This window comes from Mesorhizobium sp. B1-1-7, assembly GCF_006442705.1.
Lineage (GTDB): Bacteria > Pseudomonadota > Alphaproteobacteria > Rhizobiales > Rhizobiaceae > Mesorhizobium > Mesorhizobium opportunistum.
The window spans coordinates 1-41,259 of record NZ_VFWQ01000031.1 but is presented as its reverse complement, the minus strand read 5'-3'; the positions used below and the strand labels follow the sequence as shown (position 1 = coordinate 41,259).

The following is a 41,259-nucleotide window of genomic DNA, read 5'->3' as shown; positions in this document are numbered from 1 at the left end:
CACCCGCACGGTCTACATGAACCCGATCAGCCGGTTCATCTACTGGAACATGAACTACCACGTGGAGCATCACATGTTCCCGATGGTGCCCTATCACGCGCTGCCCAGGCTGCACGAACTGATCAAGCACGACCTGCCCGAGCCGAACCCTTCCATGTGGCATGCCTATCGCGAGGTCTGGCCGGTCCTGCTCAGGCAGCTGAAATATGAGGATTATTACCTCAAGCGCGAATTGCCGCCGACGGCGAGACCCTATCGCGGCGAATTCCACCAGGTCGATATGTCGGCGGCAGCCGAATAGCTGAGGAGATCGAGATGGCCGATTGGGTTGAAGCGTGCGCGGTTGATGACATCGAGGAAGAGGATGTCATCCGCTTCGATCATGGCGGCCGCACCTTTGCGATCTATCGCTCGCCGGATGACGAGTTCTTCGCCACTGACGGCTTTTGCACGCATGAGAAGGCGCATCTGGCCGACGGGCTGGTGATGGACGACATCATCGAATGCCCCAAGCACAATGGCCGCTTCAATTACAAGACCGGCCAGGCCAAGGGCGCGCCGGTCTGCGTCAATCTCGCGACCTATCCGGTGAAGATCGAGGCCGGTAAGGTGATGATCGAGATTTGACGTGTGGCAACCGATCCAGGGGACATCTAAATGAGCCGAAAGAGACCGACCGTCGCCGATCTGCGTGCGATGAAGGGCAAGCGCCAGCTGACCATGCTGCGCGTGCTCAACCTGGACGAGGCGGAGGCCGCCGAGCGGGCGGGGGTTGACATCGTCTCGGTGCCGCCCGAACTGGTGCTCAACCCGCAATATCGCGATGCAGCACCCAGCCTGTTCACCATGCCGGGCGAGAATTTCTTCGAGATCGGTACGGCGGATGATTTCGTCCGCTGGGCGTTCCGGCTCTACAAAGCAAGCGCCGACGCGGTCTATTGCAGCGCCGGCTATGCCACGATCAAGCGGATGGCTGATGACGCCATTCCCGTCATCGGCCATGTCGGCCTCATTCCCTCCCGCGCGACCTGGACCGGCGGCTTCAAGGCGGTCGGCAAGACCGCCGATGCCGCCATGCAGGTCTTCGAGGCGGTGAAGCAACTGGAGGCGGCCGGCGCCATCGGCGCCGAGATCGAAGTGGTGCCGGTCGAGGTGGCCAAGGCGATCTCGGAGCGAACCTCGCTGATCATGCTGTCGATGGGGGCGGGCACGGGCTGCGACGCGCAATATCTGTTCGCCGACGACATTCTCGGCCAGAACCGGGGCCACATGCCCCGCCACTCCAAGGTCTATCGCAACTTCGCCGCCGAATATGACCGGCTGCAGGCGGAGCGGGTGGCGGCATTTTCCGAATATGTCGCCGACGTCAACAGCGGCGCCTATCCCGAGGACAGGCACGTCGTGCACATGGATCCGGCCGAGCTACACCTGTTTCTCGACAAGGTCGGCCGGGGTTAAGGTCCAATTCCCGCCGGCAAGCGCCGCATGGAGCGCTTCGGCCTCGACACCGAGCGGCCGGTCTTCCTTGAGGGCAGGGACAAGCGCGCGCACCGCCGCATGGATCGCGCCAGTGCGCGGCGCCAGCGTCAACCCTTCGCGCAGGTCGATAGCCTGGGCGGCTGCCATCAGCTCGAAGGCGATCAGCCGCCGCCATAGCGCGATCATGGCAGCGCATTTCGAAACGGCCAGCGGCGTCTGCGTGGCATGGTCTTCGACGCCTTCCGACACCGGCAGGAAATCGAGCATCACCGGATTGGCCTTGTGGCGGATGCTGGCCAGGATCGATGTCACCGTCTTCTGCAACGGCACGAGGCCGGCAGAGGCGCCGCCGACCGGCGACAGATATTTCGGCAAGCCGTTGCGGCCCGGGCCGGTAAGCTGGATGAAGCGGGCCGCGCAGGCGGCCGCACTTTGCGCGATGGCCAGGCCAAGCGTCTCGAAGGCGAGCGAAAGTGCGGCGGTGTGGAAATTGCCGGTCGACAGCACGAGCTCGTCGTCACCGAGCACCAGCGGGTTGTCGGCGGCGGCGTTGAGCTCGATCTCGACGGCGCGCTTTGCCTGACCGATCGCCTCGATCAGCGCGCCGTGGATCGACGGCATGCAGCGGATCGACAGCGGGTCCTGTATGGTGGTCGGGGCGGGCGTCTCTTCGCGGGCGAGAAGATCATGCAGCGCCTTGGCGGCTTCAGCTTGTCCGGCGGCCGGCCGGGCCATGTGCAGGCGCGGATCGAGGATGGTGCGGTTGGCGCCAAAACCTTCCATGGTCAGTGCGCCTGCATGCTGCTGCTGGGCCAGCGCCGACAGCGCGTCGGTCACGGCAAGCGCACCGCTGCCGGCCGAGACCGCTGAGGCGTTGATCAGCGATAGCCCGTCCTTGGGCGCCAGGCCGATCGGGGCGAGGCGGGCCATCATCAGCGCCTTGGCGGCCGGCATGCGACGGCCCTGATAGTCGGCCTCGCCTTCACCGATCAACAGGCGGGCAAGTGCGGTCATCAGCACAAGGTCGCCGGCGCCGATCGAGCCAAGCGACGGCATCACCGGATGGACACCGGCATTGAGCGCATCGACCAGAGCGACAAACACGGCGGGCGACAGGCCGGAGCCGCCGGTGGAAAGCATCGCCGCGCGGGCGACCATGGTTGCCCGCACGGCTTCCACCGGCAGCACTTCGCCGACCGCGGCGCTGCGCCCTTCCAGCAACTGGCGCTGGAAGGCACTGGCATCACCCTGGACCGCGGTGCCGAGATTGGCGCCGAGCCCGGTGTTCAGGCCATAGATCTGCTGGCCGGAGGCGGCGGCCTGGTCGAGCACCTTTCGCGCCTTCTCCAGCCTGCCGATGACATCGGGTCCGATCTCTACCTTGCGCGCCTCGCGAGCGACGGTGGCGACATCGCTTGTGCTGACGCCGGTTCCGGTGAGGACGAGCGCGCTCATGCGAAGCGCAGCCTCTGGCCGATGCCTTTTTCTCCTGCCTTGGTCAGCATTGCCTTGCCCAGCGCAATGTCGGACAGCGACAGGCCGCGATGCCAGAACAGGATGGTTTCGTCATCGCTCTGGCGTCCGGGCTTGAGGCCGGCGGCGATCTGGCCGAGTTCGGCATGCAGCGTCTTTTCGCTCAGCCGGCCGGTCTCGACATGGGCGCGCAGCGAGCCGAACTTGCCGCTTTTGCACTGGCCCCAGTCGTCGACGACCGTCTTCTGCATGATGTCGGTCAGCGACAGCTCGACCGCGCTCATCGTGCCGTAGGGCACGACCAAAGCGCCAGGTTTGATCCATTCGGTCTTCAGCAAGGGTTGCGGCTCCGGCAGGCGCGAAGCCTCGACGACGATGTCGGCGCCTTCGACGCAGCTCTTCCAGTCGGCCACGGCCGTGACCTTCTTGCCGAGATCGGCGGAGAGCTTGGCGGCAAAGCCGTCGCGGCTCTCCGGGCGGCGCGAATGGACGCGGATTTCGTCAAAGTCGAAGAGATGATCGAGCAGGCGTACGTTCCAGTAGGCGGTGCCGCGTGCGCCGATATGGGCCAGCACCTTGGAATTCCTGCGCGCCAGATGTTTGGCGCCGATGGCGGTGACGGCGCCCGTGCGCATGTCGGTGATGACGGTGGCGTCGAGAATTGCGCGCGGCGCGCCGGTGCGCGGATCGAACAAATTGAGGATGCCGAATTCCGATGGCAGGCCGTGCAGGTAGTTGTCGACGTAGTCGCCGACGATTTTCACACCCGCTGTATCGAGTGGCGCGACGTAGCCGCGCAAGACATTGAAATGGCCGTGGAAGGATGGATCCGGTTCGAGATGGACACGCGGTTCGATCACCGTCTGGCCCTTGCCCTGGGCGAGAAGGCCAGCCTCGACGGCGGCAATGATTTCGCCATCGGTCATGGCAAGGGCGTCGATGTCGAGGGCATTGAGGTAGTCGATATAGATCGCCTTCATGTCAATGCGTGCACTTTCCTCGATTGCCCCGCTCATCCCATAGCAGGCCACGGCGCGACACGAAAGTTTGTTGCGCCGTCTATGGACGCAGCTTGCCAAATGCTGTTCAAACCGATCCGTCATGACTGCCATTCCCGAGACTGAAGCCTTGTCCGAAACGGCCACGAATGCGCGGCGCGTGGCGCTGATCGTCGCCATCGCCTTCTTCATGCAACTGCTGGATTCGACGATCATCTCGACGTCGCTGCCGCAGATGGGCGCCTCCTTCGGCGTGCCGGCGGTGGCGATGAGCATCGGCATCACCATCTACATGCTGACCATGGCGGTGTTCGTGCCATTGTCGGGCTGGCTCGCCGACCGCTTCGGCGCGCGCAACATCTTTCTCCTGGCGATCGCGCTGTTCACTTTGGCCTCGCTCGCCTGCGGCTTCTCGCAAAACCTGACCGAGTTCGTTGCCGCGCGCGCAGCGCAGGGGCTGGGCAGCGCGCTAATGACGCCGGTCGGCCGCATTCTGGTGCTGCGCAACGCCTCGAAATCCGAGCTGCTCAATGCCACGGCGCTGATCACCTGGCCGGCGCTGTTCGCGCCGGTGGTCGGGCCGGTGCTCGGCGGTTTCATCACCACCTATCTCTCATGGCACTGGAATTTCTTCATCAACATACCGCTGGGCGCGATCGGGCTGGCGCTGGTTGCCCGCTTCATTCCCGGCGACCGCGAAGCCGACCCGAAGCCTTTGGACTGGCCGGGGTTTTTCCTGACATCGTTCGGGCTCGCGCTGCTGCTCTACGGCCTCGAGCGCATCGCGCATCCCGAGGACGGCGTGCTGCCGACGGTGCTTTTGATCGCGGCGGGCATCGTCATCAGCTGGCTGGCGGCGCGGCATCTCCGGCGCGCGCCGCATCCGCTGCTCGATCTTTCCTCGTTCAAGGTACTGACTTTCGCCATCTCGACGCTCGCCGCTGGCACCATCTTCCGGGTGGCAATCAACGCCACGCCGTTCCTGCTGCCGCTTTTGTTCCAGGTCGGCTTCGGCCTCAGCCCCGTCGATGCCGGCATGATGATCCTGGCCTATTTCCTCGGCAATCTAGGCATGAAGACAGTGACGACGCCGACCTTGCGGCGTTTCGGCTTCCGCTCGGTGATGGTCGTCAACGGCCTGATCGCCTCGGCCTCGATCATGGCCTGCGGGGCGATTTCGCCCCAGACACCACAGGCATTGGTGGTGGCGCTGATGCTGGTCGCCGGCCTGTCGCGCTCGATGCAGTTCACGGCGCTCAACACGCTGGCCTTCGCCGATATCGAAGCGGCACAGCGCAGTTCGGCGGCGACGCTGTCGTCGATGCTGCAGCAGGTGGCGATGCTGTTCGGCGTCGCGGTGGCGGCCGCGATCCTCAATCTGTCGCAGATCGTGAGGGGCGGGCCGGCGCTCGACCTCATCGATTTCCGAATCGCCTTCCTGGCGATCGGCGTCATCGGACTGGTGGCCGCGCTGCGATTTCTGGTGCTGCCGCCCGGCGCCGGCGCCGAGGTTTCCGGCCACACGCCGGGAGATTGAAAGTCGAATTTTTCCGCCTGGCGCGGAGATAAATTCCGCCTTGTCCTTTCGCCTTGATCCAGCACTTTCGCGCACAGCTGACATGGCGCAATCAATTGCCAAAAATGCAGGCTTTTCCACGCAGTGCGCCAGCTTAGGCAATCGATGCGTCCACTCGGCGAATATCGACATGAGGCCTCGTTCCGGACGCGGATTCATTTGACGAACCGGCGCTGAGCCGATTAGCTTTTGTTTTCGGGATGGCAGCGCTGCCATCGGGGCGAATACAGACATGAACACGACCGGCTGGCCGAACTTCAGGAGCCTGAATCAGGAAGGCATTGTCTTTGCCATAGCGGTGGTGCTGTTCGTTGCCGCGGCGATCGGCCTGCCGGGCTTCATCGATCCCAACAATCTCGTCGCCATCGTCCGCTCGGTATCGGTGCTGGGGATCCTCGCGCTCGGCATGGCGGTCGTCATCATCGGTCGCGGTATCGACCTCTCCGCCGTGGCGATCATGGCGATGTCGGTCGCCTGGTACCTGCAATTGCTCAACACCGGCACCCCGGACGGGCTGGCCTTCGCCTATGTGCTGGCCGGCGTGCTCGCCATCGGCTTGCTCAATGGCTTTCTCGTTGCCTATGCCGATGTGCCGGCGATCTTCGTCACGCTGGCGACCGGCTCCTTCGTCTTCGGCTATGTGCGCTCGCAGCTGATCACGCAGGATGCCGTGCCGGTGCCGCAGGGCCATTGGGTCGAATTGCTGGGCGGCCTGCGCTTCCTCGACATTCCGATCGAGGTGTTCGTCTTCGCGGGACTGGCCTTCCTGTTCTTCCTGTTCCTGCGCTACACAAAATGGGGCCGCTACATCTATTTCGCCGGCGACAATCCGGTGGCCGCGCGCAACATCGGCATTCCGGTGCGGCCAATGCTGGTGCTGCGCTACGCGCTCTCCGCTTTCGTGGCGCTGGTCGCCGGCCTTCTGACGGCGGCCAGCCTACATTCGATCAACACCCGCATCGTCAATTCCACGCTGCTCTACGACATCGTGCTGGTGGCGGTGATCGGCGGCATCGGCCTGTCGGGCGGGCGGGGCGGGGTGCGCAACGTGCTGGTCGGTGCGGCGCTGATCGCCATCCTCTTGAACGCCATGACCATCATCGACATTCCGCTGCTCTACCAGAACCTGATCAAGGCAGCGATCCTGCTCGGCGCCATCATCGTCGACGGCATCATCAATCCACGCGACGAGCAGACTGCCCAGCAGGGCGACATTTAGACCGGAAGCGGACGGTTGGGGCCGGCCGCTAACAACAACGACCAAACCAGAGGATGTGACATGAAACTGATCAAGACTTTGATGGCCGCGGCAACGGCGCTCGCCGTTACCGCCTTCGTGGCGCCGACCTTTGCCGCAGACGATCCGGGTCCGGCTGCCTATGCGCAGGCGCTCAAGGGCAAGCGCGTCATGCTGGTGCCGTTGGCGATGGGCTTCGACCTGGCGCAAGGCTGGTCGCACTATCTGAAGACCGAAGTCGAGGCCTGGGGCGGCGTGTTCGAAACGCGCGATCCGAACTGGGTGGTCGACGCCGGCGCGCAGGCGATCACCGACGCCATTTCGTCGGACACCAGGCCCGACGTGCTGATCATCCATGCCCCCGACCTCAACTCCTACTCCAAGCTGATGAAGAAGGCGCAGGCCGCCGGCACCTATGTACTTCTGGTCGACAATCCCGCCAACTTTCCGGCCGACGCCTTTGTCGGCAGTGACTGGGACCGGCTTGGCCAGCTCGAGGCCGAAGCGGCGATCAAGGGCTGCGGCGAAAATTCTTCCAAGAAGATCGGACTGGTGCAAGGCGACCAGGCGAACTCCTCCAGCCTCTACCAATATGCCGGCATCATGAAGGTGCTGGACAAGCATCCCGACTTCAAGGTGGTGGCCAAGCCCGATTCCAACTGGGATGCGACGACCTCGCGCAATGTAACGACGACGATGCTGCAGCAGAACCCGGACATCTGCTCGATCATCGATTTCTGGGATGGTGACGCCACCGGCGCTTCCGCCGCGATCCGCGACGCCAAGCTCGATGGCAAGGTGTTTTTGGTCACCACCGGCGGCGGCGAGAAGGCGGCCGACTGCGACAAGCTGGCCGACGGCACCTATGGCGCCGTGGTGATGACCGACCTTGCCCGCCAGTCGGGCGACATGAACGCCATCATCAAGTTCCTGCTGCAGAGCGGCCAGCCGGCCGGCACCTCTCACACCTACATCTACACGCTGGAGAAGGCGACGACCAAGGCCGACCTGAAGCCCGACAGCTGCTGGGACCTGAAGGCGCTGCAGGCCGAAGCGGCGGCCAAGTAAGCCGATCCTTACAAACACCAGTCAATGAGGTGGCCGGATTGCCTGGCCACCTCTTTCTCTTGCCGCAGTGAGCCGATGTCCTTTCGCGAACGCCTCCAGTCCTGGCGCTACAATCTCGTGCCTGACCATCTGGTCGGCGAGATCCTGACCAAACGCTGGACCGACAACGCTATTCCCTTCCTGGCGCTGGTGGTGACATTGGCGACCTTCGGCTCGATCATTCCGGGGTTCTTCAAGCTGACCTCGCTGCAGGAATCGACCCGCCAGCTCGGCGAGTTCTCGATGGTCGTCACCGGCATGACGGTGGTCATGCTGGGCGGCGGCATCGATCTGTCGGTCGGCTCGATCTTCGCGCTGTCGTGCTTTTCCGCCGTCTATGTCTTCTTCATCCTCGAACAGTCGATCTGGCTGGCGCTGGCCGCATCGCTTGCCGCCGGTCTCGTCTTCGGCGCCATCAACGGATACCTCGTCGGCTATCTGCGCCTGCGCGCCTTCCTGACCACGCTGGTGACCTTCATCTTCGGACGGGCGCTGTTCGACATCCTGGTCACCACCTATGCCGCCGATGTGCAGCTTTCGACGGCGACGTCGGATGTGCTCGATTTCATCGGCGACAGCACCTTCTGGGGGCTGTCTGTCTCGGTGTGGCTGGCCATCATCCTGGCCATCGTCACGCACATCGCTCTGACGCGCTCGCGGCCGGGCTGGCACGTGCTGGCGGTCGGCGGTAGCAGGCGCTCGGCGCACAATGCCGGCATCCGCGTGCGCCGCACCGTGTTCATGACCTATGTCTTCTCCGGTTTCTGTGCCTCGATCGGTGGTTTCCTCATCGCCTGCCGGCTGAGCGGGGCAGGGCCGGGCACTGGCCTCAACCTCGAGATCATGGCGTTGACGGCGGCGGTGGTCGGGGGCGTCAGCCTTGGCGGCGGCCGTGGCTCGGTGATTAAGGGCCTTATGGGCGCGATTATCGTCTTGACGATGACCAACGGTCTGATCCGGCTGGGCTACGGCACAGGCACCAACCAGATGGTGCTGGGCATCATGCTGGCGGTGGCGGTGACCATCGACATCCGCTGGCTGAAGAACCGTCACAAGGTGCTGAACGAGGTCTATGTCGCGCCGGTCTATCTCAAGATGGGCGAGACGCAGTCCGCCGCGCCCGGCTCCGGCACGCCTTATGAACTCGACAACCGGCTGTCGGCGGCCGACCATATCGGGCTTGGCGAGCTGGAAGGGCCGGAGGACGTCATCCTCGACCGCGACGACAATCTCTACTGCGGCACGCGTCATGGCGAGATCGTCCGCTTTTTCGCGCCCGATTACGTCAAGTCGGAAGTGTTTGCCCATATCGGCGGCTTTCCGCTCGGCCTCGCCTTCGACAAATCGGGCAATCTGATCAGTTGCGTCGGCGCAATGGGGCTCTATTCCGTCTCGCCGGACCGCGAGGTGAAACGCCTGTCGGCCGAGACATCGCGGTCCTGGACCTCGATCATCGACGATGCGCGGCTGCGTGACCCCAACGATTGCGATATCGCACCCGACGGCCGCATCTATTTCACCGACTCCACCAAGCGCTACGATGCCCATGACTGGGCGCTGGACTCGATCGAGAATCGCGCCACGGGGCGATTGCTGGTCTACGACCCGAAGGACGGGTCGACCAAGACGCTGCTCGACGGCTATCGCTACACCAACGGTGTCTGCATGGCGCATGACGGCAAGTCGCTGTTTTTTGCCGAAAGCTGGGCCTGCCGCGTGCATCGCTACTGGCTGGAGGGGCCGAAGGCCGGTACCGCCGAATGCGTCATTCGCGACATGCCTGGATATCCCGACAACATCAACCGGGCGTCGGACGGCAATTACTGGATGGCGTGGCTCGGCATGCGCACGCCGAGCTTCGACCTGTCGCTGCGCCATCCCGACATGCGCAAGCGCATGACCCGCCGGCTGCCGCAGGACGAATGGCTGTTTCCCAACATCAACACCGGCGGCGTGGTGAAATTCACGGAGAAGGGCAGCATCGTCGAGGCGATGGGCGACCTCACCGGCGGCGCGCATCCGATGGTCACCTCGATGCGCGAGCACAAGGGCTATCTGTTCGTCGGCGGCATCCTCAACAACCGCATCGGCCGCTACAAGATTTCAGGCGCCGACCCGAACTGGACCAGCCCGGCTTCCTATTGGGGAGCAGCATCATGATCCTCGATCCGATCCTGGATATGTTTCGCGGCAAGGCGGTGACCATCCCGCCGCTGGATGGTGCGTTTCGGCCCAACACGCGGCTGGACGATGCGCCGGCTTTTGCGGAGCTAACCGAGCCGGATAATCTGCTGGTCTCCGGTGACCGGCTGCTGGCTTCCAGCGGCAACGCCGTCTATTCGCTTGCCGCCGAAACCGAGCCCAAGGTGGTCGAGACCTTTTCGTCCCCCATCACGGCGTTGGCTCTGTCGCCATCGGGTGAACTGACCGTCGGGTTGGAAAACGGCAAGCTGCTGATTGGCGGCCAGGAGATTTCGCTGCCGGCTGGTGTCCGCTGCATCACCGCGCTTGCTTATGCCGAGGACGGCACGCTGTGGCTGGCCAACGGCTCGACCGACCATACGCCATCGCAATGGGCCGCCGATCTGATGAAGAAGGGCGCGTCCGGTTCGCTGTGGAAGCGGGACCCGGCCGGTGGGGACTTCCGCAAAGTGGCCGGCGATCTCGCTTTCCCTTACGGTCTCCATCCCGTCGGCCGTGACATTCTGGTCAGCGAAAGCTGGCGCCATCAGCTCATCCGCCTTGACGGCGCGACCGGCAGCCGCGCGACGGTACTGACGCATCTGCCTGGTTATCCTGCTCGCCTGTCGCCATCCGCGGATGGCGGGGCGTGGCTGACACTGTTTGCGCCACGCAACCGGCTGATCGAGTTCGTGCTGCAGGAAACGCACTACCGGCAGGACATGATCGACCAGGTGCCGCCGGCATACTGGATCGCGCCGGCGCTGGCCTCCAGCCGCAGCTTCCTCGAGCCGCTGCAGTGCGGCGGCATCCGTACCATGGGCATCCACAAGCCGTGGTCGCCGAGCCGCTCCTACGGACTGGTGGTCAGGCTCGACCAGAGGATGCAACCGCAATTCAGCCTGCACAGCCGCGCCAACGGCACACGCCATGGCATCTGCAGCGTTGCGGAAAAGGGGGGCGAGTTGCTTATCGCCTCCAGGGGTGGCGACTGCATCCTTTCCGTCGACGCGGGAGGTTTCTGATGGAACCGATCGTTCGCCTGGAGAACGTCACCAAGAATTATCGCGGCGTGCCGGCGGTCAGACAAGTCAGCTTCGAACTGCGCAAGGGCGAGATCCACGCGCTGCTTGGCGAGAACGGCGCCGGCAAATCGACACTGACCAAGATCATCGCCGGCGTCGTCGATGCCACTTCGGGCAAGATGTTCCACAAGGGGCAGGAGATCGCCTACGCGTCGCCGCATGCGGCACTCGAGGCGGGCATTGCCATGGTGTTCCAGGAGACCAGCCTGGTGCCGTCGATGACGGTGGCGCAGAACCTTTATCTCGGTACTGAAAAATTCCTCAATCGGCTGCGCGGCACGTATATTTCAGCACAGCAATTCCTGCAGTCGCTGAATTTTCCGGTCGACCCGAATGCCATGGTGGCAACGCTTGGGGCGGCCAAGCGGCAGATGGTCGAGATCGCGCGCGCGGTGCACCACAATGCCGAGATCATCATCTTCGACGAGCCGACGGCGACGCTGACGCCGGAGGAAAAGCGCCACTTCTTCGCGCTGATCCGGCGGCTGAAGGCGGGTGGCGTGTCGATCGTCTTCATCAGCCATGCGCTGGAGGAGGCGCTTGCCATTGCCGACCGCATCACCATCCTGCGCGACGGCGAACTGGTCATCACCGACGACACATCCGCCTTCGACCGCGACCGAATTGTCGCCGCCATGGTCGGCCGCACCTTGTCGGGACAGATCTATCGCCAGCGCGACGAGACCAAGCTGCGCAAGGCCGGCAAGAAGGTGCTGTCGGTGCAGGACATCTCGATGAGCAATGTCGTGCGCAACAATTCCTTCTCGATCTTCGAGGGCCAGATAACCGGCGTATTCGGGCTGATCGGCTCCGGCCGCACGGAGACGTTCAAGATCGTGTCGGGCATATACAAGCGCGATTTCTTGCGCGGCGGCGCGATCGAACTGGACGACAGGCCGGTGCGCTATCTCGTGCCGAGCGAAGCCGTGGCCGACGGCATCGTCTACGTCACCGAGGACCGCAAGAGCGAAGGCATCTTCGAGACCATGGGCATCGCCGAGAACCTGTTTGGCGGGCTCTTGGCGGCAGGCCGCGAAAAGGCCTGGGTGATCAACCAGCAGGAGATGCGGGCGCTCTCGGCCGAGTGGACGAAGACGCTGAACATCAAGACGATCAACGACAATGCGCGCGTGGTCGAGCTCTCCGGCGGCAACCAGCAGAAAGTGGTGATCGGCAAGGGGCTGGTGCAGCAGCCGCGCATCGTCATCTTCGACGAGCCGACGCGCGGCGTCGATGTCGGCGCCATCGCCGAGATCCACCAGATCATCAACCGGCTGGCCGACGAGGGCCTCGCCGTGGTCGTCATCTCGTCCTACCTGCCGGAGATCATGAACCTGTCGGATCGGATTCTCGTGTGCCGGCAAGGCCGCATCGTCGAGGAGTTTTCGCCGGCGGAGGCTACGGAGGAGAAGATCATGTACGCGGCGGTGCATTAGGGCTGGTGCGTTCGACAATTGGCCAGGGCGCCCACCCATTCGTCATCCACGGGCGGAGCAAGGAGCGTAGCGACGCGGCGCAGACCCCAGGATGCATGCCGGGACTCGGAAGCGCTGCCACGGTGCGGAATTCTGCTCCGCTGCACACTTCGATAGACGTCACGGAATGGATCCCAGGGTCTCCGCGACGGAGCTTCGCTCCTGCTCCGCCTAGGATGACGAAGCTAGGGGTGCCGACCTACAAAAACTGAATTATCCAAGGTATTTGGCCGCAATTACTCAACACCTGATTCACAAACGAAAGGACCGAACCATGGCCACCACAAAACTCCTGAGCGATGCCGAGGTCGAAAAAATCCCTGATGTGAAGGCGGTATTCGACGATATCCGCGCGACGCGCAAATCGGATTTCGTCAACAATTTCTGGCGCGGACTGGCCAATGATCCCCCGGCGCTGAAGCGCATCTGGGAGCAGCTGAAAGTGGTGATGGTGGCGGACGGTGCCATCGATCCGCTGACCAGGGAGATGATCTACATCGCCGTGTCGACCGCCAATGGCTGCTCCTACTGCGTCCACTCGCACACCGCGGCAGCACGGGCCAAGGGCATGACCGACGCTCAGCATGGCGAACTGGTGTCGATCATCGGGCTCGCCGGCCAGACCAACCATCTGGTGACGGCGATGCAGATTCCGGTCGATCCGCAGTTCGAGGTGAAGTGAGGGGGAAGACCCGCGCTACACCGGCCGGTACACCTTTTCCGCCGTGTTCCAGAAGATATCGGCCTCGGCGGCCGCGCCGTGTTTTGCCGCTGCAGTGCGGTGCGCCTTGATCAGCTCGGCGTGGCTGGTCCAGAGCTTCTCGATCGGGAAATTCGAGCCGAACATCAGGTGATCCGCGCCCAGGATTTCGATTGCGTTGTCGACGATGTAGGCGATCAGCAGGGGATCGTTGCGGTGGACGAATGTGCCGAGGCCGGAGAGCTTGGCATAGACATTGGGGGCCGCCGACAGCGTGCGCAGGCCGGCTTTCCAAGCCTCCGTCGTCTCCGGCTCCATGCCGGTCAGCATGCCGGCATGGGTGAGGATGAAGTTGGTCTCTGGATTTTCACCGACCAGCGTCAGCCCATCCTTCATCTGGGCGGGAAAAAGCTGCAGGTCGAAGGACAGGCCGTAGTCCTTGAGCCGCGCCACGTTGGCGCGCACCTTGGGATCGATGACCTGGTCGGCCGAGGTGGCGAAGCGGAAGGCCGGCGTCTCGTGCCAGTGCAGTTGCATGCGCACGCCGCGCAGCAATTTGTATTTCATCAGCCGATCGATCTGCGGCCTGACATCATCGACGGTCATGTCGGCATAGCCGACAATGGCGTGCGGCCAGTCGGTCTCGTCAGCTGTCTTCTGCAGGAAGGCGACCTCTTTCTCGAAGTCTTCCTTGGCCCAGTTGGTCTGGACATAAACGGCCTTCTCGACGCCGGAACCCTTTTGGTCGGCCAGGAATTCCTCGATCGGGTAATCCCGGCGGATCGGCTCGTAGGGTCCGAAGATGCGTGGCACCATTGGACCGACCAGCCAGGGCTGATCCTGCTGGCGCCAGATGTGGAAATGCGCGTCGATGGCTTTCTGCATCACGATACCCTTTTCCAGATGGCCTCGGCCGCCGGGGCGGGGCGGGCGAGCGACAGGATGAAATCGGTGAGGCCGGCGAGCGAGGAGCCGTCGACCAGATCGTCGAGGACCGGCAGGATGGCGCGGAGCGCCGCCGTCTCCGGCCGGAAGCGCGGGTCACCGGCCAAAGGTGTGGCGAGCGACAGCCGGAAGGCGCGGGCGCTCAGCCGGCGCATGGCTGTTTCCAGTTCGGCATGATCGCCGCGCTCCAGCGCGTCGGAGAGGATGACGATCGCGGCACCGCGCGCGAAGGATGAGAAGCGCGGTACCGAGAGGAAGGCGAGCAGCGTCGGCCCCATGCGGGTGCCGCCGTCCCAGTCGTCGACCTGGGCCGCCGCACGGGCCAGCGCCTGATCCCGATCGCGGATGCGCAATGCCGCGGTGATGCGGGTCAGCCTTGTGCCGAAGGTGAAGATTTCGGCGCGGTCAGCGCCCTGCACGGCGGCGTGCGCCAGCTTGAGATAGTCCGCAGTGTAAAGCTTCATCGAGCCGGAGACATCGATCAGCAGCAGCAGCTTGCGTGGCACGGTCTGCCGCCGGCGCAGCAGCGGCGAGGGGACATCGCCATCGGCACTGACGATTTCCCTGAGCGAGCGGCGCAAATCGAGCTTGCCGCGCGAATGGGTGCGCACGGTTCGGAAGGAGCGGCGGGCCGGCAGGGCGACCGACAGTCTTCGGCGAAAGGCGGCCAGCCTGTCGTCGTCGCGTTGGAAATCACGCATGCTCAATTGCTCGAGCGCCGAAGACAGCTCGCCGCCCTCTTGTCGCTGCTCGGCTTCGATCCGTTCGTCGTCGGCGCCGCCATCATCCTTGATTCGGGTTTCCTCATCGGCGTCGGCTTCGACCACGGCGGATGCGTTGCCATAGAAATGGCTCTGGAAATGCGCCTCGAATTCGTCACGGCGGTCGGGCGGTGGCGCCAGCGTGGCAAGGGCGGCCTCGCGTATGTCGGCCATCGAGCGTGGGCCGAGCAGTGTCACCGCCTGCATGAAGCTGGAGACTTGCTCGGGCGCGATGGCGAAGCCGTGGCGGCGCAGCAGGCGGGCGAAGCCGAAGAGAGGTTGGGCGGCGCGGGGCAAGCTTGTTTCCCGCATCATTCTGTGTCGCCCCCTTCTGTCCTGCCGGACATCTCCCCCTCAAGGGGAGAGATTGGCAGCTTCGATGCTTCGCTCAGCTTTGCGATGCTGGAGATCAGCGAAAGCCGCGATGGCAGCTGATCTCCCCCCTTGAGGGGGAGATGTCCGGCAGGACAGAGGGGGGCGCTGTCCCGCCAGCGTAGCGGAATGGGGTTCCTCACGCCAGCGCCTCCTCGACGATACGGCCGAGCTCGGGCGCGATATAGGACAAATCCTCCTCGTCCTTGATCAGCACGCCGATGGCGCGGCGGAAGGCTTCCGGCCATGGGCTGCCGCCTTTTTCGAGGATGGTGGCGGCATTGGCCCATTCGACCGCTTCGGCGATGCCCGGCGGCTTGGCCAGCGGCCGGGCACGGATGGTCTGCACGGCGGTCGCCACGGCGCGCGCCGTGCCTTCAGCGACATTGCCGGCGCGCAGCATGATGATGGCGGCTTCGCGCTCGGCGTCGGGATAGCCGATCCAATGGTAGACGCAGCGCCGGCGCAGCGCTTCCGCCAATTCGCGGGTGCGGTTCGAGGTCAGGATGACGATCGGCTGAGCGGCGGCGCGGATGGTGCCGCGCTCGGGAATGCTGATCTGGAAATCGGAAAGGAATTCCAGCAGCAACGCTTCGAACTCATGGTCGGAACGGTCGATCTCGTCGACCAGCAGTACACGCTGCTCTGGCGCCTTCAGCACCTGCAGCAGCGGCCGCGCGATCAGGAAGCGATCGTCGTAGATGTCGATCTCATGCTCCCCGGCATGGCGGATGGCGAGCAACTGGCGCTGGTAGTTCCACTCGTAGAGCGCGTGCGCGGCGTCGATGCCTTCATAGCATTGCAGCCGCACCAGATCGCGGCCGAGCAGCTCGGCAATCGCCTTCGCGGCTTCCGTCTTGCCGACGCCCGGCGCGCCTTCGAGCAGCAGCGGTTTGCCCAGGCGGATCGCCAGGAAGATCGCGGTCGCCAGGCTGTCGTCGGCCAGATAGCGCGAGGCGGCGAGATGCTCGCCCACCGCCTCCGGCGAGGTCGCGACCGTTTCGGCGTTTGTCCCGGACATTTCGGGCCTCAGTTCGCCGCTTGCGCCTTGAGCGCTCGCAAAATGCGCTCCGGCGTGATCGGCAGCGTGTCGATGCGTATGCCGACCGCGTCGAAAACGGCATTGGCGACCGCCGGTATCTGCGGGTTGGCGCACATTTCGCCAGGCCCCTTGGCACCGTAAGGCCCGTCGGCCGAGGGCCGTTCCAGCACGATGATCTCGGTCTCGGCAAGGTCGCCCGGGCCCGGCATCAGATACTGGTTGAAGTCGGTGCCGCCGTGATCGCGGTTGGGATAATAGGGCTCGGTCGTCTCGTAGAGCGCGTGGCTGATGCCCATCCAGGAGCCGCCGACGAGCTGTTGCTCGACCATTTTGGGGTTCAGGGCGCGGCCGATCTCGAACACGTTCTTCACCGTCAGCACGGTCACTTCGCCGGTTTCGTCGTCGACCTCGACCTCGGCCACCGTGCAGGCGTGAGCATAGCAGGTCGATGGCTTCATCGCGCCGGTCTCTTTCTCCGGATAGGAGCGCGGGATCAGGAACATGCCGCGGCCCGAGATCGAGCGGCCGCGCTTGAAATGCGCCGACAGCGCGACGTCGAAGATCGAGATCGACTTCTGCGGCGCTCCCTTGACCAGTATGTTGCCCTGGCCGTCGGTCTCGAGGTCCGACGCATTGACTTCCAGCTCTTCCGCCGCCACTTCCAGCATCACCTGGCGGGCTTCCTTGGCGGCCTGGATGACGGCATTGCCGGCGCGGTGGGTGCCGCGCGAGGCGAAGGTGCCCATGCAATGCGGGCCGGTGTCGGTGTCGGCGGTATCGACGACGACACGGTCGGTCGGCACGCCGATGGTCTCGGCGCAGATCTGCGCCATGATCTGCTTCATGCCCTGGCCGAGATCGACTGATGACAAAGTCACCATGAAATTGCCGGTTGGTGTCGAATGGACCAGCGCCTGGGTCGGGTCGCCGCCGAGGTTCATGCCGGTCGGATAGTTAATGGCGGCAATGCCGCGTCCGCGCCTGATCGCCATCTCAAGCTCCCTTGTTGTAGGAGGACATCGCCATGTATTTCTCCGCCACCGGCCAGTTGGCGGCGCGCGAGGCCTCCTGCATGCACTCGATCAGGGCAGCCCCCTCCGTCGGCTGGCGATGCGCCTTCATGTCGCCGTCGCGATAGGCGTTGATGAAGCGGAATTCGAGCGGGTCCATGCCGATCAGCCGCGCCAGCTTGTCCATCTGCACTTCCAGCGCGAAGTCGCCGATGGTGACGCCGAAGCCGCGCATGGCCGACGACGGCGTGCGGTTGGTGTAGACGCAGTAAGTGTCGATCCAGACGTTAGGGATGGTGTAGGGGCCGGGATAGTGCCCCGCGCCCTTCTGGGCACCATAGGGCGAGTGGCGCGAATAGGCGCCGGCATCGGTGTAGCCGGTGACTTTGCGCGCGACAATGCGGCCGTCCTTCATGACGCCGTCCTTGATGACGACCTTTTCGGCGGCGCGGGGCGAGGAGATCTGCATCTCCTCCTCGCGGCTGTAGATAAAACAGACTGGTCGACCGGTTAATTTCGCGCCGAGGATGGCGATCGGCTCGACGATGACGTCGACCTTGCCGCCAAAGCCGCCGCCGACGGTGCCGCCGACGAAGTGCAGCTTGCTGCCTGGCATCTGCAGGATGATCGAGGTGTTGTCGAGGGTGAAGAACATCGCCTGCGTGTTGGTGTAGCAGGTGAAGCGGTCATTGCCTTCGGGCATCACCACGCAGCCGGTGGTCTCGGTCGGCGCATGCTCGATCGGCGAAGACTGGTAGCTCTGTTCCAGTATGTGGTCGGCCCTGGCAAAGCCGGCCTCGACATCGCCGAAACGCACCTTCCGGCACTCGCCGCTGTCGTAAAGATAATAGTTCTGGCCGTGATATTCGTTGACCAGTGGCGCGCCGGGCTTCAGCGCTTCCTCCATGTCGAAGACGGCCGGCAGCACCTCGTAGTCGACCTTGACCTTGGCGGCGGCCTCTTGCGCGGCGCGCTCGGTCTCGGCCAGCACCGCTACCACGGCCTCGCCCTTCCAGCGCACCTTGCCGTCGGCCAGCACCGTCTCGTCCTCGGGCCCGATCTGGATCAGGATCAGGATGGTGTAGACGTTGTGGGGCACGTCCTTGGCGGTCAGCACCTTGACCACGCCCGGATGCTTTTCGGCCTCCGAAATGTCGATCGAGCGGATGCGGGCGTGGTGGTGCGGGCTGCGCACCATCTTCAGGTGCAGCATGCCGGGAAAGTTACGGTCGGCGAAGTAGGCGGTCTTGCCGGTGACGTGGCCGGGCGAATCCGAGCGTGGCCTGGGCTGGCCGATCTCGTGTAGGTCGTCCTTGCGGACATCGGCGAAGTAGCTCTTGCGCAGTTCCATGCTCTTGGTCCCCTCAGACCATGATGCCGAAAAGTGTGAAGCGGTTTTCGGACGACATCATGCTCTATCTCTTTGATTTAGAAGCGGATTCAGGTTTCAGGTCGATTCGACCTGAAATCATCCGGCTCTAGGCGGCGTTCTGCGAATTGGCGCGCGCGGCGGTAAGCACCGCCTGGATGATCGGCTCGTAGCCGGTGCAGCGGCAGATGTTGCCCGACAGCGCCTCGATCACCTCGTCGCGGCTGGGGTTGGGCGTGTGATCGAGCAGCACCTTGGCGGCCATGATCATGCCTGGCGTGCAGAAGCCGCATTGCGTGGCGAATGTGTCGAGGAATGCGCGCTGCAGCGGATGCAGCACGCCGCCCTCGGCGAGGCCGGACGTGGTGGTGATGGCGGCGCCATCGCAGGTCTCGGCCAGCGTCAGGCAGGAGAGCCGGAGCTCGCCGTCGACGATGACGGTGCAGGCGCCGCAAGTGCCCTGATGGCAGCCGCCCTTCGGCGAGGTATCGCCGATCTTGTCGCGCAGGGCGTTGAGCAGCGTTGTGCCGCCTTCGATGAATTCGGTTTTTTCAGAGCCGTTGAGCGTGAATTGAACCGGGACTTTCGCCATGTTTCCTCCTTGCGCGCCTGCCCGAGCAATCGGACAGACGCGCGCCCCCCGACGGATGTTTAACCAAGCAATAGCCGGCCGAGATGGACCGGCAGGACTTCAGCGCGATACCAGGCACTGGCGATCGGATCGGTGATCGGCGAGATGCCTTCGCTTGCGGCAGCCAGCGCTGGGGCGATGCCGTCCTTGGTCAGGCTTCGGCCGAGCAGCGCCTTTTCCGCCGCCCTGGCGCGCATCGGGCGATCGGCCATGCAACCGAGCGCGATCCGCGCCGAGGAGACTGTGCCGTCGGCAGCCCGCTCCAGAACGGCGGCGATGCTGAGCACGGAGACACCCTTGGGCTTGATCCGCGACACTTTCAGGAAGCGGAAGCTGTCGGCACTTGGAAGTGAAAAGCTTACCGAGGTGACTATGACGCGGCTGTTGTTCCGCCCGGCCAGGAAGCCTTCGATGGGCAATTCGCCGTCATCGGTGCCGACCGTGGCATCGAGCGCCAGCAAGGCAACCGCGAAATCGCCATAGGGTGAGGGCGCAAACAGATTGCCGCCGACGGTTGCCATGTTGCGGACCGCCGGACCACCGACGGCGCGCGCGGCCTTGGCGAGCGGGCCCAGTTCAGAATGGCGGGCGATCGCCGCCATGGTCACGGAAGCGCCGATGCGGGCCTTGCCGCCGGCGACCGCAATGGCCGACAGGGCCGGGTCGGTCGACCTGACAAGGCCGGAAACCGAGACGTCGCCTTCATTGGCCGCGCGGATAACCAGCGTGCCGCCGCCGAGATAGCGGGTGCCGGCCGCCTTCAGCGCCGCGTTCGCATCCTTTACCGTTGCAAAAGTCTGCAGTGCCAGCGCCATGGCCCGCTCCTTCAGCTCTGGCCGGCGAAATGGCTTTTCAGGGCGTTGAAGCCGCCCTGGAAGACATTCGTGCCCATGCCCTCGGCCAGCTTGTCGGCGTCCTCGGGCGCGGCGTCGAAGCTGGCTGTCCATTCGGCATAGGTGCGGTCGCCGTCGGTGACGCGCCTGAGCTGCAGCGTTGCCTTGTGGTTGGTCAGCGGTTGCGGCGTTTCCAGGATGGAATAGCTGACGAGGAAATTGTCATCGGAGAAATCGAGCAGTTTTTCGCGCAGGCGCGCGCCGCTGGCGAGCTGGAAGTTGCGCACGCAGCCAATCGTCGAGGCGTCCTTGCCGTCCTCGATATGGCTCTCGACCATGCGCGGATGCCAGCCCGGCAGGCCGTTGAAGTCGCGTATGCGCGCCCAGACCTTTTCGACCGGCGCGTCGATGACGCTTGAGATGGTGACTTTCGGCATATGATGTTCCCTTGCGAATGCGACAGTCGGGCAAGGGTAGGGCGGCCATTTCAAGGGCGCTTATCAATGCGTCTTGGGCGCGTATCAAGGAGTCTGAAAAACAGGCGTCGGGGCTCAGGCAGTTGCGCGCGCGGCCTCGCGGTAGAGCGTCGGCGGCACGCCGACATGGTCGCGGAAGAAGCGCGAGAAATTGCCTTGCGTGGTGAAGCCGAGGTTGCAGGCGACCGAAATCAGCGGCTCCTGCGACCACTGCAGCTGCCGCACCGCTTCCTCCATGCGCAGCGTGTTCCAGTAGACATTGGGCGTCAAATTGGTCTGTTCCTTGAACAAAGCGAAGAAATGCGGCCGCGACAGGCCGACGCTGCGCGCCACGTCGTCGAAGGAGATGCGCTCGCAGACATTGGCCTTCATCAGCTGGATCGCCTTGCGGACGCGGAAATCCTGCATGGTGCTGATGCGGGCGCGCGCCTCCTGCGGCGCCGAGGCGTCGGCGGCATCGAGCACACTGTCGATGAAGCGCTCGATCTCGTAATTGGCGACGTCGTCGATGCTTTCATTGTCGGTCAGATGGTCGAGCAGGCTGGCGGCAGCCTGGTGCAACCAAGGTTCCAGCGTGATTGCCGCCTGCGAAAACAGCGGTGCGGAAGAGGGCAGGTCGCGGCGGCGGCGTGCCCAGTCGGGATCGATATAGAAGGCGAGAAACAGACCGGGCGTCCCGTTCTGCGACAGGACATGGCTGTGCGGCTGGAAGGAATTGATGCCAGCGGCGGTGCATGGTCCGAGCCGGACGGTCTCTCGGCCGATGGTCATCTCGCCGGCGGTGCCTTCAAGCCAGATGATCAGATGTGCCTCGACATGGGCATGGGTGACGAAGTCGCTCGCGACATTCAGGACAGAAACATGTCCGAACCGGCCCCAGTAGAGCCTGATCGCTTCCGTCATGGGTATATCCTCCCGCAGGCGACTGGCCTCCCTTCGCCTGCATCCAGGATTGTGCGGCCGGTTGTCCGCTTCCGTCAAGCTATCGGCTGTTAGCCGATAGCCATGACAGGCCGCTTCAGCCGATTTTCAGACTGAACGATAGGAACCAGAACGAATAACGCTTCGCCCTTCTCACTGTGGGAGAAGGACGGGGTCCCTTGTGGGAGAAGGACAGGCGCTTGAGCTTCAGTCGCTGCGTCTGAAATTGCGGATGCGGTCGAACAGCACGGCCATCAGAATGGCGCCGCCGATGAACACGCCCTGCCAGAAGGCATTGATGCCGAGCAGGCCAAGGCTGTTGCGGATCACCTCGATGAGGGCCGCACCGACGATGGCGCCGAAGGCGGTGCCGACGCCGCCGGCCAGATTGGCGCCGCCGATGACGGTGGCGGCGATCACCTGAAGCTCCATGCCGGTGCCGAGATTGGTGGTGACGGCGCCCAGCCACCCGGTCTGGATGATGCCGGCAATGCCGGCTGAAAGCGCCGAGATCATGTAGACGGCGACCTTGATCTGCTTCACCGGGACGCCGGTCAGCGTCGCCGCATGCTCGTTGCCACCGATGGCGAAGATGTGGCGGCCGAATTTGGTCCAGCGCAGGATGAAGCCGGTGATCAGCCCCAGCAGGATCATGTAGAGCACCGGATTGGCGATGCCGAACACCCAGGCGCCGCCGCCGAGCGCCAGAAGCTTGTCGTGGTCCGGGCCGAATTGGAAGACGACGGTGTTGTTGGAGGCGACCATGGCCAGGCTGCGGGCAATCGATAGCATGCCGAGCGTCACCACGAACGGCGGAAAGCCGAGATAGGCGATCAAAATGCCGTTGAAGGCGCCGATGGCGAGCGCGGTGGCGATCGAAGCCAGGATGCCGACCTCGATCGAGTAGCCGGCATGCATGGTGACGGCCAGCACCATCGACGACAGGCACAGCACCGAGCCGACCGACAGGTCGATGCCCCCGGTGATGATGACGAAGGTCATGCCGAGCGCGATGATGGCGACAAAGGTGATGTTGCGGGTGATGTTGTAGAGGTTTTTCGATGTGGCGAAGGCGTCGGTTGCGAACGACAGGAAAATGCAGGCCAGGATGACGGCGATCACCACCCAGAAGGTCTGGGTGGAGAACAGCCGCGACAGGAAACTGTGCTGCTTCTGTGCGATCGTCTGGTCAAGGGTGGCTGCCATTATCGACCTTTCCTGCCGGCTGCGATACGCGCCAGCCTGGTGAAATTAGCCGCGCTCACGAGACCTGCTCGATGGCGCCAGTGATGAGCCCGGTGACTTCCTCGGGCGAACTCGATGCGATTGCCTTGTCGGCGACCTTGCGTCCGCGCCGCATGACGATGACGCGGTCGGCGACGTCGAACACGTCGGGCATGCGGTGGCTGATCAGCACCACGGCGATGCCCTGGTCGCGCAGATGGCGGATCAGGTTGAGCACTTCGGCGACCTGCCTGACCGAGATCGCCGCCGTCGGTTCGTCCATCAGCACGATCTTGGCTTGCGACAGCATGGTGCGGGCAATCGCCACCGCCTGGCGCTGGCCGCCCGACATCTGCTTGACGAGATCGCGCGGGCGGGTCTCGGATTTCAACTCGGCGAAGAGCTGGCCGGCGCGTTTGTACATGGCGGCATAGTCGAGGATGCGGAATGGGCCGACGCCGCGCCGCAGTTCGCGGCCGAGATAGACATTGGCGGCGGCCGTCAGATTGTTGCAGAGCGCAAGGTCCTGGTGGACGATCTCGATGCCGTGCTGGCGGGCTTCCGCCGGCTTGTTCAGGATCAATTCCTTGCCGTCCATGCGCATGATGCCATGGCTCGCGTGGAAATTGCCGGCGATCATCTTGACCAATGTCGATTTGCCCGCGCCATTGTCGCCCATCAGGCCGACGACCTGGCCGGGCTCGATCGACAGCGACACGTCGTTGACCGCCTGGATGGCGCCGAAATGCTTCGAGATATTGGTGAGTTCGAGAACCGCCACCAGCCTGTTGCCTCCCATGTTTGCCGCATACCCAAAATAGGGTGCTGCCTTCACGTCGCGCTCCCAGATCCTCCCGGAACCAGCGATGACCGGCATTTACGCGAATGGCCGCGCGGGCGTCAATTGTCGGATGCACAAGAAAATCCAATTGTCAGACGAATAGTTTCGTGCTGTTTTGAAAAATCAGTTTTGTAGGACAAATTGCAATTGACGTTGGCCGTCCGCCGTTATTAGCTGGGAGCCGGAGGAAGATACGCTGGTTCCCTTGACGCCATCATCGGCGACGGGAGCGGCTGGAGGTTATTATCGATCGTGCCGGCGAATGCCGGCCCGGTCGCATCTGAAAATGCTCATCGGCCTGACTTGATGGCACGAGCGCTCGCGCCTTCGTCATCTTGCATCCGGGCTGGTTTGTGTGGCGGGCACGCCGTGTCCGTCTGTTTCCAAGGGAGGACTGACATGAGGAAAACACTTTTGCTCGCCGCCGTCGCCGCCATGGCGTTGGGCGCCGGGCCGGCATTGGCCAAGAAGCAACTCGTCATCGTGGTGAAAGGTCTCGACAATCCGTTCTTCGAGGCCATCCACCAAGGCTGCGAGAAGTGGAACAAGGAAAACGCCAGCTCGGAATATGAATGCTTCTACACCGGCCCGGCGTCGACTTCCGACGAAGCCGGCGAAGCACAGATCGTCCAGGACATGCTGAGCAAGGCCGACACGGTCGCGATGGCGATCTCGCCGTCCAACGCGCCGCTGATCGCGCAGACGATCAAGTCCGCCAATCCGACGATCCCGATCATGACCGTCGACGCCGACCTTTCCAAGGACGACGCCGCGCTTCGCAAGACCTATCTCGGTACCGACAACTACCTGATGGGCAAGAAGATCGGCGAATACATCAAGAAGGCCAAGCCGAATGGCGGCACGATCTGCACCATCGAGGGCAATCCGGCGGCCGACAACATCCTGCGCCGCGCGCAAGGCATGCGCGACGCACTGACGGGCAAGGAAGGGCTCTCGGCGCTTGCCGGCGAAGGTGGCTGGACCGAAGTCGCAGGCTGTCCGGTGTTCACCAATGACGACGGCGCCAAGGGCGTTCAGGCGATGACCGATATCCTCGCCGCCAACCCCAAGCTCGATGCGTTCGGCATCATGGGCGGCTGGCCGCTGTTCGGCGCGCCGCAGCCCTATCGCGACCTGGTCGGCCCGCTCAAGGACCGGCTGGCCAAGAACGACTTCGTCATCGGCGCCGCCGACACGATCGGCGACGAGGTGGCGATCGCCAGAGACGGCCTTGTCACCGCGCTGGTCGGTCAGCGGCCGTTCGAGATGGGCTACAAGGCGCCGTCGGTGATGATCGACCTCATCGAGGGCAAGAAGGTCGACGATCCGGTCTTCACCGGCCTCGACGAATGCACCAAGGACACGGTCGACACCTGCATCCAGAAATAGGCTGCAACTTCGGGGCGCCCGGCGACGGGCGCCCCGTTCCATCGAACCTTCAGAAGACGCGGTAGCCGGGGCAATTGGCTCCAGCTTTGACGCGTCCAGAGTTTGAATTCGGCAACGGGATCGGCGCCGCGCAGATCCGGATCGATCCGGGCGACAGACGGCCGAACCTATTGGAACGTGAATGCCGGACGAAAAGGCAAAGAAACAAGCCAGCCGGGCCAAGGTGCAAGCCAACCGCGATCCGGCGGCGCGCAGAGTGGATGCCGCGCACTTTTCGGGGTCTAGCGTCCATGCCTCGCTGGCCAGCGAGATCGGCCTCAGGATCGTGCGCGGCGATTATCCGCCCGGCAGCATCCTGCCCAACGAAGCCAAATGGGCCGAGACCTTCAACGTCAGCCGCTCGGCGGTGCGCGAGGCGATCAAGATGCTGATGGCCAAGAGCCTTTTGGCATCACGCCCCAAGATCGGCAGCTGGGTCGAGCCGAAGGAGCGCTGGAACCTGCTCGACCGCGACGTGCTTGCCTGGTACGCGACCGCACCCGACCGCGAAGCGTTCCTGCGCACCGTGCAGGAGTTCCGTCACATCATCGAACCGGAAGCATCCGCCTTTGCCGCCATAAGGCGCAACGACGAGCAGATGGCCGAGATCAGCCAGGCCTGCCGCGAGATGGGCGAGGCGGCGAACCTGCCGGAACGCATCCGCGCCGATACACGCTTCCACCTCGCCATCCTGCGCGCCTCGGGCAACGACCTGCTGGTGCCGCTCGGCGTGCTGATCGAGTCTGCGCTCGACCATCTCTTCGTGTTCACGACGCGGCAGGTCGGCGACCAGCCGCGAGCGCAGAAATTGCACGAAGCGATCGAGAAAAGCATTCGCCTGCAGCGCCCGGCGGCGGCGCGCAATGCGGTGCACAAGCTGCTTGCCGACACCGATGAAGGGATCGGAAGGGGCCGGCGGTAAGGCCGCCTAGCTGCCCCAGCTCCTTGTTTTGACGCATTTTCCCTGGGGAAAGCGCTACGCACTTTCCCCGGGAAAACTGCTCTTCAAATCGTCTGCTTCTTGCCGTCCTTCATGGGCATCAGGTCGACGCCGTTGACCTTGCCGATATGGGTGGCCAGCATCGGCACGAACTGCTCGGCCGGGCCTGTGGCATGGGCGCCGGCGAAGGAGTTCTTGGTGGCGTTGCCGAGCGGGTTGGCAATGCCGGCGGCGCCCGCCATCGATTCCAGATAGGTCAGATCCTTGAATGCGTTGGCTATGGTGAATTTGTGCGCGTCGCGATCGCCTTCCAGCGTCCAGCGCATGAAGGTCTGGTAAAAGCCGCAATCCATGCGGCCGTTGCGGATGACGCTGTCAAAACGCGGCGGCGAGATGCCGACCTTTTGCGCCAGGGCCAGCGCTTCGGAATAGATCGCGGCATAACCCAGCGAGATGAAATTGTTGAGCAGTTTCATACGGTGGCCGTCGCCGGTGTCGCCAATGTGGACGATGCGGCCGGCCCAGGTTTCGATCACCGGCTTCACCCGGGCAAAGAGAGCATCGGGCGCGCCGACCATGGCGTCGAGCGTGCCTTCCCAGGCTTCCTTCGGCGTGCGGCTCAGCGGTGCGTCGACATAATCGATGCCCAGCGCCTTGAGTTCGGTCGCCAGTGCCACGGTCGAGACCGGATCGGAGGTCGAGCAATCGACGACGACCGAGCCTTTTCTCAACCCCTCCTTGAGGCCGCCCGGGCCGCGGATGATGGCCTCGACTTCGCGCGAACCGGTGACGCAGATGAAGACGATCGTCGATGCCGCGGCGACATCGCGCGAGGTCGAGGCTTCCTTGGCGCCACGGCCCAGAAGATCTTCCGCCGGTTTGCGGTTCTTGCGGCCGAGGAACGTCAGGGGATAGCCCTTGTCGACGATGTTCTTGGCGATCCCGTGTCCCATCAGACCAAGGCCGATGAAGCCGATCGTCTCGCGCGCGGCAGTCGTGTTCATGTTATCAGTCCTATCCCAGATTATTGATAATAGCGCCGCCGTTTTAGCCCTACGCGGTTGCGGAAAGCAATATTGTCTGACAATACACGGGAATTCCAGAGCCTGTCATGGAGACCACAATGACGAAGCGGATCATGTTCACCGGCGGCAGCGGCAAGGCTGGGCGTCATGTCGTGCAGTATCTTGTCGAGCAGGGCTGCCAGGTGCTCAACATCGACACCAAGCCGCTCGACAATCCCAAGGTGCGCACGCTGATCACGGATATCACCGACAGCGGGCAGGTGTTCAACGCGTTGTCGAGCTATATGGGCCTGCACGAATTCGACCCGTCGCTGCGCCCGCAGCCGGTGGATGCGGTGGTGCATTTCGCCGCCATCCCGCGCATCATGATCACGCCCGACAATGAGGTGTTCCGCATCAACGCGATGGGCACCTACAATATCATCGAGGCCGCGGTGAAGCTTGGCATCCGCAAGGTGATCGTCGCATCCAGCGAGACGACCTACGGGCTCGTCTTCGCCAACGAGCCACGGGATCCCAAATATTTCCCGCTCGACGAGGAGTATGATGTCGATCCGATGGACAGCTACGCTTTGTCCAAGATCGTCAACGAGAAGACGGCGCGGGCCTTCGCGCAGCGCAATGGCACCGACATCTACGCCTTGCGCATCGGCAACGTCATCGAGCCGCATGAGTATTCGCTGTTCCCGAAATGGTTCGCCGATCCGGGCTTCCGCAAGCGCATCGCCTGGAGCTATGTCGACGCGCGCGATCTCGGTCAGATCACGCTGCGCGCCATCGAGAAGGACGGGCTCGGCTACCAGGTGTTCAACGCCGCCAATGACGACACCTCGTCGGATCTGCCGACGGCGGAGCTTTTGAAGCGGTTCTATCCAGATGTGCCGGTCAAGGCGGAACTCGGCGAATACGAGACGCTGCTATCGAACCGCAAGGCGCGCGACGTGCTCGGTTTCCGACCGGAGCATAGCTGGCGCAAATACGTCAAAACCGCCTGAGGCAGGTCGAGGTTCAGGTGATGCCGGTCTGACCTGAACCTCAACATGCGCCATCGAGCAGCGGAACGGGCTGGGCTGTGCATAGCGGCGGGCTTTGCGGCCCAACGGCCCGACAGTGCTTGACAGCTTCCGCAAACCGGCCTTTCTGAAGTCCATGCGGGACGCAAAGCCGAACAAGGAAAAATCGCCGAAAAAGGCTAAGGCCGCTGAGCGCCCGGCCGGTGTTCGGCGGTCCGACGCGGCGCGCATTCCCGGCTCCAGCGTCCACACATCACTGGCCAGCGAGATTGGTCTGCGGATCGTGCGCGGCGATTATCCGCCCGGCACCATCCTGCCCAATGAAGCCAAATGGTCGGAGACCTTCAGCGTCAGCCGTTCGGCGGTCCGCGAGGCGATCAAGATGCTGATGGCCAAGAGCCTTTTGGCCTCACGTCCCAAGATCGGCAGCTGGGTCGAGCCCAAGGAGCGCTGGAACCTGCTCGACCGAGACGTGCTCGCCTGGTACGCGACGTCGCCGGACCGCGAGGTGTTCCTGAAGACGGTGCAGGAGTTCCGTCATATCATCGAGCCGGAAGCGACCGCCTTTGCGGCCATGCGGCGGACCGACGAGCAGATGGCCGAGATCAGCCAAGCCTGCCGCGAGATGGGGGAGGCGACGAGCCTGCAGGAGCGCACGCGCGCCGACACGCACTTCCATCTTGCCATCCTGCGCGCCTCGGGCAACGATCTGCTGGTTCCGCTCGGCGTCCTGATCGAGTCCGCCTTCGATCATCTCTTCACCTATACGACGCGGGCCGTCGACGATCTCAACCATGCGCAAAAGCTGCATGAGGCGATCGAGAAGAACATCCGCCTGCAGCGGCCGGACGCGGCGCGCAACGCGGTGCGCAAATTGCTGGCCAACACCGATCACGTGATCAAGTCGCGTTAGGCCTGGGCGCTAGCCTTCTTTCTCGCGGCCGAAGGCCACCCGCAGTTCGTCCTTGGCGTTCTCGAGCACCTTTTTGCGCGTGGCGGGCAGGTTCTTGCCGGCCCGGTTAATGTAGAAATTCAGCATCGACATGGCGGACTGAAACGGCTCGGCCTTGCGCCTGTGGCTGTGTTCGGCCGATCGCTTGAGCGAGGCAGCGATCTTCTTGGCATCGTCGGATTCGAAGACATGATCCTCGAGATCCATCGCGTTGCTGTGCTCGGTCACCTCGGCCGACCATTTTTCCTTGGCAGCGGTCATGGCTGGGACTCCTTTGCGGGGTTGCTGACCGGAAAACTCCACACATTGGCCTCGGTTCCCGCATTTCTTGTCCGCTCTGGAGCCACGGATTTGCCTGTCGTGGCGCTGCTGCAGGCCCAGAATGCGCCGATAGTGGGAGCGAACGGCAGCCGATTTCGAGATCGCCGACAGGAAACGCCTTGACCCGAACAGACTTGAGCGGACCGAGCCCCGGCATCGACAGTTCCTACGCCTGGATGCGGCTTGCCATTTCGATGCTGCTGGCGACGATCGGCGCCGTGGGCATGTGGGCCGTTGTCGTGGTGCTGCCCGCCGTGCAGGCCGAGTTCGGCGTCGACCGCGCCGCGGCATCGATGCCCTACACCGCAACCATGGTGGGCTTCGCCGCCGGTAATGTGCTGGTTGGCCGCGCCATCGACCGCATGGGCTACTGGATCCCGGCGCTGATCTCTTCCGTGGCGCTATCCGCAGGCCTCCTGTTGGCCGCGCTGTCGACCTCTATCCTGCAATTCACCCTTGCCCAGGGGGTACTGATCGGTGTCGGCACCTCGGTGATCTTCGGGCCGCTGATCGCCGACATCTCGCACTGGTTCAACCGCCGGCGCGGCGTCGCCGTGACAGCCGCCGCGGCAGGCAACTACCTTGCCGGAGCGATCTGGCCGACCATCATGCCGACAGTGATGAAAGCGGAAGGCTGGCGCTTCACCTATGCCGCCATCGGCATCTTTTGCCTGGTTACGATGGTGCCGCTGGTGTTGATGCTGCGGCGCGGCGCTCCGGAGGCTGCGGCCGCCGGCTCGCCGGGGAGCCGGCCGGTGCAGCCGATGCCAATGTCGCCGGCGGCGTTGCAGGCGCTGCTGGTCGTCGCCGGTCTCGGCTGCTGCGTAGCCATGTCGATGCCGCAAGTGCATATCGTGGCCTACTGCATGGATCTCGGCTACGGGGTGGCGCATGGCGCCGACATGCTGTCGATCATGATGGCGGCGGGAGTCGTCAGCCGGCTTGCCTCCGGCTTTGTTGCCGACCGCATCGGCGGCGCGAAAACCTTGCTTGTCGGTTCGGTACTGCAATGCCTGTCGTTGCTGTTCTACATCCCGTTCGACGGGCTCGCCTCGCTCTATGTCGTGTCGCTGGTGTTCGGTCTGTCGCAAGGCGGCATCGTGCCGTGCTACGCAATCATCGTGCGCGAATATTTGCCTGCCAAGGAGGCCGGCCAGCGTATCGGCATCGTCATGATGGCGACGATTTTCGGCATGGCGATCGGCGGCTGGATGTCGGGCTGGATCTACGATCTGACTGGCTCCTACGCCGCAGCATTCCTCAACGGCATCGCCTGGAATTTGTTGAACATACTGGCCATCGGCCTGTTCATGTGGAAGGCGAGGCACAGGGCCACTGTTGCGGCCTGAGACAAAGGGCGCGGTGCGGCTGTTGAGCGCCTCGGCTTGACAACGGACAGGCACTGCGCGACGCCAAAGGCCGAAGGGTGCGGCAACGGGCCGGTGACATGTCAACAGCTCAGATGATCGTATTGCGGGTCCGCTTCGGCGGACATGCGCACGGGCCATGGCCTTGATCAAGCCGCGCTCGCGCCGGGGTGGCGGCCGCCCGACCATATCCGATGTCGCGCGCAAGGCCGGCGTCGGCGCCATCACCGTGTCGCGCGCGCTGCGCGAGCCGGAGCGCGTCAGCCAGGATTTGCGCCGCCAGATCCAGGCCGCGATCGATGAACTCGGCTATGTGCCGGACCCCAATGCGCGGGCGTTGGCGTCGGCACGCGCGGAGGTGTTCGGCGTGCTGGTGCCTTCGCTCACCAACAACGTCTTCGCCGAAGTGGTGCGCGGCATCTATGACAGCCTGTCGGACAGTCCGTTCCGCATCCAGCTCGGTAACACGCACTATTCCGGGCTGGAGGAGGAGCGGCTCTTGCAGCTGTTCGGCTCGCAGCGGCCTGCAGCGCTGATCGTGGCCGGCATCGACCAGACGCCGAGCTCACGAAGACTGCTGGAGAATGCCGGTTGCCCGGTGGTGCAGGTGATGGAGACCGGCCCCGATCCCGTCGACATGATGGTCGGGTTTTCGCATCTCGACGGCGGCAGAACGGCGACCGAGCACCTGATCGAGATGGGGTATCGTCGTGTCGGCTTCATCGGCGCACGCATGGATCCGCGCTCGCAGCGGCGCCTCGCCGGCTACCGGATCGCCATGGAAAAAGCTGGCCTGTTCGATCCGCGCCTGGTCACCACCACGCCGGTGCCGTCCAGCGTGTCGCTCGGCCGCGAACTGTTCCGGGATGCCCTCGCCAAGGTTCCGACGCTCGACGGTGTGTTCTGCAACAATGACGACATCGCGCTCGGCGTGCTTTTCGAATGCCACCGCGCCGCGATCGACGTGCCGAAAATCATCGGCATCGTCGGCTTCAACGATCTCGACATGATGCAGGTGGCGTTTCCCTCGGTCACCAGCATCCGCACCCATCGCTATGAAATCGGCCGGCGTGCTGTCGCCATGGCGCTGGCGGCGATCGGCGGCGACAGGCCGCAGCAGCGGGTCGTCGATCTCGGCTTCGAGCTCAAGCGCCGCGAGAGCACTGCCCGCTGAGTATCTTAGAGTCCGCTGAAATGAGACTTTACAGCCTTTCTTGGTAGCGCTACCATTCCGCGCTCGCGAAAACTCACAAGAGGAACAACTCTGTTTATTATACATAAGCGACAGAATGTTTCTTGTTTATTATGGATAATATGATAGTTTTCGTAGCCGCTTGAGGGAGCGACAAGGGAGAGGATCAGGTCGGCGTTGACCGCCTGAAACAGCGGCGGGCCAAGGCAGGAGGTGCTTGAGCAAGCGCGTCAATTGTACTGCAGCCAACAGATAAATCAGAACTGCAAATGGGAGGAATATCGATGATCAAGTCACTCGTTGGTGGCATCGTTGCCGCCACTGCATTCGTCATGTTGAGTTCGGCGGCGATGGCCGCTGGGCCTGAAGTCGTCAAGGGACCGGCCGCCGAGCCGGACTGTTTTGCGCCCTGGGCCGCCGATACCCAATTCTTCAAATTCCCCAAGAAGGACGGTCCATACCGCATTGCGCTCGCCAACGGCTATATCGCCAACACCTGGCGCATCCAGATGGTGCAGACCGCCAAGGCCTATGCCGCACAGCCGGATGTCGCCAAGAAGCTGAAGGAATTCAAGGTCGTCTCGACCGGCGAGGACGTTCCGGCGCAGATATCCGCGATCAACAACTTCATCGATTCCGGCTTTGACGCGATCGTCGTCAACGCGCAGAATCCGACCGCCTTCGGACCGGTCATCAAGCGTGCCAAGGAAGCCGGTGTGGTGCTCGTCGCCTTCGACAACATCCTCGACACCAAGGACGCCATCAACGTCAATGTCGACCAGAAGGGGCTTGGCGCATTGTGGGGCAAGTGGCTGGTCTCGCACGTGCCGAACGGCGGCAAGGTGCTCGAGGTGCGCGGCGTTGCCGGCACCTCGGTCGACACCGACCGCCATGCCGGTATCCACGAAGTGCTCGACGGTTCCGGCAAGAAGTGGGCCGTCACCGAGGTGGTCGGCAAGTGGGACGATGGCGTGGCCCAGAAAGCGACAGCCGACGCGATCGCCACCAATGGACCTTTCGACGGCATCACCGGGCAGGGCGGCGATACCGGCATCGTGCAGGCGATGATGGACGCCAAGCATCCGTTTGTTCCGTTCGGCGGCGAAACGGAGAATGGCTTCCGCAAATTCTGCTCGGCGCATGCGGCGGATGGGCTCAAATGCTCATCGGCCGGCACTGGTCCTGCCCAGGTGGCGGTCGCCATCAAGACGGCGATAGCAGCCCTCGAAGGCAATGTCGTGCCGCAGTCGGTCAAGCTGCCGTTGGCAATCGTCGAGGATCCCAACTTCAAGGCAGGCCAGGATTTCTTCCCCGACCAGTCCGACAATTTCTTCGTCGGCAATTCCTTCCCGACCTGCGGCATCAATTTCACGGCCCAGGAGATCATGGGCCAGACCAAGGAAAACAAATAATCCGACCGGCCGGTGCCGCGGGAGAAATCCCGCGGCACCGGCCGCTTGTTCCAATCGCAATTACCCTTGGGGAGGGCTGATGGACGGCGCGGTTCCGCTCTTGCGCGTGGAAGGCATATCCAAGCGCTATGGCGGCGTACGGGCGCTGGAGAAGGCTGATCTGTCGGTTTCTGCCGGCAGCATCCACGCCATCCTCGGTGAAAACGGCGCCGGTAAATCCACACTGATCAAGGTCATGGCCGGTGTCGTGGCGCCCGACGAGGGCCGCATGATGCTGGACGGGCGTGAAGTGACCTTCGCTTCGCCGGGTGCGGCGAACAAGGCCGGCATCGTCTGCATCTTCCAGGAACTGTCGCTGATCCCCGAACTCAGTGTCGCCGACAACATCGTCATTTCCGACCCGCCCAAACGCTTCGGCATGATCGACCGCAAGGCGCAGCGCCGCATCGCGGAAGATGCGCTGGCGCGCGCAGGGGCCGCCGATATCCACCCGCTGGCGTTGGTGAAGGATCTGCCGCTGTCGCGCCGGCAGATGGTCGAGATCGCCAAGGCCTTGGCGCGCAAGCCACGCATCCTCATCCTCGACGAGGCGACCTCGGCGCTGACGGCGGCGGATGTCTCGAGGATTTTCGAGGTGCTCAAGCGGCTGCGCTCGGAAGGGCTGGCGCTGCTCTATATCTCGCACCGCATGAACGAGATCGCCGAATTGGCCGACCAGTGCACGGTGTTTCGCAACGGCCGCAATGTCGCCAGCTACAAGGCCGGCTCGAAGAGCGACAATGAGGTGGTCGAACTGATGATCGGCCGCGAATACAGCCACATCTTTCCGCCCAAGCCGATGGCGGTGCCTGCCACCGCCGCCCCCAGGCTCGAGGCCCGCAAGCTTTCCTGGGCCGACCGGCTGGACAACATCTCGCTGACCGTCAGGGCCGGCGAGGTGGTCGGTCTCGGCGGTCTCGATGGCCAAGGTCAGCGCGAATTGCTGCTCGCCTTCTTCGGCGTGCTGCGTGGGCTGTCCGGTCAAATCCTGATCGACGGCAAACCGGTGGCGATCGCCAGTCCATCGGCCGCCCGCGATGACGGCATCGGCATGGCGCTCATCCCCGAAGACCGCAAGACGGAAGGGCTGATGCTGCCGATGACGGTGCGCGAGAACCTGTCCTTCGCCGCGCTCGACCGGCTATCCAGGGGCGGCATCATCGACCGCACGGCCGAGCAGCGGCTGATCGACGACATGGTCGGTCTTCTGGCGATCAAGACGGCGGGGCTCGACATTCCGGTCGGCGCGCTGTCGGGCGGCAACCAGCAGAAGGTGGTTATCGCCAAATGGCTGATGCGCCAGCCGCGCATCATCCTGCTCAACGATCCGACGCGCGGGATCGATGTCGGCACCAAGCAGGAGCTCTATCAGCTGATGCGCAAGCTGGCGGATGCGGGTGCGGCGATCCTGTTCTATTCGACCGACTATGACGAGCTGATCGGCTGCTGCGACCGGGTGCTGGTGCTCTATGACGGAGCGGTCAAGCGCGAGCTGGTCGGCGCCGAGATCACCGAGCGGGCGCTGATATCGAGCGCGCTCAACATTGATGGCAAGGAGAGCCCGGTGGGCCTGGGAGCAAGTGCGTGAAGGATTGGCGCTACTGGCTGGCCGAGCAGCGCGGAACATTGCTGGCGCTCGGCATCTTCATCGTCATGTTCGCCATCTACAGCGCGAACCATCCGGCCGGCTTCAGCGCCAATGTCGTGCAGACGGCGGCGAACAAAGGCGTGCTGCTCGCCTTCGTCGCCATGGCGCAAACGCTGGTGGTGATCACCGCCGGCATCGACCTGTCCGTCGGCATGATCTTCCTGCTTACCAATTGTCTCGCCTCCTGGCTGGTGGTGGGGACGCCGATGCAGACGGCGCTCGGCGTCGTCGCCGTGCTGGCGGTCGGGCTGTTGTGCGGCGCCATCAATGGCGCCATCGTGATCTACGGGCGGCTGCAGCCGATCGTCGCCACCATTGCGACGGGCGCTGTCTATTACGGCATCGGCCTTCTGCTGCGGCCCTTTCCGGGTGGTTCGGTCAATGAGGATTTGGCCGATGCGCTGACCGGCCGCGTTTTCGGCGTGGTGCCGGCGAGCCTTGTCGTGCTGCTGGCCGTCGTGCTGGTGGTTTGGGTGCCGTTCAGCCGCTCGGTGCTCGGCAGGGCGGCCTATGCGGCCGGATCATCGGAGACGGCGGCCTACATGTCCGGCGTGCCGATAAGGCGCGGCAAGTTCGCTGCCTACGCGCTGGCCGGGCTGCTGGCCGCGATTGGCGGCCTGTTCCTGACCTTCTTCACCTATACGGGCGAAGCGGCCTATGCCAGCGGCAACGCCTACACGCTGTTTTCGATCGCCGCCGTGGTGCTGGGCGGCGTCTCGCTGTTCGGCGGCAAGGGCAGCGCCATCGGCGCGATCTTTGGCGCGCTTGCCTTCCGCACCATCGGCGACCTGTTGTTCGTGTTTGATTTCGATCCGCTCTGGCAGCCCTTGTTCCAGGGGGTTATCCTGCTGATCGCCGTCAGCCTCGGCGCCTTCGCCCTTTTTCGGGTCCGCAACCGGCTGGAGTGGTTCCTGTGAGCGAGACGACCTTGGGCGGCATTGCCGGCCGCATGCCGAAATTCATCCGCCGCGCCGATCCGGCGGTGCTGACGGCTTTTGCCTGCATCGTGATGCTGCTGTTGCTGGGCAGCCTCTATTCGCGCAGCTTCCTGTCGCCTGAATATCTGCTGCAGCAGCTGAAAGTGGCATCGTTTCTCGGCGTCATCGCCACCGGCATGATGCTGGTCGTCCTGCTCGGCCAGATCGACCTGTCGGTACCATGGTCGGTGGCGGCAGGCGCGATGATGGCCTGCGCGGCGGCCGCCTACGGTCCGGCCGGCGTGGCGCTGGCCATTCCGTTCGGCATCTTCTGCGGCGTGCTGATCGGCATCGTCAACGGCATTGGCGTCGCCTATCTGCGCATCCCCTCGATGATCATCACGCTTGCCACCAACGCCGTCGCGCAAGGGCTGATGGTGGTTTACACCGGCGGCTTCTCTCCCCAGGATTCGGCCACCGGCGCCATGCGATACCTGGCCACGGGCTTTGCCATTCCGGCGGTGCCCAATGCGGTGATCATCTGGGCGCTGATCGGCGCCGCGATGGTGTTCGTGCTGACCCGCACCGCCTTTGGCCGCACCGTCTACGGCATCGGCAACCGCGAGCGCGCCGCCTATCTCTCGGGCATCGACACAAGACGCGTGGTGATGATCGCCTTCGCCGTCTCCGGCGGGCTCTCCGCCTTTGGCGGCGTGCTGCTGGCCGGCTATGCCTCCAAGGCGGCGCAGTCGATGGGCGACGCCTACCTCCTGCCGTCGATCGCTGCCGTGGTGCTGGGTGGCACCTCGATCCTCGGCGGGCGCGGCTCCTATCTCGGCACCGTTGCCGGCGTCATACTGATCACGCTCCTGCAATCCATCCTGTCGGTCATGCAGATGCCGGAAGCGGGGCGGCAGATCATCTACGGCGTGGTCATCGTCGCCATGCTGTTGCTCTACGGCCGCGCGCCGGCAAGCCGCTGACCGTGGACGACAAGACAGCGCAGGCGCGTAGGGGCGCCTCCGGTTCGGCGCCTCCCGCGATCGTGGTGATGGGCGTCGCTGGCTGCGGCAAGTCGGCCGTCGGAACCGCGCTGGCGGAGGCGCTGGGCGCGATCTTCATCGAGGGCGACAGGCTGCATCCGCCGGAGAATGTCGCCCGCATGGCAAGCGGCGAGCCGCTTACCGACCAGCTGCGCGAAGGCTGGCTCGACGCGATCGGCGAGCGCATCGTCGCGTCGGTCCGCCAAGGGCAGGGTGTGGTCGCTGCCTGCTCGGCGCTGAAGCGCGGCTACCGCGAACGGCTGCGCGGTTTCCGCCGCGACATCGTCTTCCTTTACCTCGAGATCGATCCGGCGACGGCGAGCGAGCGGGTCGCCGGCCGCAAGGGCCATTTCATGCCGGCAAGCCTGGTCGACAGCCAGTTCGCCATCCTCGAGCCGCCGGGAATGGATGAGCAGGCGTTGACGCTCGATGCGACGCGCCCGGTCGCCGAACTCGTCACGGATGCGACCCGCTTGCTGCGCCGCTCATGAGCCGTCACCGGCACCGATGCTGTGTCGACCCTCTGTCAGGCGTTGGCGACGGGACCACGACATCATCTGCTCGGGGCAATGCTTGAGTGCCTGCAGCAGACAATCACGCTTGAGCAGGATGTAGCTTGCCTGCAGGACCGTGTTCTTGGCTCCATCCCTGGACATGCCCGGGGGCGGGTTCGCGGGCACCAGCTCGTGGCTCAGGACGGCCCGGTACTGGCTGAAGGGAACCTCTTCGAAGGTCGACATGGCAAACAGCGCCGCCTTGCCCCTTGCGGCGAAATTCGCCGGGGCCGAGGCAAGATGCGTCCAGCCGCTGTCACCCAGAGCGACCTCGGTGAAGGTCGAGCCGGCGTGGATATTGTTGGTCATCAGCACCACGCCATTCTCCTTCAAGACCTTCTGGATGCGGATGGTGAGCTGATAGACATCGTCGCGGTCGAAGACGAGGCGGCCCTTCAGGAACCGGTTCTCGACATTGACCAGCGGCGGGTTCAGGAAGCGCAGGCCGAACGAAGACTCGGAAACTCCATGCGCGTTGACGCTCACCTGATAGGCCCCGATGCCGGCCTCGTGCAGGGCGCGCTTGCCGAAGATGGTCTGCGAGGTGAACTGATCGCACCAGATCATGGCGCCGTGGCCGCGTTGCAAGGCGGCCCGCAGCCCCTCGAGCCCTTCCAGCCGTGTCGTTGGCGACCAGCGTCGGGCGACCAGATGCGCGGCAAGCTGCAGGCGGCGGCGATGGCGGGCCGCGAGCAAGGCCTCGAACAGGCTGCGCGCATCGATATCATCGCCAAGCACTGCGTGGACGGCTTCGGCGTAGGGTGAGAACTCCTTGCGCAGATGCCGCTTCAGGCCAAGTCTGGACACGCGCTGGCAGACCGGCGCCCACCAGCGTATGGGCAAAGCCGCCGCGACCACGAGATACAGGACGGCGAGCAGGCTTTCGCGAGGGTCCCTGTTGGAGAAACGGCGCGGCCTGCCGGGGCGGATCAGCTTGCGGCTGAAGAAGCGCACATCCTCCGCCCGTTCCGGAACGCGAATGTCGGCGATGATTTCAGTGCGGAAGGCGGCCGCGGACGGCGGCTTGCGGTTGCGGGACTTTGCGAACCACGACAGCCTCATCGGTCCAGCCTGTTGTTCAAGACCGCTTTACTGCGTCGATATGGGCCGCGCAACCGCGATGGCGAATGCCGCGCATCAGGCCGTGGCCTAGATCTGCGACGTCAACTCGACCGGGAAATCATCGTTGTCTGCATCGCGCATGGCAGCGAGGCTGCGGTTGTCCAGCACCTCGGCGATCGCCTGGCGCACCTCCAGCATCATGTGCCGGACCTGGCAGGTCGCCTCGTCGCAATCCTCGCAACGCTGGTACTGCGTACGGCTGGCGCAGGGTATCGGCGCCAGCGGCCCGTCGAGGACGCGCACGACATGGCCGATCTTGATCTCGGAGGCCGGACGGGCGAGGCGGTAGCCGCCTTCCTTGCCCTTGCGGCTCTGGACGAAGCCGGCATTGCGCAATTCGCCCAGGATGGCATCGAGGAATTTCTTCGGGATGTTGTTGGCGACCGCGATGTCGTTGACGAAGGCCAATTGGCCGACGGGAAGACCGGAAAGATGCACGAGGGCCTTGAGGCCGTATTTGCCTTTTTTTGTCAGCATGCCCTGATCAACCCATTGAAGCCCCAACCACCCGCATCTGGCGGCTGTTTGTGTGCAAATAATGACGGCATCGCCGCGCGACGGTATTTCGCGACAACAAGACGCCAATGGCACGTTAGGCACAAACGCGTTGATTCTTTGTAACGTTTTGCACGAAGGCCGCCGATATTGCGCCGGAAACCGGCCTGCCGGCGCATAAACGAAAAAGCCGGCAAGGCGCCGGCTTTCCCATCCTGTTCAAATCCTGCAACCGTCAGCGGCTGCCATAGGCCTGGTCGAGCAGACCGCCGGCGGCGAAGTGTTCTTTCTGGATCTTGTCCCAGCCGCCGAACACGTCTTCCACTGTCAGTAGGCGGATCTCGGGGAAATCGGCCTTGTATTTCGCGGTCACGGCCGCATCGCGGGTCCGCAGGCCGTTGCGGGCGGCGATATCCTGGCCTTCAGGCGTGTAGAGGAAGTCGAGATAGGTCTTGGCCAGATCGCGCGTGCCGTGCTCGTCGGCTACCTTGTCGACGATCGCAACCGGGAATTCGGCAAGCAGGCTGACCGAAGGCGTGACCTGCTCGAACTTGTCGTCGCCATACTCCTTGCGGATGCCGCGTGTTTCGGACTCGAAGGTGATCAGCACGTCGCCGATCTCGCGCTGCACGAAGGTGGTGGTCGCGGCGCGGCCGCCAGTGTCGAAGATCGGCACGTTGTTGAACAGCTTGGCGATGAACTCCTTCACCTTGGCGTCGTCGCCCTTGAAGGCTTCCTTGGCGTAGGCGGTTGCCGCCAGATAGGTGTAGCGCGCATTGCCCGACGTCTTCGGGTTGGGGAAGATCACCTGCACGTCGTCGCGCACCAGATCGTTCCAGTCCTTGATGTGCTTGGGGTTGCCCGCGCGGACGAGAAACGAGGGCAGTGAATAGAAGGGCGAGGCGTTGTCGGGAAAGTCCTTCTGCCAGTCGGCCGAGACGAGCTTCTTCTTGACCAGGAAATCGACGTCGGTGACCTGATTGAAGGTGACGACATCGGCGCCGAGGCCTTCGGCGATGGCGCGCGCCTGCGCCGAGGTGCCGGCATGCGACTGGTCGATGGTGACGCCCGGATGTTTCTCGACGAAGGCCTTGTTGACCTGGGCGAACAGTTCGCGGCCAACATCATAGGAGGCGTTGAGCAGCTTGTCGGCCGACCACGCTTGGGAGGATGCGAGGAACAGGCTAGCGACGGTGGCAACGCCGAGGAAAAATCGCTTCATGAAAACAGGCTCCGATGCAATGCGCTTATAGCCCGACCATAGCCGCGACGCAGGGTACGCGGCGAGGCATGCGAGGCGATCCATGGCATTGCTGTGCGAAAATACATCGTCAGAAACGCCTTTCATTGGAATTCTGTTCCAGTCAGCCCCCTCTTGCCTTCGGCTTTTACCTTCTTGCATTGCAGCGTCGGGCAGCATTTACAAATGGCATACAAGGAGGCAATCATGCCCAGCATCGTCATTCAAAAACGCCACCGAAGGAGGCGAAACTGTCCCGCCACAACCGCAGCCAGGCGGTGCGCATTCCTGTCGAGTTCGGGCTGCCCGGCGGTAAGGTTCTGGTCAGTCGCGAAGGCAACCGCCTTGTCAAAGCCGGGCTTACCGCGCTGCTCGCCCAATGGGCGAAAGAGCCACCGCTCGGCCCTGAAGACGACTTTCCCGCGATTAACGATCCGCCTGTGCGCAATAGCGCCTGACCCTGAGGATCAGGTAGTCGGAAACAGTTTCCAACGTCCCGGGCGGAAAGCCACCCGGCTCTTCTGCGCCGCCGGGTGGTCGACCGGCAGCTCGATCTCGACCCGCCGGCGTTCGCCACCGATTTCGAGCTCGACGCGCCGTGTGCCGGCGACACGGCGGCTGGCGGCCACCGTGCCGGCGATGCAGCCGCTGCAGCCGTCCAGCAGTTCGACATCGTGCGGGCGGAAATAGAGCGTCGCATCGCCTTTTGGCGCGTGCGGCGCCGACAGCCCGATCGGACGGTCGGCGAGCCAGATCTCGCCGTTCTCGACCTTGACGGGGAGCGAGCTCGATTCGCCGATGAAGCCGTAGACGAA

At 63.8% G+C, this 41,259-nt stretch carries 41 protein-coding genes; 22 read left to right on the top strand and 19 right to left on the bottom strand.

The window, feature by feature from the left end:
- The 3 genes from FJ978_RS31785 to FJ978_RS31775 form a co-directional block, all read left to right on the top strand.
- Nucleotides 1–301, top strand: a 301-nt coding sequence (locus FJ978_RS31785; protein WP_181180452.1) for a fatty acid desaturase, incomplete at its 5' end; no start/stop codon positions are given.
- A gap of 14 nt (nucleotides 302–315) precedes the next feature.
- Nucleotides 316–627 (top strand): MocE family 2Fe-2S type ferredoxin, encoded by a 312-nt coding sequence (locus FJ978_RS31780; protein ID WP_013894544.1) that lies wholly within the window; start codon nucleotides 316–318, stop codon nucleotides 625–627.
- Between the two features lie 30 nt (nucleotides 628–657).
- A complete protein-coding gene (locus tag FJ978_RS31775) occupies nucleotides 658–1,458 on the top strand; it encodes a 3-methyl-2-oxobutanoate hydroxymethyltransferase (protein WP_140576786.1) in 801 nt (266 codons plus the stop codon).
- Here the strand turns inward: FJ978_RS31775 and hutH are convergent.
- Together hutH and FJ978_RS31765 are read right to left on the bottom strand one after the other, a co-directional pair.
- Nucleotides 1,423–2,934, bottom strand: coding sequence for a histidine ammonia-lyase (gene hutH, locus FJ978_RS31770; RefSeq protein WP_140576785.1), 1,512 nt, complete (start codon nucleotides 2,932–2,934; stop codon nucleotides 1,423–1,425). The two genes, FJ978_RS31775 and hutH, sit on opposite strands and share 36 nt — an antisense overlap.
- The gene (locus FJ978_RS31765) at nucleotides 2,931–3,932 is read right to left on the bottom strand and encodes an ornithine cyclodeaminase family protein (RefSeq protein WP_140576783.1); all 1,002 of its coding nucleotides are present in this window, start codon (nucleotides 3,930–3,932) and stop codon (nucleotides 2,931–2,933) included. The genes hutH and FJ978_RS31765 overlap by 4 nt, the downstream gene beginning before the upstream one ends.
- A gap of 121 nt (nucleotides 3,933–4,053) precedes the next feature.
- Here FJ978_RS31765 and FJ978_RS31760 point away from each other — a divergent pair, with 121 nt between their 5' ends.
- From FJ978_RS31760 to FJ978_RS31725, 7 genes are all read left to right on the top strand, one after another.
- Complete coding sequence (locus FJ978_RS31760) at nucleotides 4,054–5,487, top strand: DHA2 family efflux MFS transporter permease subunit (RefSeq protein WP_140576782.1); 1,434 nt, start codon at nucleotides 4,054–4,056, stop codon at nucleotides 5,485–5,487.
- A gap of 271 nt (nucleotides 5,488–5,758) precedes the next feature.
- The gene (locus FJ978_RS31755; RefSeq protein ID WP_140576780.1) at nucleotides 5,759–6,745 is read left to right on the top strand and encodes an ABC transporter permease; all 987 of its coding nucleotides are present in this window, start codon (nucleotides 5,759–5,761) and stop codon (nucleotides 6,743–6,745) included.
- A gap of 60 nt (nucleotides 6,746–6,805) precedes the next feature.
- Nucleotides 6,806–7,831, top strand: coding sequence for a sugar ABC transporter substrate-binding protein (locus FJ978_RS31750; protein ID WP_013894550.1), 1,026 nt, complete (start codon nucleotides 6,806–6,808; stop codon nucleotides 7,829–7,831).
- A gap of 75 nt (nucleotides 7,832–7,906) precedes the next feature.
- Nucleotides 7,907–10,030, top strand: a complete 2,124-nt coding sequence (locus tag FJ978_RS31745; RefSeq protein ID WP_140576779.1) for an SMP-30/gluconolactonase/LRE family protein — start codon at nucleotides 7,907–7,909, stop codon at nucleotides 10,028–10,030.
- On the top strand, nucleotides 10,027–11,076 hold the full coding sequence (locus FJ978_RS31740) for a hypothetical protein (protein ID WP_140576777.1): 1,050 nt from the start codon (nucleotides 10,027–10,029) through the stop codon (nucleotides 11,074–11,076). The genes FJ978_RS31745 and FJ978_RS31740 overlap by 4 nt, the downstream gene beginning before the upstream one ends.
- Nucleotides 11,076–12,572: a sugar ABC transporter ATP-binding protein gene (locus FJ978_RS31735; protein WP_140576775.1), complete on the top strand. Its 1,497-nt coding sequence runs from the start codon at nucleotides 11,076–11,078 to the stop codon at nucleotides 12,570–12,572. The genes FJ978_RS31740 and FJ978_RS31735 overlap by 1 nt, the downstream gene beginning before the upstream one ends.
- Nucleotides 12,573–12,885: 313 nt before the next feature.
- Entirely contained in the window at nucleotides 12,886–13,293 is a 408-nt protein-coding gene (locus FJ978_RS31725) for a carboxymuconolactone decarboxylase family protein (RefSeq protein WP_140576772.1), read from the top strand.
- Between the two features lie 15 nt (nucleotides 13,294–13,308).
- Here FJ978_RS31725 and FJ978_RS31720 read toward each other — a convergent pair whose 3' ends face one another.
- From FJ978_RS31720 to FJ978_RS31670, 11 genes are all read right to left on the bottom strand, one after another.
- Nucleotides 13,309–14,196, bottom strand: coding sequence for an amidohydrolase (locus FJ978_RS31720; protein WP_181176902.1), 888 nt, complete (start codon nucleotides 14,194–14,196; stop codon nucleotides 13,309–13,311).
- Entirely contained in the window at nucleotides 14,196–15,332 is a 1,137-nt protein-coding gene (locus tag FJ978_RS31715) for a VWA domain-containing protein (RefSeq protein ID WP_140576769.1), read from the bottom strand. The genes FJ978_RS31720 and FJ978_RS31715 overlap by 1 nt, the downstream gene beginning before the upstream one ends.
- Nucleotides 15,333–15,528: 196 nt before the next feature.
- A complete protein-coding gene (locus tag FJ978_RS31710; RefSeq protein ID WP_140576767.1) occupies nucleotides 15,529–16,410 on the bottom strand; it encodes a MoxR family ATPase in 882 nt (293 codons plus the stop codon).
- Nucleotides 16,411–16,418: 8 nt separating this feature from the next.
- Nucleotides 16,419–17,423 (bottom strand): molybdopterin cofactor-binding domain-containing protein, encoded by a 1,005-nt coding sequence (locus FJ978_RS33460; protein ID WP_140576766.1) that lies wholly within the window; start codon nucleotides 17,421–17,423, stop codon nucleotides 16,419–16,421.
- A 1-nt stretch (nucleotide 17,424) separates the two neighbouring features.
- Nucleotides 17,425–18,792, bottom strand: coding sequence for a xanthine dehydrogenase family protein molybdopterin-binding subunit (locus FJ978_RS33455; RefSeq protein ID WP_140576764.1), 1,368 nt, complete (start codon nucleotides 18,790–18,792; stop codon nucleotides 17,425–17,427).
- A gap of 127 nt (nucleotides 18,793–18,919) precedes the next feature.
- The gene (locus FJ978_RS31695; protein WP_013894560.1) at nucleotides 18,920–19,402 is read right to left on the bottom strand and encodes a (2Fe-2S)-binding protein; all 483 of its coding nucleotides are present in this window, start codon (nucleotides 19,400–19,402) and stop codon (nucleotides 18,920–18,922) included.
- Between the two features lie 59 nt (nucleotides 19,403–19,461).
- A complete protein-coding gene (locus tag FJ978_RS31690; RefSeq protein ID WP_013894561.1) occupies nucleotides 19,462–20,256 on the bottom strand; it encodes an FAD binding domain-containing protein in 795 nt (264 codons plus the stop codon).
- Between the two features lie 11 nt (nucleotides 20,257–20,267).
- Nucleotides 20,268–20,711 carry an SRPBCC family protein gene (locus tag FJ978_RS31685; RefSeq protein WP_013894562.1) on the bottom strand — a complete coding sequence of 148 codons (444 nt, stop codon included), beginning with the start codon at nucleotides 20,709–20,711 and terminating at the stop codon, nucleotides 20,268–20,270.
- Nucleotides 20,712–20,825: 114 nt separating this feature from the next.
- A complete protein-coding gene (locus FJ978_RS31680) occupies nucleotides 20,826–21,653 on the bottom strand; it encodes an AraC family transcriptional regulator (RefSeq protein WP_013894563.1) in 828 nt (275 codons plus the stop codon).
- Between the two features lie 225 nt (nucleotides 21,654–21,878).
- Complete coding sequence (locus tag FJ978_RS31675) at nucleotides 21,879–22,877, bottom strand: ABC transporter permease (RefSeq protein ID WP_013894564.1); 999 nt, start codon at nucleotides 22,875–22,877, stop codon at nucleotides 21,879–21,881.
- A gap of 55 nt (nucleotides 22,878–22,932) precedes the next feature.
- Complete coding sequence (locus FJ978_RS31670) at nucleotides 22,933–23,676, bottom strand: ATP-binding cassette domain-containing protein (protein WP_013894565.1); 744 nt, start codon at nucleotides 23,674–23,676, stop codon at nucleotides 22,933–22,935.
- 459 nt (nucleotides 23,677–24,135) lie between these two features.
- Between FJ978_RS31670 and FJ978_RS31665 the strand changes: the two genes are divergently transcribed.
- Both FJ978_RS31665 and FJ978_RS31660 read left to right on the top strand, forming a co-directional pair.
- Nucleotides 24,136–25,125: a sugar-binding protein gene (locus FJ978_RS31665; RefSeq protein WP_013894566.1), complete on the top strand. Its 990-nt coding sequence runs from the start codon at nucleotides 24,136–24,138 to the stop codon at nucleotides 25,123–25,125.
- 181 nt (nucleotides 25,126–25,306) lie between these two features.
- Entirely contained in the window at nucleotides 25,307–26,086 is a 780-nt protein-coding gene (locus FJ978_RS31660; protein WP_013894567.1) for a FadR/GntR family transcriptional regulator, read from the top strand.
- An 83-nt stretch (nucleotides 26,087–26,169) separates the two neighbouring features.
- Here the strand turns inward: FJ978_RS31660 and FJ978_RS31655 are convergent, their stop codons facing one another.
- Entirely contained in the window at nucleotides 26,170–27,108 is a 939-nt protein-coding gene (locus FJ978_RS31655) for an NAD(P)-dependent oxidoreductase (RefSeq protein ID WP_140576762.1), read from the bottom strand.
- A gap of 119 nt (nucleotides 27,109–27,227) precedes the next feature.
- Between FJ978_RS31655 and FJ978_RS31650 the strand changes: the two genes are divergently transcribed.
- Together FJ978_RS31650 and FJ978_RS31645 are read left to right on the top strand one after the other, a co-directional pair.
- Nucleotides 27,228–28,124, top strand: a complete 897-nt coding sequence (locus FJ978_RS31650; protein WP_140576761.1) for an NAD(P)-dependent oxidoreductase — start codon at nucleotides 27,228–27,230, stop codon at nucleotides 28,122–28,124.
- Nucleotides 28,125–28,278: 154 nt separating this feature from the next.
- The gene (locus FJ978_RS31645) at nucleotides 28,279–29,055 is read left to right on the top strand and encodes a FadR/GntR family transcriptional regulator (protein WP_140576759.1); all 777 of its coding nucleotides are present in this window, start codon (nucleotides 28,279–28,281) and stop codon (nucleotides 29,053–29,055) included.
- 9 nt (nucleotides 29,056–29,064) lie between these two features.
- Here FJ978_RS31645 and FJ978_RS31640 read toward each other — a convergent pair whose 3' ends face one another.
- Nucleotides 29,065–29,355 carry a DUF3175 domain-containing protein gene (locus FJ978_RS31640; protein ID WP_023768265.1) on the bottom strand — a complete coding sequence of 97 codons (291 nt, stop codon included), beginning with the start codon at nucleotides 29,353–29,355 and terminating at the stop codon, nucleotides 29,065–29,067.
- A gap of 179 nt (nucleotides 29,356–29,534) precedes the next feature.
- On the opposite strand from FJ978_RS31640, the gene FJ978_RS31635 reads away from it, so the two are divergent.
- From FJ978_RS31635 to FJ978_RS31605, 7 genes are all read left to right on the top strand, one after another.
- Complete coding sequence (locus tag FJ978_RS31635) at nucleotides 29,535–30,764, top strand: MFS transporter (protein ID WP_140576758.1); 1,230 nt, start codon at nucleotides 29,535–29,537, stop codon at nucleotides 30,762–30,764.
- Nucleotides 30,765–30,921: 157 nt separating this feature from the next.
- Nucleotides 30,922–31,956: a LacI family DNA-binding transcriptional regulator gene (locus FJ978_RS31630; RefSeq protein WP_181176901.1), complete on the top strand. Its 1,035-nt coding sequence runs from the start codon at nucleotides 30,922–30,924 to the stop codon at nucleotides 31,954–31,956.
- A gap of 302 nt (nucleotides 31,957–32,258) precedes the next feature.
- Nucleotides 32,259–33,386 carry a sugar ABC transporter substrate-binding protein gene (locus tag FJ978_RS31625; protein ID WP_013894574.1) on the top strand — a complete coding sequence of 376 codons (1,128 nt, stop codon included), beginning with the start codon at nucleotides 32,259–32,261 and terminating at the stop codon, nucleotides 33,384–33,386.
- Between the two features lie 79 nt (nucleotides 33,387–33,465).
- Nucleotides 33,466–35,013, top strand: a complete 1,548-nt coding sequence (locus FJ978_RS31620) for a sugar ABC transporter ATP-binding protein (protein WP_140576756.1) — start codon at nucleotides 33,466–33,468, stop codon at nucleotides 35,011–35,013.
- Nucleotides 35,010–35,990: an ABC transporter permease gene (locus tag FJ978_RS31615; protein ID WP_140576755.1), complete on the top strand. Its 981-nt coding sequence runs from the start codon at nucleotides 35,010–35,012 to the stop codon at nucleotides 35,988–35,990. Before FJ978_RS31620 ends, FJ978_RS31615 begins: the two co-directional genes overlap by 4 nt.
- The gene (locus FJ978_RS31610) at nucleotides 35,987–36,973 is read left to right on the top strand and encodes an ABC transporter permease (RefSeq protein ID WP_140576753.1); all 987 of its coding nucleotides are present in this window, start codon (nucleotides 35,987–35,989) and stop codon (nucleotides 36,971–36,973) included. The genes FJ978_RS31615 and FJ978_RS31610 overlap by 4 nt, the downstream gene beginning before the upstream one ends.
- 2 nt (nucleotides 36,974–36,975) lie before the next feature.
- Nucleotides 36,976–37,524: a gluconokinase gene (locus FJ978_RS31605; RefSeq protein ID WP_140576751.1), complete on the top strand. Its 549-nt coding sequence runs from the start codon at nucleotides 36,976–36,978 to the stop codon at nucleotides 37,522–37,524.
- Here FJ978_RS31605 and FJ978_RS31600 read toward each other — a convergent pair.
- From FJ978_RS31600 to FJ978_RS31590, 3 genes are all read right to left on the bottom strand, one after another.
- Nucleotides 37,519–38,649, bottom strand: coding sequence for a hypothetical protein (locus FJ978_RS31600; RefSeq protein WP_140576750.1), 1,131 nt, complete (start codon nucleotides 38,647–38,649; stop codon nucleotides 37,519–37,521). The two genes, FJ978_RS31605 and FJ978_RS31600, sit on opposite strands and share 6 nt — an antisense overlap.
- A gap of 87 nt (nucleotides 38,650–38,736) precedes the next feature.
- Complete coding sequence (locus tag FJ978_RS31595) at nucleotides 38,737–39,186, bottom strand: Rrf2 family transcriptional regulator (RefSeq protein WP_006202816.1); 450 nt, start codon at nucleotides 39,184–39,186, stop codon at nucleotides 38,737–38,739.
- A gap of 253 nt (nucleotides 39,187–39,439) precedes the next feature.
- On the bottom strand, nucleotides 39,440–40,426 hold the full coding sequence (locus FJ978_RS31590; RefSeq protein ID WP_140576748.1) for a sulfate ABC transporter substrate-binding protein: 987 nt from the start codon (nucleotides 40,424–40,426) through the stop codon (nucleotides 39,440–39,442).
- Between the two features lie 209 nt (nucleotides 40,427–40,635).
- On the opposite strand from FJ978_RS31590, the gene FJ978_RS31585 reads away from it, so the two are divergent.
- Nucleotides 40,636–40,902 (top strand): antitoxin, encoded by a 267-nt coding sequence (locus tag FJ978_RS31585; RefSeq protein WP_140576788.1) that lies wholly within the window; start codon nucleotides 40,636–40,638, stop codon nucleotides 40,900–40,902.
- Between the two features lie 9 nt (nucleotides 40,903–40,911).
- Here the strand turns inward: FJ978_RS31585 and FJ978_RS31580 are convergent.
- Nucleotides 40,912–41,259, bottom strand: a 348-nt coding sequence (locus FJ978_RS31580) for a TOBE-like domain-containing protein (RefSeq protein WP_181176900.1), incomplete at its 5' end; no start/stop codon positions are given.

Coding starts and splice junctions, on each gene's coding strand:
- FJ978_RS31590 (WP_140576748.1), bottom strand. CDS start 40,426: ATGAAGCGATTTTTCCTCGGCGTTGCCACCGTCGCTAGCCTGTTCCTC.
- FJ978_RS31655 (WP_140576762.1), bottom strand. CDS start 27,108: ATGAACACGACTGCCGCGCGCGAGACGATCGGCTTCATCGGCCTTGGT.
- FJ978_RS31595 (WP_006202816.1), bottom strand. CDS start 39,186: ATGCTGACAAAAAAAGGCAAATACGGCCTCAAGGCCCTCGTGCATCTT.
- FJ978_RS31720 (WP_181176902.1), bottom strand. CDS start 14,196: ATGCAGAAAGCCATCGACGCGCATTTCCACATCTGGCGCCAGCAGGAT.
- FJ978_RS31625 (WP_013894574.1), top strand. CDS start 32,259: ATGATCAAGTCACTCGTTGGTGGCATCGTTGCCGCCACTGCATTCGTC.
- FJ978_RS31645 (WP_140576759.1), top strand. CDS start 28,279: ATGCGGGACGCAAAGCCGAACAAGGAAAAATCGCCGAAAAAGGCTAAG.
- FJ978_RS31765 (WP_140576783.1), bottom strand. CDS start 3,932: ATGAAGGCGATCTATATCGACTACCTCAATGCCCTCGACATCGACGCC.
- FJ978_RS33455 (WP_140576764.1), bottom strand. CDS start 18,792: ATGGAACTGCGCAAGAGCTACTTCGCCGATGTCCGCAAGGACGACCTA.
- FJ978_RS31710 (WP_140576767.1), bottom strand. CDS start 16,410: ATGTCCGGGACAAACGCCGAAACGGTCGCGACCTCGCCGGAGGCGGTG.
- FJ978_RS31750 (WP_013894550.1), top strand. CDS start 6,806: ATGAAACTGATCAAGACTTTGATGGCCGCGGCAACGGCGCTCGCCGTT.
- FJ978_RS31755 (WP_140576780.1), top strand. CDS start 5,759: ATGAACACGACCGGCTGGCCGAACTTCAGGAGCCTGAATCAGGAAGGC.
- FJ978_RS31775 (WP_140576786.1), top strand. CDS start 658: ATGAGCCGAAAGAGACCGACCGTCGCCGATCTGCGTGCGATGAAGGGC.
- FJ978_RS31685 (WP_013894562.1), bottom strand. CDS start 20,711: ATGCCGAAAGTCACCATCTCAAGCGTCATCGACGCGCCGGTCGAAAAG.
- FJ978_RS31660 (WP_013894567.1), top strand. CDS start 25,307: ATGCCGGACGAAAAGGCAAAGAAACAAGCCAGCCGGGCCAAGGTGCAA.
- FJ978_RS31600 (WP_140576750.1), bottom strand. CDS start 38,649: ATGAGGCTGTCGTGGTTCGCAAAGTCCCGCAACCGCAAGCCGCCGTCC.
- FJ978_RS31715 (WP_140576769.1), bottom strand. CDS start 15,332: ATGATGCGGGAAACAAGCTTGCCCCGCGCCGCCCAACCTCTCTTCGGC.
- FJ978_RS31665 (WP_013894566.1), top strand. CDS start 24,136: ATGAGGAAAACACTTTTGCTCGCCGCCGTCGCCGCCATGGCGTTGGGC.
- FJ978_RS31675 (WP_013894564.1), bottom strand. CDS start 22,877: ATGGCAGCCACCCTTGACCAGACGATCGCACAGAAGCAGCACAGTTTC.
- FJ978_RS31650 (WP_140576761.1), top strand. CDS start 27,228: ATGACGAAGCGGATCATGTTCACCGGCGGCAGCGGCAAGGCTGGGCGT.
- hutH (WP_140576785.1), bottom strand. CDS start 2,934: ATGAGCGCGCTCGTCCTCACCGGAACCGGCGTCAGCACAAGCGATGTC.
- FJ978_RS31690 (WP_013894561.1), bottom strand. CDS start 20,256: ATGGCGCTGGCACTGCAGACTTTTGCAACGGTAAAGGATGCGAACGCG.
- FJ978_RS31745 (WP_140576779.1), top strand. CDS start 7,907: ATGTCCTTTCGCGAACGCCTCCAGTCCTGGCGCTACAATCTCGTGCCT.
- FJ978_RS31735 (WP_140576775.1), top strand. CDS start 11,076: ATGGAACCGATCGTTCGCCTGGAGAACGTCACCAAGAATTATCGCGGC.
- FJ978_RS31630 (WP_181176901.1), top strand. CDS start 30,922: ATGGCCTTGATCAAGCCGCGCTCGCGCCGGGGTGGCGGCCGCCCGACC.
- FJ978_RS31620 (WP_140576756.1), top strand. CDS start 33,466: ATGGACGGCGCGGTTCCGCTCTTGCGCGTGGAAGGCATATCCAAGCGC.
- FJ978_RS31780 (WP_013894544.1), top strand. CDS start 316: ATGGCCGATTGGGTTGAAGCGTGCGCGGTTGATGACATCGAGGAAGAG.
- FJ978_RS31725 (WP_140576772.1), top strand. CDS start 12,886: ATGGCCACCACAAAACTCCTGAGCGATGCCGAGGTCGAAAAAATCCCT.
- FJ978_RS31695 (WP_013894560.1), bottom strand. CDS start 19,402: ATGGCGAAAGTCCCGGTTCAATTCACGCTCAACGGCTCTGAAAAAACC.
- FJ978_RS31640 (WP_023768265.1), bottom strand. CDS start 29,355: ATGACCGCTGCCAAGGAAAAATGGTCGGCCGAGGTGACCGAGCACAGC.
- FJ978_RS31760 (WP_140576782.1), top strand. CDS start 4,054: ATGACTGCCATTCCCGAGACTGAAGCCTTGTCCGAAACGGCCACGAAT.
- FJ978_RS31680 (WP_013894563.1), bottom strand. CDS start 21,653: ATGACGGAAGCGATCAGGCTCTACTGGGGCCGGTTCGGACATGTTTCT.
- FJ978_RS33460 (WP_140576766.1), bottom strand. CDS start 17,423: ATGGCGATCAGGCGCGGACGCGGCATTGCCGCCATTAACTATCCGACC.
- FJ978_RS31740 (WP_140576777.1), top strand. CDS start 10,027: ATGATCCTCGATCCGATCCTGGATATGTTTCGCGGCAAGGCGGTGACC.